Source organism: Mariniflexile ostreae (genome assembly GCF_042427585.1).
Classification (GTDB): Bacteria; Bacteroidota; Bacteroidia; order Flavobacteriales; family Flavobacteriaceae; genus Pseudalgibacter; species Pseudalgibacter ostreae.
On record NZ_JBHMFC010000095.1, the window covers coordinates 1 to 41,914 of the forward strand.

General features: G+C 35.0%; 38 protein-coding genes and 1 pseudogene. 30 read left to right on the forward strand and 9 right to left on the reverse strand.

The window, feature by feature from the left end; translation table 11 throughout:
- Positions 1 to 99: 99 nt before the first annotated feature.
- The 15 genes and pseudogenes from ACFFU9_RS13600 to ACFFU9_RS13670 form a co-directional block, all read left to right on the forward strand.
- A pseudogene (locus ACFFU9_RS13600) lies at positions 100 to 831 on the forward strand (efflux RND transporter periplasmic adaptor subunit); the annotation flags it as partial.
- A gap of 4 nt (positions 832 to 835) precedes the next feature.
- The gene (locus ACFFU9_RS13605) at positions 836 to 1,579 is read left to right on the forward strand and encodes an ABC transporter ATP-binding protein (RefSeq protein ID WP_379862029.1); all 744 of its coding nucleotides are present in this window, start codon (positions 836 to 838) and stop codon (positions 1,577 to 1,579) included.
- Between the two features lie 2 nt (positions 1,580 to 1,581).
- The gene (locus ACFFU9_RS13610) at positions 1,582 to 2,802 is read left to right on the forward strand and encodes an ABC transporter permease (protein WP_379862030.1); all 1,221 of its coding nucleotides are present in this window, start codon (positions 1,582 to 1,584) and stop codon (positions 2,800 to 2,802) included.
- Between the two features lie 13 nt (positions 2,803 to 2,815).
- Positions 2,816 to 3,853: a sensor histidine kinase gene (locus ACFFU9_RS13615; protein ID WP_379862031.1), complete on the forward strand. Its 1,038-nt coding sequence runs from the start codon at positions 2,816 to 2,818 to the stop codon at positions 3,851 to 3,853.
- A 3-nt stretch (positions 3,854 to 3,856) separates the two neighbouring features.
- Positions 3,857 to 4,588 (forward strand): LytR/AlgR family response regulator transcription factor, encoded by a 732-nt coding sequence (locus ACFFU9_RS13620; RefSeq protein WP_379862032.1) that lies wholly within the window; start codon positions 3,857 to 3,859, stop codon positions 4,586 to 4,588.
- Between the two features lie 377 nt (positions 4,589 to 4,965).
- On the forward strand, positions 4,966 to 5,547 hold the full coding sequence (locus tag ACFFU9_RS13625) for a DUF6515 family protein (protein WP_379862033.1): 582 nt from the start codon (positions 4,966 to 4,968) through the stop codon (positions 5,545 to 5,547).
- 298 nt (positions 5,548 to 5,845) lie between these two features.
- Entirely contained in the window at positions 5,846 to 7,243 is a 1,398-nt protein-coding gene (locus tag ACFFU9_RS13630) for a nicotinate phosphoribosyltransferase (protein WP_379862034.1), read from the forward strand.
- Between the two features lie 94 nt (positions 7,244 to 7,337).
- Entirely contained in the window at positions 7,338 to 7,943 is a 606-nt protein-coding gene (pncA, locus tag ACFFU9_RS13635) for a bifunctional nicotinamidase/pyrazinamidase (RefSeq protein WP_379862035.1), read from the forward strand.
- A 196-nt stretch (positions 7,944 to 8,139) separates the two neighbouring features.
- Entirely contained in the window at positions 8,140 to 8,970 is an 831-nt protein-coding gene (locus tag ACFFU9_RS13640; protein WP_379862036.1) for a DUF2589 domain-containing protein, read from the forward strand.
- 4 nt (positions 8,971 to 8,974) lie between these two features.
- A complete protein-coding gene (locus tag ACFFU9_RS13645; RefSeq protein ID WP_379862037.1) occupies positions 8,975 to 9,676 on the forward strand; it encodes a hypothetical protein in 702 nt (233 codons plus the stop codon).
- Positions 9,676 to 10,254, forward strand: coding sequence for a hypothetical protein (locus ACFFU9_RS13650; protein ID WP_379862038.1), 579 nt, complete (start codon positions 9,676 to 9,678; stop codon positions 10,252 to 10,254). Before ACFFU9_RS13645 ends, ACFFU9_RS13650 begins: the two co-directional genes overlap by 1 nt.
- Positions 10,255 to 10,259: 5 nt before the next feature.
- Entirely contained in the window at positions 10,260 to 11,525 is a 1,266-nt protein-coding gene (locus ACFFU9_RS13655; RefSeq protein ID WP_379862039.1) for a S8 family serine peptidase, read from the forward strand.
- A gap of 14 nt (positions 11,526 to 11,539) precedes the next feature.
- Positions 11,540 to 11,740, forward strand: coding sequence for a hypothetical protein (locus ACFFU9_RS13660; RefSeq protein ID WP_379862040.1), 201 nt, complete (start codon positions 11,540 to 11,542; stop codon positions 11,738 to 11,740).
- Between the two features lie 313 nt (positions 11,741 to 12,053).
- Positions 12,054 to 14,483: a DUF2339 domain-containing protein gene (locus ACFFU9_RS13665; RefSeq protein ID WP_379862041.1), complete on the forward strand. Its 2,430-nt coding sequence runs from the start codon at positions 12,054 to 12,056 to the stop codon at positions 14,481 to 14,483.
- Positions 14,476 to 15,717 (forward strand): DUF3999 family protein, encoded by a 1,242-nt coding sequence (locus ACFFU9_RS13670; protein WP_379862042.1) that lies wholly within the window; start codon positions 14,476 to 14,478, stop codon positions 15,715 to 15,717. Before ACFFU9_RS13665 ends, ACFFU9_RS13670 begins: the two co-directional genes overlap by 8 nt.
- Before the next feature lie 13 nt (positions 15,718 to 15,730).
- On the opposite strand, the gene ACFFU9_RS13675 is transcribed toward ACFFU9_RS13670, so the two are convergent.
- The 5 genes from ACFFU9_RS13675 to ACFFU9_RS13695 all read right to left on the reverse strand — a co-directional run bounded on the left by ACFFU9_RS13675 (position 15,731) and on the right by ACFFU9_RS13695 (position 20,571).
- Complete coding sequence (locus tag ACFFU9_RS13675) at positions 15,731 to 17,113, reverse strand: right-handed parallel beta-helix repeat-containing protein (RefSeq protein WP_379862043.1); 1,383 nt, start codon at positions 17,111 to 17,113, stop codon at positions 15,731 to 15,733.
- A gap of 259 nt (positions 17,114 to 17,372) precedes the next feature.
- Entirely contained in the window at positions 17,373 to 18,098 is a 726-nt protein-coding gene (locus ACFFU9_RS13680) for a class I SAM-dependent methyltransferase (RefSeq protein WP_379862044.1), read from the reverse strand.
- 120 nt (positions 18,099 to 18,218) lie between these two features.
- Positions 18,219 to 18,959 carry an acyl-CoA desaturase gene (locus ACFFU9_RS13685; protein WP_379862045.1) on the reverse strand — a complete coding sequence of 247 codons (741 nt, stop codon included), beginning with the start codon at positions 18,957 to 18,959 and terminating at the stop codon, positions 18,219 to 18,221.
- Between the two features lie 79 nt (positions 18,960 to 19,038).
- Positions 19,039 to 19,608 carry a Crp/Fnr family transcriptional regulator gene (locus ACFFU9_RS13690; protein WP_379862046.1) on the reverse strand — a complete coding sequence of 190 codons (570 nt, stop codon included), beginning with the start codon at positions 19,606 to 19,608 and terminating at the stop codon, positions 19,039 to 19,041.
- Positions 19,609 to 19,827: 219 nt separating this feature from the next.
- Entirely contained in the window at positions 19,828 to 20,571 is a 744-nt protein-coding gene (locus tag ACFFU9_RS13695) for an arylesterase (RefSeq protein WP_379862047.1), read from the reverse strand.
- 184 nt (positions 20,572 to 20,755) lie between these two features.
- Here ACFFU9_RS13695 and ACFFU9_RS13700 point away from each other — a divergent pair, with 184 nt between their 5' ends.
- The 4 genes from ACFFU9_RS13700 (at position 20,756) to ACFFU9_RS13715 (ending at position 27,233) form a co-directional block, all read left to right on the forward strand.
- Complete coding sequence (locus tag ACFFU9_RS13700) at positions 20,756 to 21,946, forward strand: CynX/NimT family MFS transporter (RefSeq protein WP_379862048.1); 1,191 nt, start codon at positions 20,756 to 20,758, stop codon at positions 21,944 to 21,946.
- Positions 21,947 to 22,467: 521 nt separating this feature from the next.
- Positions 22,468 to 23,157: an ABC transporter ATP-binding protein gene (locus tag ACFFU9_RS13705; RefSeq protein ID WP_379862049.1), complete on the forward strand. Its 690-nt coding sequence runs from the start codon at positions 22,468 to 22,470 to the stop codon at positions 23,155 to 23,157.
- Between the two features lie 47 nt (positions 23,158 to 23,204).
- Positions 23,205 to 25,700 carry an ABC transporter permease gene (locus tag ACFFU9_RS13710; protein ID WP_379862066.1) on the forward strand — a complete coding sequence of 832 codons (2,496 nt, stop codon included), beginning with the start codon at positions 23,205 to 23,207 and terminating at the stop codon, positions 25,698 to 25,700.
- A 582-nt stretch (positions 25,701 to 26,282) separates the two neighbouring features.
- The gene (locus tag ACFFU9_RS13715; protein ID WP_379862050.1) at positions 26,283 to 27,233 is read left to right on the forward strand and encodes a hypothetical protein; all 951 of its coding nucleotides are present in this window, start codon (positions 26,283 to 26,285) and stop codon (positions 27,231 to 27,233) included.
- Between the two features lie 177 nt (positions 27,234 to 27,410).
- Here the strand turns inward: ACFFU9_RS13715 and ACFFU9_RS13720 are convergent, their stop codons facing one another.
- The 3 genes from ACFFU9_RS13720 to ACFFU9_RS13730 all read right to left on the reverse strand — a co-directional run bounded on the left by ACFFU9_RS13720 (position 27,411) and on the right by ACFFU9_RS13730 (position 29,596).
- Positions 27,411 to 28,088, reverse strand: coding sequence for a type 1 glutamine amidotransferase domain-containing protein (locus tag ACFFU9_RS13720; protein ID WP_379862051.1), 678 nt, complete (start codon positions 28,086 to 28,088; stop codon positions 27,411 to 27,413).
- A gap of 153 nt (positions 28,089 to 28,241) precedes the next feature.
- The gene (locus ACFFU9_RS13725) at positions 28,242 to 29,036 is read right to left on the reverse strand and encodes a DUF6503 family protein (RefSeq protein ID WP_379862052.1); all 795 of its coding nucleotides are present in this window, start codon (positions 29,034 to 29,036) and stop codon (positions 28,242 to 28,244) included.
- Between the two features lie 215 nt (positions 29,037 to 29,251).
- A complete protein-coding gene (locus ACFFU9_RS13730; RefSeq protein ID WP_379862053.1) occupies positions 29,252 to 29,596 on the reverse strand; it encodes a winged helix-turn-helix transcriptional regulator in 345 nt (114 codons plus the stop codon).
- Positions 29,597 to 29,838: 242 nt separating this feature from the next.
- Here ACFFU9_RS13730 and ACFFU9_RS13735 point away from each other — a divergent pair, with 242 nt between their 5' ends.
- The 11 genes from ACFFU9_RS13735 (at position 29,839) to ACFFU9_RS13785 (ending at position 41,371) form a co-directional block, all read left to right on the forward strand.
- Positions 29,839 to 30,846, forward strand: coding sequence for a zinc-binding alcohol dehydrogenase family protein (locus ACFFU9_RS13735; protein ID WP_379862054.1), 1,008 nt, complete (start codon positions 29,839 to 29,841; stop codon positions 30,844 to 30,846).
- An 864-nt stretch (positions 30,847 to 31,710) separates the two neighbouring features.
- Positions 31,711 to 32,061, forward strand: a complete 351-nt coding sequence (locus tag ACFFU9_RS13740) for a hypothetical protein (protein WP_379862055.1) — start codon at positions 31,711 to 31,713, stop codon at positions 32,059 to 32,061.
- A gap of 5 nt (positions 32,062 to 32,066) precedes the next feature.
- The gene (locus ACFFU9_RS13745) at positions 32,067 to 33,371 is read left to right on the forward strand and encodes an aKG-HExxH-type peptide beta-hydroxylase (protein WP_379862056.1); all 1,305 of its coding nucleotides are present in this window, start codon (positions 32,067 to 32,069) and stop codon (positions 33,369 to 33,371) included.
- Positions 33,368 to 34,543 (forward strand): YcaO-like family protein, encoded by a 1,176-nt coding sequence (locus ACFFU9_RS13750; RefSeq protein ID WP_379862057.1) that lies wholly within the window; start codon positions 33,368 to 33,370, stop codon positions 34,541 to 34,543. Before ACFFU9_RS13745 ends, ACFFU9_RS13750 begins: the two co-directional genes overlap by 4 nt.
- Positions 34,536 to 35,141, forward strand: a complete 606-nt coding sequence (locus tag ACFFU9_RS13755; protein ID WP_379862058.1) for a class I SAM-dependent methyltransferase — start codon at positions 34,536 to 34,538, stop codon at positions 35,139 to 35,141. The genes ACFFU9_RS13750 and ACFFU9_RS13755 overlap by 8 nt, the downstream gene beginning before the upstream one ends.
- A gap of 157 nt (positions 35,142 to 35,298) precedes the next feature.
- Complete coding sequence (locus ACFFU9_RS13760) at positions 35,299 to 35,439, forward strand: hypothetical protein (protein ID WP_379862059.1); 141 nt, start codon at positions 35,299 to 35,301, stop codon at positions 35,437 to 35,439.
- An 833-nt stretch (positions 35,440 to 36,272) separates the two neighbouring features.
- Positions 36,273 to 37,196: a DUF8370 family protein gene (locus ACFFU9_RS13765; protein ID WP_379862060.1), complete on the forward strand. Its 924-nt coding sequence runs from the start codon at positions 36,273 to 36,275 to the stop codon at positions 37,194 to 37,196.
- Between the two features lie 884 nt (positions 37,197 to 38,080).
- Complete coding sequence (locus ACFFU9_RS13770) at positions 38,081 to 38,917, forward strand: OmpA/MotB family protein (protein WP_379862061.1); 837 nt, start codon at positions 38,081 to 38,083, stop codon at positions 38,915 to 38,917.
- A gap of 175 nt (positions 38,918 to 39,092) precedes the next feature.
- Positions 39,093 to 39,710, forward strand: a complete 618-nt coding sequence (locus ACFFU9_RS13775; RefSeq protein ID WP_379862062.1) for a YqaA family protein — start codon at positions 39,093 to 39,095, stop codon at positions 39,708 to 39,710.
- Between the two features lie 65 nt (positions 39,711 to 39,775).
- Entirely contained in the window at positions 39,776 to 40,063 is a 288-nt protein-coding gene (locus ACFFU9_RS13780; protein ID WP_379862063.1) for a DUF3817 domain-containing protein, read from the forward strand.
- Positions 40,064 to 41,371 carry a mechanosensitive ion channel family protein gene (locus tag ACFFU9_RS13785; RefSeq protein ID WP_379862064.1) on the forward strand — a complete coding sequence of 436 codons (1,308 nt, stop codon included), beginning with the start codon at positions 40,064 to 40,066 and terminating at the stop codon, positions 41,369 to 41,371.
- Positions 41,372 to 41,527: 156 nt separating this feature from the next.
- On the opposite strand, the gene ACFFU9_RS13790 is transcribed toward ACFFU9_RS13785, so the two are convergent.
- Positions 41,528 to 41,914: transposase (locus tag ACFFU9_RS13790; protein WP_379862065.1), on the reverse strand; the 387-nt coding region annotated here is incomplete at its 5' end.

The following is a 41,914-nucleotide window of genomic DNA, read 5'->3' on the forward strand; positions in this document are numbered from 1 at the left end:
ATTTCTAACTTCTGTTCTAATGTCCATTTCCTGTATTTCATATCTCAAATATATGGGTTTTCAAATTTAAAATATCACTCCGAACTATTAAGGGGCTAAACTATGCAACAAGCTAAAACCAATTTAGAGTATGCTAATATTTATTCACCTATAAACGGTGTGGTATTATCTAGAGCTATCGACGAAGGACAAACGGTAGCGGCCAGTTTAAGTACACCAACGTTATTTACTATTGCTCAAGATTTAAAAGAAATGCAAGTAGAGGCCGATGTAGATGAAGCAGATATAGGACAAGTAAAAGAAGGGCAACGTGTTGAGTTTACAGTCGATGCCTACATAGGAGAAACGTTTCAAGGAGAAGTAACACAAGTCCGTTTAGACCCAACGGTGACTTCAAATGTGGTGACGTATACGGTTGTAATTAAGGCAGATAACCTAGATTTAAAACTGAAGCCAGGATTAACAGCAACCATTTCTATTTATACATTAGAATTAAATGATGTGTTAACTGCGGAAGCTAAAGCCATCAACTTTAAACCAGAAAGAGAAGTCTTTGCTAGCTATAATGAACAACATCAATTACCTGAAAATACAAGGAGACCTTCTAGAGAAGAAACCACGCTTTGGGTATTACAAGCGAACGGAGCAATTACACCTAAAGTAGTAACACTAGGAGCTAGTGATGGTGTTAATGTAGAAATATTGAGTGGTATTTCGGCAGGCGATCAATTAGTATATAGCTTAAAACGGGTTTCTAAATTAGAAGCAGCTACAGAGGAACAAAGTAAAAGTCCATTTATGCCACAAAGAGGTGGTGGCGGTAAAAGATAATACGATGAAAAAAGCAATCATAAAAATAGAAAACTTAAAACGAGAGTTTACCATGGGAACCGAAACGGTTCATGCCCTAAAAGGTATTTCGTTTGATATAAAAGAGGGCGAGTTTGTAACCATTATGGGGTCGAGCGGTTCAGGTAAGAGTACCATGTTAAATATTCTAGGCTGTTTAGATCAACCTACCAGTGGTAATTATGAAATTGATAGTGTTAAAGTAAAGAACCTGACTAGAAATGAATTGGCAACAATTAGAAATGAAAAGATAGGCTTTATTTTTCAATCGTATAATTTATTGGCAAGAACATCTGCTATTGAAAATGTAGAATTACCCTTGTTGTACAACAGCAAGGTTTCTACTGACGAACGCAGAGCGCGCGCCATTAAAGCCTTAGAAATGGTGGGGTTAGCAGAGCGAATGCATCATACACCATCGCAGCTTTCAGGTGGGCAGCAACAACGTGTTGCTATTGCTAGATCTTTGGTAAACAATCCCGTGATGATTCTTGCCGATGAAGCCACAGGAAACTTAGATACCAGAACGTCTTACGAAATTATGTCCTTGTTTCAAGAATTAAACAAACAGGGCATTACCATTACTTTTGTTACGCACGAACCTGATATTGCCATGTTTAGTAATCGAACCATCGTGTTAAAAGATGGGAATATTATGAAGGACTACACGAATGAGAATATCCAGTCTGCAGCAAATGAATTAGCTAAATTACCTAAACAAGACGATTAATTATGAGACTATTAAATTTATTTAAAATCGCAACAAAAGCCATCATTCTTAATAAAACAAGAACTTTGTTAACGATGCTTGGAATTATTATTGGAGTAGCCTCTGTTATCGCCATGTTGGCTATTGGAGAAGGATCAAAGGAAAGTATCCGTACTACTATTTCGGCTATGGGTTCTAACATGATTACCATTAAAGCAGGAGCAGATACGCGTGGCGGTGTTAGGCAAGAAGCTAGCGTCATGGAATCGCTAACTTTAAGTGATTATGAAGCGATTAAAGCACAATCGACTTTATTAAGTTATAGTTCTCCTGTGGTAGAAGGTAGAGGTCAGGTTATAAATGGTTCTAGTAACTGGCCATCATCCATTTATGGTGTAAATCCTGAGTATTTAAGCATTAAAGTGGTCGACTTACAAAATGGGAGCATGTTTACAGATGCAGAGGTGCAAACAGCATCTAAAGTTGCTGTAATTGGGCAAACCGTTGTTGATAATGTGTTTCCAGACGGGCAAAATCCTGTTGGCCAAATGATTCGTTTTAATAATATTCCGTTTAAGGTGATTGGTGTTTTAGAAGAAAAGGGTGAAAACACCTTTGGTCAAGACCAGGATGATGTGGTTATTGCGCCTTATACAACAGTACAAAAACGTATTTTGGCTATCGATCATTTAAATCAAATTATGGCATCTGCAATTAGTGAGGAAGAAGCGCCAAATGCGGTTTTAGAAGTTTCTAATATTTTGCGTGAACAACACAAATTAACGGAAAGTGATGCAGACGATTTTACGGTGCGTTCCATGGAAGAGTTAATTTCTACCTTTAGTTCTACCAGCGAAATGTTAACTATATTGCTAGTGGCAGTAGCTAGTATCTCCTTATTAATTGGTGGTATTGGCATCATGAATATCATGTATGTTTCTGTAAAAGAAAGAACAAAAGAGATTGGGTTGCGTATGGCTGTAGGTGCTAAAGGAGCAGATATTTTAATGCAATTTTTGATCGAAGCCATTTTAATAAGTATTACAGGTGGTGTTTTAGGGGTATTATTAGGACTCGGAGCAACCGTATTCATCGAAAAATTCTTAAATTGGCCTACAAGTGTGGCTTTGTATTCTATTATCATTTCTTTTGCAGTTTGTGCTGTAACAGGTATCTTTTTTGGATGGTATCCTGCACGAAAAGCATCGGCTTTAGATCCTATCACTGCACTGCGTTACGAATAATGAATTATAAATTATGTACAAGAAGAAAACAATAGCCATCTTTTCACATCTGTTGGTTTGGTTAACATTATTTTGTTTGCCATACCTGCTGTCCTATGGTCAAGATCAAGAAATTAATAGAGTTATTGCGCATTTTTGGATTCCTTTATTCTTTTCGGCCATTATCTTTTACCTCAATTACTTTGTATTGGTAGATCGTTTTTTGTATCCTAAAAAAATGCTACAGTTTGTTGGTGTAAACGCCATAATGATTGCTTTTTTCTTGTTTCTGAAGGAATATATTGAAGACAATTTTTTTCAGGATATTATAAAAAAACGTCTAGAAAACACAGAGCGAGTAGGCCCTCCTTTTAAAATAGGTGTTTATATACAAGTCCTGTCCTATATGGCACCTTTGCTATTTTCAATTGCTTTAAAAACCACACAACGTTGGAATAAAACCGAAGCCGAACGTAAAGAAGCAATTAATGTGAAGTTGAAATCAGAATTGCAGCATTTGCATTACCAATTACAGCCCCATTTCTTTTTTAACTCATTGAATAACATTTATGCACTAGTTGATATATCGCCAGATCAAGCGAAAACATCCATCCATAGTTTAAGCAAGTTGATGCGCTATATGTTGTATGAAACCCATGTAGAAACTATTCCTCTATCGAAAGAAATAGACTTTATGAAAAAGTATATCGATTTAATGAAATTAAGGCTTTCAGATAAAACAAATGTCCATTATCAGTTTCCTTCCGAAGAAACAGGTATTAAAATTGCTCCATTGTTATTTATTTCATTAATTGAAAATGCGTTTAAACATGGTGTTTCGGCAAGTAAAGAAAGTGTAATTACCATTCATATAAGCTCCCATAATAAAACGGTGATCTTTACTATTGAAAACGATAATTTTCCTAAAGAGACAGATGATAAAAGTGGTTCGGGAATCGGACTTCCTAATATTGAAAAACGTTTGGCGTTATTATACCCAAATAAAAACAGCTTTAAAACAGTTGTAGATAATAATCGTTATAAGGCACAATTAGAAATTGAAACAACCTAGAGTATGAGCAGTATAAAAATTACTTGTGTTATTGTAGATGATGAACCTATGGCGCTTAATTTGGTTGAAAGTTATGTTGAAAAAACACCTTTTCTGGTTTTAAAAAAGACATGTAGCAGTGCTATTGAGGCCATGGAATTTATAAAAACAGAACCTGTAGACCTCATGTTTTTAGATATTCAAATGCCAGATTTAACAGGCATTGCGTTTTCAAAAATGTTACCTAAAGATACACGTGTTATTTTTACCACAGCTTTCGATCAATATGCTTTAGATGGTTTTAAAGTTGAAGCTTTAGATTATTTATTAAAGCCTTTTGATTATGCCGAATTTCTTACTGCGGCAAATAAAGCACGCCTGTGGTTTAATTTGATAAAAGGAGCACAGCATAGCAAGGTTTCCGAAGAAAAAAAATTCCTGTTCGTAAAATCAGAATACAAGCAATTACGGATTAAACTGGAAGATGTTCTATATTTTGAGGGCCTTAAAGACTATATTAAAATCTGGATAAAAGACAACCCAAAGCCTATTTTAACGCTTATGAGCTTAAAAATGCTAGAAGAAGAACTGCCAAACACGCAATTTATGCGTGTACACCGTTCCTTTATTGTGTCTTTAAAAAATATTGATGAAATAGAGCGTAGTCAGATCATTATCAATACACAACGCATTACCGTTTCAGAGCAATACAAATCCAAATTCTTGGAATTTATCCATAAAAACTCTTTAGGTTAATCCCTAAGGCCATTTAAGCATCACAAGAAAATTATAATGCTTAAATACACGACTTCTAAACTATTAGAAAACGCGATATTTCTAAGCGAAAAACTTATGCTGCAATTAATTCTAGTTTTTTTGCGTATATACGACTCTAGATAATGCGCTATCAGTTTAGCCTATTTCTATAATAAAGAGCATGCTAAAATTGTTTTTATAACATTAGAAATGTAGGTTTTGGTTTCCATCATCTACAAAACTCTAAGATCAATAGAGATAAAACAAGTACCTGTCTATTTTGGTTTTTTTGCACATAAATATAAGATATCTTTAAACTATTACCCTAAAATAGGGTCTGAGTAATAACTCAAGTCGAAGCTAAAATCTTATAAATTATGAAAACACGTATTAAAACCTATGTCCTATCATCATTTGTTATGATGGTTTTTATGGCAGAAGCCACAGGACAAACACGCCGCAGTACCACTACAGTAACAACAACTGTTTCTAAAAACACGGTAAATAGACGTATTCCAAGCACCAAAGTGACTTATAAAACCCCGAAGCGTAAAGTGGTGTCAGTAAGAACTTTACCAAATAGAACGGTGGTGAAACAAAATGGACAAAATTACTACTATGCCAATAATAAGTATTACACACAATCTAGGGGCCGATATATTGTGATTGCGCCTAAAGTAGGGTTTAGAGTTGCTGTGTTACCTACACATTATAGAAGAATTATACATCACACAAACACATACTATAATGCACAGGGCATATTCTATATTCAAGTGAACAATGGTTATGAGGTGGTGGATCCAGAAGTGGGAACTATCGTTTATGAACTTCCGGCCGATTATGAAAAAGTAGTTATAGATGGGCAATCGTACTACGAATATGCCAATATTCTGTACGAAAAAATACAGGTAGATGGCACAAGAGCTTATGAAGTAGTAGGGATTATAGACATGGAGTAGCCACAAAGAAACACATTAGTTTAATAGCAGAAAAGGAGGTTTATAATTTTAAATAAGCCTCTTTTTTGATTTTGTTAGTTGAAGAAAGCCCTCTTGTAAACTAAAACCCACATAACGTAGAACGTTTAAAATGGGTAAAAGTGTGCTATAAAAGTTTTTAAAGAAAACTAAGCGAAATTACCTATAAATAGAAAACACCTTTTAATAGAGTTACTTTTTTTTAAACTTGTTAAGAAATTCAGCTTTTTTTTGAATATCTTGACAGCATTATAAAAAATCATTTAAAAACGGAGAACTCTTGAATATAACAGCAGCATATACCGACCTTTATCAACTTACCATGGCCCAAGTTTATTTTCGCACCAAACCTAAAGGACGTGCCGTGTTCGATTATTATTTTAGGCACAACCCGTTTGATGGTGGCTATTCTATATTTGCCGGACTTGAAGATGTGTTGCATATTCTTGAAACATTAACGTTCTCAGCTTCCGATATCGCTTACTTAGAGCAACATGGGTTTGAAGCAGAGTTTTTAGACTATTTAAAGAATTTCCAGTTTCAAGGCACCATTTACTCGAGTAGAGAAGGCGATGTTGTTTTTCCAAACCGTCCTATTTTACAAGTAGAAGCCAATATTATCGAAGCTCAGATTATTGAGACCCTTTTATTGAATCTTCTTAATTTCCAAACTTTAATAGCTACCAAAGCCAGTAGAATACGGTACAGTGCAGAGAATGGTGTGTTATTGGATATGGGATTACGCCGCGCCCATGCCACTGGTGGCTATTATGCGTCGAGAGCCGCCGCCATTGGAGGTTTCGATAGTACAAGTAATGTAAAAGCTGCCGATGATTATAATATTCCATCTTCCGGCACCATGGCGCACTCCTTTATACAAAGCTATGAAGATGAATTACAAGCTTTTCGCGATTTTGCGCAATGGCGCCCCATAAACTGTGTGCTTTTGGTTGATACGTATAGCACACTTAAAAGCGGTTTGCCAAATGCTATAACCGTTGCTAAGGAGATGGAGCATAGGGGAGACCGATTGCTAGGTGTTCGATTAGACAGTGGCGATTTGGCATACTTATCTAAAAAAACCCGAATCTTGCTAGACGAGGCCGGCTTGAGTTATGTGAAGATTGTAGCCTCAAATCAGTTGGATGAATTTGTAATAAAGAGTTTAAAAGAACAAGGGGCGCCCATTGATATTTTTGGTGTAGGAACCAATTTAGTTACGGGAAAACCAGATGCTGCCATAGATGGTGTTTATAAATTATCGGAATTTAATGGCGAGCCACGTATCAAGCTTTCCGAAAATATTATTAAAGTCTCGCTTCCTTATAAAAAACAGGTGTACAGAATGTTGGATGAAAACGGTATGTTTTATGGGGCAGACGCTGTAGCATTGTTTAAGGAAGAGCAAGTAGGAGAAATGGAACACCCTTTCGATATCACAAAAAGCTTAGATCTTAATCGGTTTAATCATGAAGCGCTACTTGAAAAGGTTATGGAACACGGTAAAAAAGTAAATCCAACGCGTTCTGTTACAGAAATTGCCCGCTATTCGAAATCGCGTTTAGAAAAACTCCCAGAGGAGTATAAGCGTTTTGATAATCCGCATATTTACAAAATAGGCCTTAGCATTAAGCTTAAACAAGAGCGTGATGCACTGGTTTTAAAACATAAATTTTAAATACCTATGCTGGGCTTATGCGTCCAATTCCTTCTTCAAGCTTATGAAGAAAATGTGTTTGGCTAACTTTATATAAAATCTCTAAAACTTAAAGATGAAAACGCTTCTTATTATTGATGTCCAGAATGACTTTATGCCCGGCGGAACTCTTGCCGTACCTAATGCCGATAAGATAATACCCGTAATAAATAGCATTCAACCTAAATTCGACTTGGTAGTTGCTGCACAAGATTGGCACCCTAAAGACCATGTTAGCTTTGCTTCCAATCACCAAAACAAAATTCCTTTTGATGAGATTGAGGTACACGGAAAACAACAAACTTTATGGCCAGACCACTGCGTTCAAGGTACAGAAGGCGCTAAGTTCCATGCAGCACTCCTTACTCAAAAATGGGAAGCTATATTTAGAAAAGGAACAGATAAATCTATGGATAGTTATAGTGCTTTTTACGACAATGGACGTTTAAAATCTACTGGGTTAATAGGATATTTAAAGGAGAAAGGAACAACCCAGCTTTTTTTATGTGGTCTTGCAGCAGATATTTGTGTTTATTTTTCTATCCACGATGCTTTTAATGAAGGATTTAAGTGCTTTTTTATTGAAGATGCTTCTCAACCTTTAGATTATGAGCAGTTTAATAAACAAAAGAAAGAGATGGAAAGCTTAGGTATTCAAGTGGTTTCCGCATCAAATATTTAATTTTCATACTTACCTCTATAGTTTACACTATTCTAAAATTCTTTAATTTTATTTTTAGTATACTGTATTTACAATCTGCTTCTTTATAAAAGGGTGGAAACACCCTACGTATTTCGGTTTATTTCCTTCATTTACAGGTTTATAGCTGTTGTATATTTACTTAAGTAAAATATATTAACCTAAAAAATCTTTAAAAATGAAAAAACTAGAAAGAATTTTGGAACAAGACCATTCCAAAAAAACCAAGAAAGAGCTTGTTGATTTATTGACGGGTATTCAAGAAGTTGTAGGTGATGATTTTTCAAAAATTACGGGCATTCAGATTAGTGAATTATCAAGAACCAAAAATGAAGACCTTATTGCCATTGTAGAGTCTTTTAAATATAATTATGATGTGAAATGGGAAGACCGTATTGAACATGCACCAGAATTGCTTAAAACTATTTTTGCGCAAATGGAAAACGATGAAAATCAGTTTTCTACGCTAGACGCCGCAGATGCAGATTTTGCTGCAGAGTTAGGGAGTATTGATTTTGAAAACCTAATTGGTGGCCCATTGAACGCCTGTGTAACGGCACAAGCCAATGCATCTATGTCTACCGTTAACTTTATTAAAGAGGTTGGTTTTACAGAAGATGGCGATTTGCGCATGGTGGATTTTTCATATACAAAAGAAGTCCCAGATCCTGACAATCCTGGAAGTACCTTAAAGGAAGACGTGGCTCTTAAAGTGCCTTTTGTATCTGTATTAAATATTCCGAGTTTACGTATTGAAACCTGTGAAGTAGATTTTAACGTCAAACTAAATTCTGTATACACTAAAGATGTTAGCAGCGAGTTTGGTATCGATGCAGGCGTTAGTGGGGGATGGGGGCCCGTAAAGTTTAAGGTATCTGCATCTTACAAAAGATCGTCTAGCACAGGTGTAAAAGTAGAGAAGGAGTATACGATGGGGGTAAAGGTTGTGGCAACAAACGACCAGATGCCTGGCGGTCTAGAAAAAGTTTTAGGAATTTTATCAGAATAAGGTGATGATCAAATTATCAGACTACATGGACTATCTTAATGAAGAGATAGTCCAAGCTAGAAAAAAAGCAGACGAACAAGCTGTTATGATGGCAAAGGAATACGCTAAGCATCCGTACCTAAAATATTTTAGAGTGCCACGTTTTACAATGCCTTCGGTAAAGCTTAGTATTCCTGTGAAGATTTCGGAGTTAGACGCAGATACTCGTTATAAATTTAAAATGGATGATGCCGAATTTATAAAAGACGTTAATACAAGAATTGAAAAAATTAATAAGGAGAAACAATTAAAGCTCATGTTTATCTCTAAAGAATCGCTGGAGGGCAATAATATGAAACGGGTTATAGCCCATTTAGAAGAAGGCAATTCTCAGGTTATAAACCAGCCCAACGATACCCTTTTAAAAGTAGATTTTAAAAAACCTGTTTTAGATTTAATCAAGATTAGAACCTTTAATGTTTCTGCAGATGTGGCATCGGTAGAAAATGAAGAACTGGAAAACATATTAAAAGAATCTCTTAAAAACAGATATAAGCCAGTGTCGTCAAAGCTTAATGCTATTTATTTTGATCCTGATACTAGCGATGAAAAAGATAAGGGTAAAATATTATTAACGCTCAATGTAGAGATGGTTGAAGAGGGTATTAGGATCCATCATGCTACCGATGAAAAAGGTAATAAAATTGAAGAAATAATTTTTGAATAATGACGGTACTCATTCATTTTAAAAAACAACATTTAGAAGGGTTTAATCAAGAGCTTATTTCTCAAAATGAAAAGTTCATTAGAAAGGAGTATGACTTAGACAAAACGCTCATGCATTTGCTAAACGATGTGCAAGCGTATTACGGACAGGTAGGAGAAAGTACATCAGAGAGCCAAATTAGTCAGTTAAAAACTTACTTAAACCTTGCTGTTTCTGGCATAGACCCTATAAGTTTAGAGCGTGTAAAGACTAGGCGACGAGATTTAATTCGCACGGCGTGTTTCCATTGTTTATCCAATTTAGGTGATGTATTGAGGCATTCGCTTCAAACGGTAGAGGATTTATTGTTTAGAGCTTCAGAAACGATCCATCAATTAATATTATCGGCCTTTCAATCTAAACTCCTTACAGACGCCCTCATAAAAAAAACAGACAACATCGAGAAGTGTACTGCTTTATGGAAATCCCTCAAAACAAACGAGCAAATCTCACTTATCGATAAGAAATTAAAATTAGATATTTTACAGGAAGATATTAGCATTTTAATTGATATGACATTTTCAAAACTTAAAAATTAAACCATATGGCCATCAATAAAACCTCAAATAAATATATCATTCAATTAAAGGATAATGAGCGTTCTACAATTAAAAGAACAGAAAGAGACCTTAGTATAAAACTCACATCATCTGCAGAGTTGAGTTCTAAACTACGTGCACAAGATATTTTGAACTCGGGAGATGGGTTGTTTTTAAAAAACCTAGGCTTAGCCATTGTGGACAATTATGAATTAGCAAAGCTACATAGGGTTACAAATGCGGCTTCCAATCCTATTATTTATTGGGAAGAAGAGCGCATGTTCACTCCAGTAATCGAACTGGATCTAATTCACGAGATGAAATCGCAAATCCAAGACCTTTCTGATAAACTAAGTCAATTAGAAGAGCTTGTTAAGGAAAACGAAATAATAAGCGTAAATCAAAATTACACTTGGGGGCTGCAAGCCATTGGAATAGAATCGAGTAAATACACAGGAAAAGGAATTGACATTTGTATATTAGATACAGGGTTTTACGCTAAGCATCCTGATTTTAAAGATAGAAATATTACAGGGAAATCTTTCGTGCCTGGAGAGAAATGGGATGTTGATGGTCACGGTCACGGCACACATTGCACAGGTATCGCAGCAGGTTATCTGTCGTTAGAGCATAACAAAAGATATGGTGTAGCCTACGAGTCCAATATCGTTATTGCAAAAGTATTGAGCGATTCTGGCAGTGGATCCACAAGTGCCATTATTGATGCTATTGACAATAGTCTGGAAAAAGGACATCAAGTGGTTTCTATGTCTTTGGGTGCTCCAGTTAAAATTGGTGAAAAGCCATCCCCTATTTTTGAACAGGTTGGCAGAAAGGCCTTAGAAAACAATTGCTTGCTTATTGCAGCAGCCGGTAATGATAGTAGCAGACCGGGGTTGCCTAAACCTGTTAGCAGTCCTGCAAATGCAGAATCTATAATGGCAGTAGCCGCTTTAGATCCATCCTTAAAAGTAGCGCTTTTTTCCAATGGTGGCATTAATGCTAGTAATGGTGGACGCGTAGATATTGCCGCACCAGGGACTAATGTGTTTAGCTCATCGTCAAAAAATGCTGGAAATGGCGACTTATATAGAACAAGGAATGGCACGAGCATGGCAGCACCCCACGTAGCAGGCTTAGCGGCGCTATACTGGGAAGCGTATCCTAGCTTATCGGCCGAAGGTATTTGGTTGAAATTAGAAAAGCGAGCCAAACATTTAACAAATCAATTGCTTAGGGATGTGGGGCAAGGTCTTGCTCAAACTTTTTAAATGAGAAATCACTTATGAAAACATACATGGTAATTTTAAAAGATGATGTGATTTTAAACACAGATATTTTTAATTATTTTATTGAGATGGACTGTGCTATAGTAGATTACTATCCTAGATTTAAAGCTCTTAAATTAGAAAGTAAGAAAGCATTAAAACAAACGGCTTTAAAATATATTAAGTCTATAGAAGAAGAAAAAAACTTTAATTTATAAAGATTCTTAAATTTACATCAATTTCAGGGTCGTGTTAACTTTTTAATTATAAAATTTAAAAAAAAATAAAAATACGATAATAAGTACTAGTACTTAACAGGTTGTTTAAATATCTACTTAAAAGGATAGGGTATAAATGCGGTACATTTTATAATTTTAGTTTCTGTTTTTTTATTAATCTCCATGTCTTACACATGAATTTTAAAAAAATTAGTATTCTAAGTTTTTCATTTTATCTTTACCGCTAGCTTTTAAAATAAAAGAGACATGGTATAAACCATACCTACGACATTTAACCACCCAAAATTACCCTATGGAGTTATTTTTACTACTTGTTGTTATCGTTTTATTGATTTTACAAAACGCGAAGCATAGCAAGGAAAGTCTTAGTTTAAGAAAAGAAATTAGTATTTTAAACGATAAAGTAAACAAGCTCTTAGCACATTATAAAGCGCCAGATCAAACAGCTACAAAGAAAATCATTAGAGAAGATGTTCTAAAGAACCCTGTTGAGCCTGTAGTCGAAAGGCCTTTAAAGGCCACACAGCCTATACCTAAAATTATAAAAGAAGAGAGAGTTGCTGAGCCTGTAAAAATTTCGGCATCTTTTCAAACTCCCATAACAGCGCCTAATAAACGAGTTGAGCAAAAACCTAAACCTAGTTTCTGGAAGCGTTTTAAACAAAAGAATCCTGATCTTGAAAAGTTTATTGGCGAGAACCTGATCAACAAAATAGGGATTCTTATTTTAGTATTAGGAATTAGTTATTTTGTAAAATTCGCCATAGACAAAGATTGGATTAATGAGCCTGCACGTGTGGGTATTGGTATATTAGCCGGAAGTTTGGTGCTGTTTATCGCCCATAAGCTACGTAAGAAATACGCTCCTTTTAGTTCTGTTTTAGTAGCTGGAGCCCTTGCTGTTTTTTATTTTACTATCGCTATTGCTTTTCATGAATATCAATTATTTAGTCAACAAGTGGCTTTTGGAATCATGGTGGTAATAACGGCTTTCAGTTGTTTGATTTCTTTGTCTTATAATCGCATGGAACTTGCCATATTATCGTTAATTGGTGGTTTTTTAGTGCCTTTTATGGTAAGTAGTGGTAGTGGCAACTATGTGGTGCTCTTTACCTATATCGCTATTTTAGATGTAGGTATATTGGCCCTTGCTTATTTTAAAAAATGGCATGCCGTACATATACTGGCATTTGTGTTTACCATGGTGTTGTTTTCGGGTTGGATGGCTACAGAATTGAATGCCGAAGCACCAGATTACTTAGGTGCTCTAGTTTTTGCATTTGTTTTTTATCTCCTATTTATAATTACCAATATTATAAATAATTTGCGCAACAAAGGTAGCCTCTCCAAAATTCAGTTGGTAATGCTATCGGTTAATAATTTTATTTTTTATGGTATTGGCATGCTCATACTCGCTAACTATAAACCTGAGTTGTCCGGTCTGTTTACAGCGCTTTTAGCGGTGCTAAATTTAGTATATGCTTGGGTATTGTATAAAAAATTTGGTTTAGACAAAATAGCAGTGTATTTACTAATTGGTTTAACATTAACCTTTATCACATTGGCCATTCCTGTTCAGTTTTCAGGAAACAACATCACGATGTTTTGGGCAGCAGAAGCTGTACTGTTAATGTGGTTAGCACAAAAATCGCAAATAAAGAGTTACCGGTTTGCTACCGTTTTGGTTCAGTTTTTAATGTTGATAAGCCTGCTGATGGATTGGCCTCGTTATTTTGAAACCACTAATACTCTAATTATAGTACTTAATCCTATTTTTATTGGCGGTGTTTTTGTAGTAGCCTCCATGGTGATCGTGGGCTATTTGCTGCGAAATGAAACAGAAAAGTTATTAAAATTCGGTTTTAAGTTTCATCCGCAATCGTATAGAAACCTGATTCATATATTGGCCATTATTACGGGGTATTTTGTTGGGTTTTTTGAAGTTTCTTATCAATCCGTTACCTATTTCTCATTTAACGATTTTCTAGCGATTATAGCATTATACCACTTACTTTTTTCACTAGTATTCTGTTTTATATTCTATAGAAATAGAACGTTAAGCCGTGATAAAATGATTAATAGTGTGGCTGTTTTAAACATTTTATTATTTGCGTTTTTGTTTAGCAGCATCCCTTTTATCGAACATAAAGACAATATTATGGATGCGACCAATAGCCATATGGCTTATTATTTACATTTCGTATCCATTAGCTTTGTACTTTATTTTTGGTATTTAATTTATACAACTAACAAAACAGAAAAGGTGTTTTCTATTTTTAAACATAGATGGATATTATGGTTTGTTGTTTTTATAATAGTGTTTATGGCGAGTAAAGAAGTGATATTGCACGGCCTTTATATGATAGACTATCCAATAGACCAAAGCTTAAAAAGCTCTTCTTATGTAACCGCTACAGACCTGATGGATGCCTCTAGAAGTAAAATAATAAAAACAGGACTACCTATCTTATGGGGGGTATTGGCTTTTGTTTTATTGCTTTGGGGAATTAAAAAACAAATTAAACCTTTACGGATTAGCGCACTCACCTTATTAGGCATTACTATTGTGAAGCTATTTGTGTACGACATTAGCAATGTTTCCGAAACCGGTAAAATTATTGCGTTCATCTTGCTGGGTGTCCTCATTTTAATTATTTCATTTGTATATCAAAAAATTAAAGTTTTAGTAATTGACGAAGACAAAACCCCTAAACATGATTAAATCGATTATTTTTTTCATACTGCTTACTGGAAGCATGTCGTTTGCACAAAGCCATCTTGTAAGTGGCAATATTACTCCTGTAAAAGAAGATGGGCTATACCGCATTCGTATTCCGCAAAACATAAGGTCTTATGCCACAAAAGATTTACGTGATTTTAGGGTTTGGGATACTAAAGGCCAACAAGTGCCTTATTTTATACAGCCTACTTCAGACTATAAGAAAACCAAAGTTTCTGATTTCGAGGCATTTCCCATTATATCAAATACACGTATAGCCGACAGTAATGCTACTTACATCTTTAAAAACTCATATAAAACACTTGATAAAGCAGTGCTTTTAATAGCCAATTATCAAGGCAATAAAACCTATCGTTTAGAAGGCAGTAATGATCAAGAACATTGGTTTGGCTTGGTAAATAGTGGGCAGCTCAATCAATTGAGCCACGCCATAGAAACTCGTGTTTATAAAACCATTCATTTTCCGGTCTGTTCATATCCATATCTTAAAATTGTTTTTGACGACCGTCACTCTTTACCTATAAATCTTCTAGAGATAGGGATTGCAAATACCGAAACTCTAGACATAGTGCCAGTAACTATGGAAAATGTTCCTGTAGAAAGCATTACATTTTTAGAAAAAGATAAAAAGACACAAATCCATGCTCGTTTTGAAAGACCAGAAGGTATCGACCAAATTCAAATGGTTATTACCGCTCCTGATCTATATAGTCGAAATGCCGAACTCTATACTCTAAAAGAGGAAGAGGTAAAGCGCAGATTAGAAACGTATAGGGAGTATATAGCAACGTTTACCATACGTTCCGATAAAGCTTTGGTTTTCGATTTGCCAACCACAATAGAACAAGATATTTATTTAGAAATTGACAATAAGGATAATCCTAAACTACACATTTCTGATATTCACTTTATGCAAGCACCGGTTTACCTTGTGGCTTCTTTAAAGCAAGGTGAACCCTATAAGGTAACCGCAGGAAATGATAACTTGAATTTCCCCGATTACGATATTTTTGACGCCACAAACACCACTAAAAACGAATTGCCAATTGCAGAGATAAACACTGTCGCCTATCAGCAACCTGTTACAAAAGCAAAAGACGCAATTCCTTTTTGGCAACAATCTTGGTTTATGTGGTGCTGTATAGGCTTAGCGGCCATAATGATTTCTTATTTTGCCTTTAGCTTATTAAAAGATTTGAGCAAGAATAAACATTAATGATGTTTTAGTACTACCAACCATCAACCACACACTGCATAGTATAAGGCGTAGCCTTAGAAAGTGGTAATGCTTCAAGGGTGTCTCCTAAGTAGTTTCCGCTAGCCAACCCTGTTACATTTTTAAAACGATACGACCAGCAATACCTCAGGTTAGGGTGTGTTTCAGAATACGTAACCAAGTTGTCTATCAAAACAGCATTTTCAAAATCACTAAAAGCCATAAAATACCCTAGAAATTTATTACGGCGCACATCGGCATCCGAGCTTTTATACATGTACATTCCACAACTATTACATTCGTTTTCGTGTACATACGTGGCCCGATTATGGCCTTTATCGCCACCGCTTGAATATTGGATATAGCCCAATCTCCCATTTACAGACCCTGAAGTCATAGTAATCGTGTTTCTGGCAATAATATTATGCGTTTTATGCCAGCTTACAATAGGGCCGTCTATATACGTATTACCATCCCCTTGTTCCATAATATTATCTAAAATATATACGTTTTCACCAGTGGCATTCACAATATCACCCCCTGTGTTGTGATGGAAGTAATTGTTTTGAATTAAAATATCTTCATCCACACGTCCTGGGCCTTCAATATCGATACCAAATTGCGGAGATATTCCATGGATGTGATGGATCTCGTTATCTGTAATTTCAATACGAATACCACCCACAATAGAAATCCCTTGACGCCTGTTGTTATGCAGGTTGTTTTCTATGAAAGTAACATCATTGGAGTCTAAAACCAAAGCGCCATCACCTGTAACATTTAGAATTTCCATATTTTTAATCAATATGTTTTTGTTGTTCCAAACACAGATGCCATGGCCCTCATCATGTGCGGTCTTGCCATCGCTATTGCGTGGTGTATACACATGCGTATCGCGATCTCCTTTAATAATACCGTCCCGAACCGTAATATTATCTCCATTTAAACGCAACACACAGTAGTTCCATTTATCATTGGTTTGGATTTCTAAAACAGCCCCTGGGCTAAATACAAAATCTGTATTATCATGAATATCAATACCACCTTGATAAATATCATTTACATCTTTACCTACTAAATAGTGCCCCTCGGGTAATATTACACGAGTAAAGCCTTCACTATGTGCCCAATCTATGGCAGCTTGTAGGTTAGCGGTAGTTTTTACCGCATTGGTGTTGTTAATAGGAATATCCCATTGAACCACATCTATGGTATACTCTAGAGTATGGGTTGCGATAGGGAGCTGTATCTTAAAAAGCATTTGAGGTAAACCGTTCGAATCTAAATCTTCGGTAATCGTCCCAAAATCAGAACTGTTTTCGTCATCATGGTCGTTGTAGCAAGAGTTCAAAAAAAGAAAACCAATAATAAGTAGGGAATAGGGAGTTATTTTCATGGGGCACTATTGAATAAGGTTAATAATAAATATGGGGCCAATTAAACGCTGTTTTTTAACTATTATGGTTCAAAGTTTAATTTATTTTAAAACGTTTCAAATATCTGAAATTTTATGACTGTACAAGCCTATTGTTTGTTTTTTCTTTCAATAATTGATATAGGAACGGAAAGAAGGAAGGTTTTGATGATTTTTTAAACACCTCATTGAAGCGGGATTCAATGAAATTTGTTTTCAGATTTTGCAACATCCACAAGGCTTACCAAGCCTCTATAATTAAAGCAGGACTATCTAAAGTATACTGTTCTTGATTGAAATTGCCGTAGTAATTACAATTATTAAACCCTGCCTTATTTAATAAATGCGCTAGGTCCTCTTTTAATAGCGGTAGTAATTCAATACTGTTTTCAATAATCTGTTGGGTAGATTTAACTGTTAGGCGCGTATTGAAATCCATTTTATGTTCTAATGGGCGATACCCATAATGGCGTTCAAAAATAATATCCTCATTTTCTATAAGCGGTAATTGCTGAATGTTTTTAGCAAGAACCTTATCATAATTAACAATTTGCAGCAATAATTTGCCGTTCGCTTTAAGGGCGGCTTTTGATTGTTTTAAAAAATCAGTTACCTCTTCTAAGGTGCTTAAATGAACTAAAGTGTTTCCAAAGCAAATAATCCCGTCTATCGTGTGTTTATCAACAATAGTATGTAGTTTAAGCATGCCGATGTGCTGAAAATCAATGGCATGTGATTTGTTTTCCGTGTTATGTAATGCTGTTCGTATCATTTCAGCATCTAAATCAATCCCGAGTACGCTTTTATAATACGTAACCAATTCGAAAGCAAGTGTTCCAATGCCACATCCAACATCTATAATCCTACTGTTACTTTCTGGTATTTTAGACTTAATAAAATCAATTTGATTACCGTTGATTTTAAAAATATGATGATAAAAAGACGCAATTTGTTTATAGAAACTCATAATTATTAATTTATCCTCAAAGATAGTGCTTACTAATTATATAAATAACCAATCCTAAACAGGACCATATAGATAGGGTGGCCACAAACCCTTTTCTTAGTGGATTGTGCACGATTAAAATTAATTCTTAATTTTAATCGGTTTCAAGCGAACAATCCCTACGCTGTCCAATACGCGAATAATTAGGTAGGTCATATCAATTTCATACCATTTTACACCAAAGTTAGCACGACTAGCGTACTTATGATGGTTATTATGATAGCCTTCGCCCATCATTAAAAAGTCAAAACGAAATAGATTCTTGCTCGTGTTCTTCATTTGAAAATTCACATAGCCATAGATATGTCCAAACCAATTGATAATTACACCATGTATGGGAGCCATTAAAAAGGTAACGGGCAATAAAAGCCATTGCCACCAAGCAGTAACAAAGAACACAAAGAATAAGGTGTAAAGGCTAATCCATAGCAATCTAGAAAAACGTGAACTGGCAAAACGATCAAAAGCTTTCCATTGTGGGACATTTTTTGTAAAACGGGAGTCCACAGGAATACGTTGCTCATTAATATCTTGATAAATGGTTTTTGTTTTCCACATCATAGCAAAAAGATTAGGATCATGAGAAGGGGAGTGGGGATCCAGTTCTGTATCTGTATAAGCGTGGTGCATGCGATGCATAATACCATAGCCATATGCACTTAAATAACTAGAACCTTGAAAAATCCAGGTTAATACAAAGGTAATACGCTCCATGGTTTTAGACATGGTAAAAACTTGATGTGCTGCATAGCGATGCAAAAAGAAGGATTGAAAAAACAAGCCCCCATACCAAAGGACTAAAACGAAAATAACGACTGCCATACTTTTTTTTACAAAGATAATGTGTCGTTGGTCGTCAAACAATGAACCCAAATCAATTAAATGCCCCTATACTCGCGTTTTATAAGCGTTTCCGTATTCTGCTTAAAGCTTGTGGCGTCACTCCAATATACGAACTGATGTACTTTAAGGGGATTTCCTTCAATAACTCCGGTCGCTCTTTAAACAACTTTAAATAGCGTTCTTCTGCGGTGAGGTTTAATAAGTGTTGTTCCCGCTTTGATTTTAATAAAAACAGACGCTCGACGGTAAGTCTACCAATAAAATTACCAATTTGAGTGGTTTTATAAACAGCTTGTAAATCGTTGTAAGTGATGCTTAAAAGTGTAGTATCTGCCAAAGCCTGAAGCTGATAGGCCGAAGGGGTTTGTGTTAAAAACGAGTCGTAAGCACTTATAAATTGATTTTTAAAGCTAAAGCCGAAAGTGATTTCTTTTTCAGGGTCCTCTTTAGGAATAAATAGGCGTACCACACCAGATTCTATAAAAGAAATATGATGCTCGACCTCGTGTAACTTTAAAAAAATAGTTTTTTTAGGAATAACACGACGCTGTAGTTTAGACGTAAAAAATGCCCAATCTGCATCTGAGATTGTAGCAGTCTGTTCTAGATAAGATCTTATTTGTTGCAAATCGTTTAGATACAGTTTATAATAAAGAATAAAGATAAGGATTACTGCTTATAAAAACCTGTGTTTTTGTACTGAAAATCTATAGGGTAGAGCGCCCTTGTGTTATCTCACAAAAACCGTAATACGTCTATAAATGGTTCTAGCCTTTTCATACTATTCCTAAAAACTATAGAAATCAATATATTTAGGCTAGTGTCATCAGTCACTTCACACAGATTACTAGTCAATTAAAGGCTGTAACACCTCCCAAACGGTTTGTGCCAGTACTTTATGGCCTTTCACATTTGGATGAATACCGTCGCCTTGGTTAAGGGACGCCACGCCACCCACATCTTTTAATATAAAAGGAATAAATTCTAAAGTGTTTTTCTGAGCTAAATCGGCATAAAGCTGCTTAAATGCGGTTGTATACGCTTGTCCCATATTTGGAGGCAACTCCATTCCTGCAAGAATAATAGTGGTGTCTGGGCTTTTTTCTTTTACAACATCTATGATGGCTTGTAAATTAGATTTTGTTTCCTGCAAGGGCACCCCACGTAACCCGTCATTAGCGCCAAGTTCTAATAAGAATATGGAAACAGGCTGTTTGATAACCCAATCGATCCTGTTTTTGCCACCAGCGGTAGTTTCGCCACTAACGCCTGAATTAATAATGGTATAGTTTAAACCTAAGCTATCCACTTTTTGTTGTAATAAACCTGGGTAAGCATCTGCTGTATCGTCCAGCCCGTAGCCCGCAGTAATACTATCGCCAAAGCATAGTATGGTTTTTGTTGGTGCTTTAGTTGTCAAAGTGTCTTCTGTTTGTTCTATGGTACTTAAATCTTCTGTTGTTTTTTTAGACTTGGCTTCATGGCAAGAAAAAAGAGAAATCGCTATTATAAAACAACAAAATATAACGTAATTAAAGGGTGTTGATGCAGGAAGATAGGCGTGTAAGTGGTTCTTTTTAGCTTCAGTCATAAGTTATTTTATAAATTAAATGGATAGGCCAAAGATATTAAAGTTTATTGCGTCTTAAAGATGCCATATGCTCTTTTAACGTTATGATAACGAATCTAATTCAGGTCTTCTCCCAACAAAAAACTACTTTTGCAAACTTGCAGAGAATTGGATATTTTAATTATGCCGATAACTGTTATACATTATGGGAAAATTAGATGAAAATGGCTTGAACAAAGCATCGAGGATGTTACTGCTTGTAGGGATTTTGTTTATAGCAGTAAACTTGCGTACTGCGCTTTCTAGTATTGGGCCTTTAATCGACATGATCCGTCAAAATGTGGGGCTTTCAGACACCTTATTGGGCTTGCTCACCACCTTGCCTTTAATGGCCTTTGGTTTTATTTCCACTATTACCCCTTTGTTTACAAAACGTTTTGGAATTGGAATAACCCTGTTAGGGGCTTTAATTTTACTTACCACAGGCATTGTAATACGTTCTTCTGGTGGCGTTTTCGAACTGTACCTGGGAACCATTTTATTGGGTATAGCTATTGCTTTTGGAAACGTATTGATTCCTGCACTAATTAAAAGAAACTTTCCACATAAAGCAGGCTTGGTTACTAGTTTATACTCAGGGATTATGTCCCTTGGTGCTGCTTTTGCCGCAGGATTAAGTGTGCCTTTGGCTATGGAACTGGGTTTGGGTTGGCGCGGATCATTGGCCATCTGGGCAGTATTAGCGGTTTTGGCTCTCGTTATTTGGATCCCGAACATCAAACGTATAAATCGCACACCGCCTCGCAGAAGTTTTAAAGACGCCATGAAGGCTTTAAGCGGCTCCAGATTGGTTTGGAAACTCGCCCTGTATATGGGGCTCCAATCTTTGGCGTTTTATGTGATGTTAGCTTGGTTGCCAGCCATACTTCTAGATCGCGGATTTAACGCATCCTATGCAGGTTGGATGCTATCACTATCACAAGCTACTGGTATTATTGGCTCTTTGTTAATACCGATTTGGGCTGGTTCTAGAAAGGACCAACGCTTGGTTATTGTTTGTTTGGTAGTGGTGGAGCTTATCGCATTAGTAGGATTGATGATTCCAGGAATGGGATTGGTGGAGCTTTGGGTAGGCATGATAGGCATGGTGCTTGGAGGTACATTTGGTTTGGCACTATTACTTATTGTTTTACGATCTGATACTGCCGAAACCGCCGCCGAGCTTTCTGGTATCGTACAATCCATAGGCTACTTTATTGCAGCAACAGGACCGTTTATTGTGGGGATGATTTACGATCTTACACAGGTATGGAATTACGCCTTAATATTATTGATGGGAATAGCCATCATTAAACTGGTTATGGGCATTGCGGTAGGAAAAGATAGAAAGGTATAATGGCTAGGGTTTTATCAATAAAGATTCACGTATCAACTTACTGGTTTTAAGCCTATTTAAGCTGTTTTAACAAGTAATGCTTTAAATGAAACTTAAGCTAATAAAACCCTCGTAAACACCTGCTTCTGAACATTATTGTTGTTAATAAAAGTTAGACAATACTTTGGTTTTGGAATAAAAAATATGACTTTCAACTCATGCGGATCATGCGAAGTCCAACTTTTTAATGCATCATATTATCGCCATAATGCTATCTCAACACGACTCGGTATCGACTCCTGTTTCAAGTAACGGTTTGTTATAAAAAGCACCCTTATGAAGACGAAGAAGGAGGGTTTTAATTAAACTGAAGTTGCTCCATTGTGGTTGCCAAAACAAAATGGTAGCACCGTATTTACAGACTAGCACCTTCATAATATAACAAAACTTTAAGAGTTTAAACCTTGATGTTATAGGTAGATATGAATGCAATTGTTTATTTTGAGCCTTTAACATAAGTCGCCGTATAAAATAAAAACGTCATGTCGAAAATATTAAAGATAACTGGGTTAGAAAAAAGCTATACCAGTGGTAATAAACGCTTAGCCGTTTTACAGGATATCTCTTTTGAGGTTGAAAAAGGACAAACTTTTTCAATTGTAGGACCTTCTGGAAGCGGTAAAACCACCTTATTAGGCCTATGCGCGGGTTTGGATGACCCCAATGCGGGCTATGTTGAATTATGCGGACAAGATTTAAATGCTTTAAATGAAGACCAGCGTGCACAATTACGGAATAAGCACGTGGGATTTATATTCCAAAATTTTCAGTTGCTACCCACATTAACGGCGCTTGAAAACGTTAGTGTTCCGCTAGAACTACAAGGTGCTAAAGATGCAACAATTAAAAGCAGGGCGCTATTGGAAAAAGTTGGTTTAGGCGATCGTGTACATCATTATCCTTCGCAACTTTCTGGTGGCGAGCAGCAGCGCGTCGCATTGGCACGAGCCTTTTCAAACGCTCCGTCCATTTTATTTGCCGATGAACCTACTGGCAACTTAGATGCCGAAACCGGAGAAAAGGTAATCCGATTATTATTCGACCTTAATAAAGAAAACGGGACCACCTTGATAATCATTACCCACGATATGGAATTAGCGAACCGCACGCAGCACATATTAAAGTTAAAAGGCGGAAAAATAGTAACCCACCCCCTAACACCAGCCCTGTGAGCGTACCCTCTAGTATTAAGAGCCTACAAATAGCTTGGTTGTTTAAAATGGCATGGCGAGACGCCAAGGCGAGCAAAGGGCGACTCCTTTTATTTATGTCATCCATTATCTTGGGTATTGCCGCTGTGGTATCCATACAGCTCTTTAGTACAAATTTAAAGGAAAACATCCAACGCCAATCTAAAAGCTTAATGGGGGCCGATTTTATAATCGATTCCAAGCAAGTGCCTACAGCGCGTGCACAAGCGATTATCGATTCATTAAAACCAGGCGCTTCCGAAGTGAATTTTGTATCCATGGTTGTTTTTCCAAAGCAGGGCGGCACTAAATTAGTAAAGGTGCGAGGGCTCGAAGGCAACTTTCCTTTTTATGGAAAAATAGATGCCGTACCAGCTTCTGCTGCAAACCGTTATCAGGAGTCTGGTGGAGCTTTAGTTGATGCGGCTTTATTGCTTCAGTTTAACGCAAAAGTTGGCGATTCTATTCAAATAGGAAAGTTAACGCTTCCCATTGCGGGGGCTTTAAAATCCATTCCAGGGAGTTCTACTTTTTCTAGTTCTGTAGCGCCGCCTGTGGTTATACCGTATCGTTTTGTTGCGGCTACGGCATTATTGCAGTTTGGAAGCCGAAAGGAATACCAATACTTCTATAAAGCTTCCGATACTTTAGATCTAAAACGCCTTGAAGGTAAAATAGGGCCGTTGCTTGATTTAGAAAATGCCGATTTAGACACGCACACGAGCACGACCAAACGCCTTGGCAGGCGGTATGATAATGTGGGCAAGTTCTTGAATTTAGCAGCATTTATAGCCTTGTTGTTAGGTTGTATTGGTATTGCAAGTTCTGTGCACATTTATATCAAAGAAAAATTAAGGGCTATTGCCGTTCTAAAATGCATGGGTGCCTCTAGGCTGCAAAGTTTTCTTATTTTTCTCATCCAAATTTCAGGCATCGGAATTATTGGTGGTACCATAGGGGCTTTAATTGGCGCCGGACTTCAAGACTTATTTCCTTACCTCCTAAAAGACTTTTTACCTTTTACTATCGAGATGCGCATTTCGGTACAACCTATTTTTATGGGGGTATGTCTTGGTTTGTTCATGTCTGTATTATTTGCGCTATTGCCATTGCTTCGAACATGGTATGTTTCTCCGTTAGCTGTGCTGCGCATAGAGGAACAGGCTGCACAAGAACCTAAAAAAGTACAGATTTTCGTTTTTACGGCCATTTTAGCATTTCTATATGTATTCTCATGGTGGTTGCTTCGCGATGCGCTTTATGCATTAGCTTTTGTTGCCGGAACCGTTATTACCTTTGCGCTATTAGCAGGGGTTGCATTAGGGTTTATAAAAGCCTTAAAACATTTTTTTCCTAAGCATTGGAGCTTTACCATACGCCAAAGCTTACTCAATTTGTTCAGGCCCAACAATCAAACTGTGGTGCTGGTCGTTGCCATTGGTTTGGGTACGTTTTTAATCAGTACCTTATATTTTACCAAAGATATCCTGTTGGCAAAAACAGAAGTAGAGCAGGAGGCTAAACAAGCAAATATTATTATTTTAGATGTTCAACCAGAACAACGCGATGCCGTAGTAAAGAGCATAAAAGCAAAGGGTTTGCCCGTGTTGAATAACATCCCCTTGGTTACCATGCGAATGCATAGTATTAAAGACCGGTTGGTGAATGAACTGCACCGCGATAGTACACGTCAAGTAAAAGGGTGGATTTTGAACCATGAATTTAGAACTACCTATCGGGATACTTTAATAGCCTCCGAAGAATTGATAAAAGGAAAATGGGTGCCAGAATTAAAGCCCGGTGACCCTGTGGTTATTTCTATTTCAGACAACCTAGCGTCTGATGCCAACCTAAGTGTTGGGGATCCTGTAATGTTTAATGTTCAGGGCGTGCTAATGGAAACAACCGTAGGCAGTATCCGAAAGGTCGATTGGGCACAGTTGCAGCTCAACTTCACCATCGTATTCCCTAAAGGGGTACTTGAGGATGCACCAAAATTTAATGTCCTTACCACCGCAGTGGCAGATGAGATGGGTGCGGCAGCATTACAAAACGATGTGGTTACTAAATTTCCAAATGTATCTATTATCGATTTACGACAGGTGTACAGTCTTGTGGAAGACATATTGGACAAAGTGTCTTGGGTGATTAATTTTATGGCATTTTTTAGTATCCTCACAGGTATTATCGTATTGATTGGTTCTGTAAGAACAAGTAAATACCAGCGTATAAAAGAAAGTGTCTTGTTGCGAACGCTTGGAGCTAAAAACACGCAGATTTTGCGAATTTCAGCCTTTGAATACCTGTTTTTAGGATTGCTGGGCAGTTTGGTTGGTATTTTGCTAGCCTTAGTGGGCAGTTGGTGTTTAGCTGTGTTTGTATTTAAAGAGCCTTTTGTGCCCGCTTTAATTCCTTTTCTGGTATTTTTACCAGGCATCACCGTGTTGGTGCTCGCGATTGGATTAAGCAATATTCAAACGGTGCTACGAAGTTCGCCCTTAGAGGTTTTGCGAAGAGAAAGCTAGGTTTAAACCGTTATTTTAATAGCAAATACTTTTGGTTTTTATACAGAAAGGCATTCTTATGAAACGTAACTATTCTATTAATTGCGTAACTTGCATGAAACACATTTAAAGAAACATCATGTTACATATATTATACGCATTAGTTATACAATTGCCTCAGGGCACCCGCAACCCAGATGACAATAGTCCTATCGACCTTACAAATCCTTTCGATTTGATTGTTTACGTTATTTTACCTATTTTAATTGTTATTTTCTATATTTTTTGGAGGCGAAGCAAGCGGCGGAATAAAGATTAAAGTTTTCTGTTACGGCATGGATGAACCTTTTAAAACCGGTTTTTTTTATGGCAGAGCCTTAAGAAGGATTGGGCTATGCTTTTTTCTTCTGAAAAGAACTTTTAATGTTGAATCCAGCCATGGCAGCGCATGCAGTAGTGTTGTAAAAAACACCTAATTTCGTATCAGATTATATAAAAGTAGTCCTTAAATTAAAGCTGTTATATATCCCGATACACCCTAAAGTCAATTAGAAATTTTGTACCTTTAAAATTCCTTTTTAAAGCTAAAATGTTATTAGATATATGAAGTATTTTCCACTGATGTCCTGCCTGTTTTTTGTATTGCTTTTTGGGTGTAATGAAGTTAGCCCTAAAGGTGAGAAAGAGGTTCGGGAGTTTGTAAACCAATGGAATGAAGCCCATACCCAATTAAAGTCCGCTTATCTAACGCGCGACTATATGGATGTTATCATCTATTATGGCAAAAAACGCACCAGAGCCCAGGTTCAGGAAGATAAGAACTCGCTGTTTCAACAATTTCCAGACTACACACAGCGCATTTTAGATGATCAAATTGTGATTACTAAAGAAGCTGGAAGTTATTTAGTAACTTTTACGAAACACGTTAGCTATAACGGCATTGAGGCAGATTACACGTCGTATCTATCGGTTATGTATAAAAATGGTGCTTTCAAAATTCTACGGGAAGGCGTTGCCGAAAATGCGAAAGACCTAGATGCCCCTATTTTTCCAAGCGCTCGTGAAAACAACGCCTTTCTCTCTAATACCAGACAGTTGTTCGGCGATTTTGATGGTGATGGGCTATCCGACTATGCCACAGTGGTATCGCCAGAAATAAACACTAGTATAAAAACAAACTCCCAAAATAATGATGTGGTAGAATGTGTAGGGGAGTGTAAAAGCGTTATTGTTTTTAGCAATAAAAACTTAAAACCAATCACTATTAAAGGTGCCTATAAATCACAATTAGAAAACCTTAAAGACCTTAATAGCGATGGTGCAGACGAGATTGGTTTTTGGGATATAAAAGCATCAACCAAAACGCTCTATATTTTTAATGCAACAAATGGCGCATTGCTTACCCAACCTGTTGAAATTAACACCCATGTTCATAAAAACCTTAAACTTATTGATGTGTTTAAGAAAACAGGCCCCAATAAAATTACAGTAACACGCAGTATGGAGGTTAACGGGAATTGGATTTTAAAAAGTGAGGTTATTGTATTAGATTAAACCTTTGTGCGCCATGAGGTTTGTTCACGTTGGCATTGCTATTGTGAAGGTGTTTTAGAGCTAAAACAAGACCATATATCTGCCAGCAATTAAGAAGAAAACATCAAACAAAGCATTGTATTTAAACAAGAAAGGTTGTCCGTCACCAGACAACCTTTCTTATAAAACGTGTTGAGATTATTTTAGGTGCTTTAATAGCATTTCGGCAACCAACTCAGATGATGCAGGATTTTGACCCGTAATTAAATTACCATCTTGCAAGGCGTAAGCCGTCCAATCTTCTTTTTTAGAGTACATCCCTCCGTTATCACGTAACATATCTTCCACTAAAAACGGAACAACCTCTGTAAGTCCCACCGCAGCTTCTTCAGAATTTGTAAACCCGGTTACTTTTTTGCCTTTTACCAAAGGAGTACCATCAGCGTTTTTTACATCTTTTAATGCGGCAGGCGCATGGCATACAAAAGCAATGGGTTTATCTTGGCTGTTAAATTTTTCGATTAACGCTACAGAGCCTGCATTGTTTGCTAAATCCCATAAAGGACCATGGCCACCAGGGTAGAATACTGCATCGAAATCATCTGGATTCATATCCGATAGTTTTTTTGTGTTGGCTATTCTTTTTTTAGCTTCCACATCATTATCAAACCGTTTGGTTGCTTCGGTAGCGGCATCTGGCGTATCACTACTAGGGTCTATGGGTGCAGCACCTCCTTTTGGTGTCGCTAAGGTAATGGTAGCGCCTTTATCTAATAAAGCATAATACGGACTAGCAAATTCCTCAACCCAAAATCCTGTTTTTTTTCCTGTGTTTCCTAAAATATCGTGAGAAGTTAATACAAATAATATGTTCATTTTTATCTTTTTTTAATAAATGTTATGCCTTCTAAAACGCTTTTAGAAGATCTATCGTTAATTAAGCAGCACTTAGTGTTTCAGACTATAAAAGTCCTCTTTTACTAAGCTTAATCTTATGGATATTAAAACTTTAACTAAACCAAAAAAAGTTTAGTTAGCATTCAAGTTCGTGATGCTTTCTGTTTCTATTTTAGATAATTCTATTAATTTTCCGGCCTCATAAAGTTCGGGCAATGCTTTTAAAGGGGTGCCTACTTCTGCTTTATAATTCACATAATCTTGAAACGTGATACCATCCACTATGCTTCTGTTATATGCGCTTCTAAAACGCACGCCACCTTGGTTTACATGGAAGTTATAGGCTAGATAATCTACGGTATGGGCATCTGTATCGATCCAGTAATAATACTCGTCATCGAAATCCTCGCCGCCGCCATCTTGGGAAAAGCTTATGCTTAAAATGCTATAGTTTTTTCCTTTAATAGTGGTTTCGCCCATATACGTTTCGTTAACGGCATCGTCCTTTAGTTTATGTGGAAGTGTTGCAAAATAAATAACAGAGTTTATGGCGCCAGTACCACTTTTTATATCTTTTTCGCTAAGGGCTATCGTGTCGTTATTAATCGTTCTAGAGAATTTACCATTTTTAAGACGGTCTATAATTAAAGAATCCCCTTTTTGGGAGCTTTTTGAATATTCATAAGCCTTGCCATCATTTTTAAACTGATAGGTATTTCCTCTAAAAACGAATGTATAATTAGCAGAATCATACAAATCACCACCATGCGCATTAATGGCTTGATTTAAAATGACTTCGGCTTTTGAAGGCTGAACAACTTCAGACACCACTTCTTTTTTATTAGAAACAGATTTTGATGTCGTGTTATTGCAAGCGAAAAGTGTAGCGACACTTATTAATATTAAAATAGATTTTTGAATTCCCATTAGTATAGTACTGATTTTTTTAAAGTTATGAAATAGTCGTGGAAATGCATGGGAACTTTCAGCAATAGATGCGTATTTAACACTTTTATATGAAGGTGAAGAAGGGAAGTAGGAGGAGAGGGTATTTATTAAGATGCTTAATGTTTAAGCTCTTTTCACTACCAAAGCCTTGAAGTGCCTAAAAACTCCTTTAATATTTCAAATAACATGAATTCTCATATCACAATTTCTCCTTTTTTCTCAACAACAGAAACACCCCAATCTGCAATAGATTTAATTAACGGAATTAAAGTTTTGCCAAAATCGGTTAACGAATATTCAACTTTTAAAGGAGGTTTAGATGTATATACTTTTCTTTTAACTATACCATCTTCTTCCAAAGTCTTTAACTGTAAGCTTAAAGTGCGCTCTGTAACAGAAGGCATTTCTTTTCTTAATTCATTGTATCGAAGTGTTCCATCTATTAAATGAAATAAAATGACGGCTTTCCATTTACCTCCAATGACGCCCATGGTTAAACTTGCGCAACACGGGTATTCTTTTCCTTTAAATTGATACATAATTATGATAATATATTTTTACTAATGGCACAAAGATATAAACTATACTAAATTATTTAACTATATTTTTTATAGTATTATATTTTATACTTAATTTCTTTAAAATCAATTCATTAAAACACTATTTTATACTATCCTTTTTGACCGTTATTGCGAGTTAAAATTACTATACTTACTTTTGCCACTATAAAAACTATAGTGCTATACGTTTAAGTAAGCATTTAATCTAAAAAACACATAAAATGAAAGCCATAGGATATAAAGAGAATCTTCCAATTACAGATAAAAACTCGTTACAAGACATAGAATTAAAAACACCAAAGGCTACTGGAAAAGATATTTTAGTAGAAATTAAAGCCATTTCTGTAAATCCAGTAGATTATAAAGTGCGTTCAGGAATGCCTGTAGAAGGTGACGATTGGAAAGTTATTGGTTGGGATGCTAGTGGAATAGTAAAAGAAATTGGTGAGGATGTTTCACTTTTTAAAGTTGGAGACGAAGTTTGGTATGCTGGAGATTTTACGCGTCAAGGAAGTTATGCACAATATCAAATTGTAGACGAGCGTATTGTTGGTAAAAAACCATCAAGTTTATCTTTTCCGGAAGCTGCAGCATTACCTTTAACATCCCTTACAGCTTACGAAATGTTGTTTGATAGATTACAAGTTGCAAAGGATGATGCTAGTAAATCAATTTTAGTAATAGGGGCTGCCGGAGGCGTGGGATCAATTTTGGTGCAATTGGCTAAAAAGTTAACAAAACTAAATATTATAGGTACTGCTTCTAGAGAAGAAACCACAACATGGCTAAAAGGCTTGGGGGTAGATTCCGTTATTAACCACAGAAATAAATTAAGTGACGAATTAGAAAAATACAATCTAGCTGCGCCAGATTACGTAGTGAGTTTAAATGGCACGGAGCAACATGCAGATCAGATTGTTAAACTAATTAAGCCACAAGGAAGGTTTGGTTTTATTGACGATCCCAAATCATTTAACGTGATGCCTTTTAAAACAAAAGCAGTGTCGACACATATAGAGTTTATGTTTACGCGATCTATGTTTCAAACCGAAGATATAATGGAACAACATAATATTTTAAACGAAGTATCTACTTTAATTGATAACGGAACCATTAAAACCACGTTAGGTGAAAATTTCGGAATTATTAATGCTGAAAACCTTCGTAAAGCACATGCATTCCTAGAAACTGGTAAAGCAAAGGGTAAAATAGTTTTAGAAGGATTTTAATGTAAAAAATCAATAGCGTCCAAAACGTTTAAAAAAGAGAAAGGAAAGTTTGTTCCGAAAAGTCACCTTTGTGGTGCAACACAAAAACCCTTTCTCTGAATTTAGACACGTCAAAATTTAAGACCCTCGTAATATTGATGTCTATTTTACATAATATTAATAGTTTCGACTAAAAAGCTCAAAAAATAACACTTATGGGAAGTTTACGAGAATCGTGTAAAAAAAATATTGCAGGATTGTTACAAATCTAAAGGGTTAGCTTTTTTTTTGGCGCTGGCAAAGCGGTTGGATATTGTGTTTAAAAATAAATGCCATATTAGGCATTTAAATTTTTAAAAAGCAATCGAGCGCATCATAACCTTATTGGTATGCGGCTATTTTACATAACGGCTAATTATAGATACAAATTTATAGCTATCATTTTTTATAAATAGAACGTGTAGTACTATATCATAATTTCTCCAACGCGCCATCTGTGTTATAAATAGCTTCATCCTCAGGATAAACCTATTTATAAAATGCACTATAATGTTCTGCGTTATGTAACTTGAGCTTTGGTTAAAAGCGAAAGTTGTTAACTCAAATGTTTCTTAAAAATGTAATGGAATACGCTTTGCCCAAGTGACGATAGGAGCGAAGTGGGAATGTGTATGGAGTGATAATATAAATCTCCTACCTCTTATTAAATCAATCTTTTATATATTTCGTTCAATTCTTAAAAATATTTTTTTTATTGAAAAATGGGTGTTTCCCCCCTTTTAGATAACGGTAAATCCCCCTGTTATTTCTACTTCTAATTTCTTTAATTTGTTATTCTTTAATTTAAAATAGTATTAATCATCCGAAAGGGTAAATTCTTTTATTATGAAAAACATTGAAAAACTAAGTGAACTTATTAAGAAAAACAAAGAAGTCCAAAAAATTGTTGAAAAGCGTAATTTAAAGGATGGTAGTCCCATAGAAGAATCTATAATATTCACCCAAGGGTTAGCAGCAGGTTTTGGATTAACAATAACAAAATCCGAAATTGAGGAATACTTAACTAAAGCTATATTAGTTACTAAAAATAATGACCGATCACTAACAAACCTTCCTAAAGAATTTTTGGATATTAAAGTAGGGGTAATTAACAAAAGTACACATATGTGTCAATCATGCGTACTTACATCTACTCTTGTAAATGACGAAATTTTTGAAAAAATAAGAAAATTATAATAAAAATGGATATAGAAAAGCTGATTCGACCTGATTCTGATAATTCTAAAGGTAGTAGAAGTAAATTGATTACTGCCACTATAGATTCTACAATTTCGCTATTAGATGGGTTAATACAAATCAAATCTGTCAACAATGATATCGTTGATTTAACCAAGAAAATATTGAATTACGCTCAAAATAATCCTTCAAAATATTTCTCTGAGCATAATATAATAGATGGTGCTTTTTTTGAATGGTATTACCAAGCAATTAATTATTTAAATAAACAAGATTTCGATAATTTAGTTAAGCACTATTACAAATTACCTTACGTGTTATCTGAGATAACTCTAACTATGCAATCATCATCAAAACGCTTGGTTTTTGCAGATGAAACGGGGGAAATATTTTTATATAATTATTTTAGCTTAGGACACTACCAGCCTTTTGAAAGAATAGAACTTCATTTCGAAAATGAAACTATTTTTTATATAAAACCTAAAGGGAATAAATATTCTTTAGATGATATAAGAAAATATGGCGTTTATCAAATACCACATTCAAATATTTTCATAAAACAGGTTGGAAAAGGAAGAGAAAGAATCATCTCAAGATACCAGTGTAACTTGAAAGCTGTTGCTGATGATGACGTACCTTTTGAAATGATTTCTCCAGAAAAATTAATTGAACACAAATTAACAACACCATACATTAACAAATTTGAGAAAGCTCTAGAATATATTAAGAAAATTGATATTGACCTTTATCAAGAAACTAATGTATTAACTCGAGATATTACATTACTTAGAGGGTTTCCATTTATTGGAGGTTCATCATTAAATCATTTCGGTACTTCTTTTTTTAATCTTTTACCAGAGTGGAGTATTGAGTGTTATGCTGATCATATAGTACATGAGGCTGCTCATCAAAAAATACATTCCATATTTGAATTGGAACCAATTTTATTAAATCCAAATGATACTCTTGCTAAGTCACCGATTCGTCCAGACAAGAGACCTTTAGAAGGCATATTTCATGCTACATTTGTTTTTTATAGATTATCACATTTTTTTTTCAAAGCTGTTGAAAATAACTATTCAAAAGAAGCAGAAATTCGTCTACATCGCCATTTACTAGGGTTTTATGCAGGGGTTGATCAACTTATTGAGTTTGGCAAGTTTAACCCTACAGGTATAGCCTATGTTGATTACTTACAAAAGGAAAAAAGTCGATTTAAAAAACGTATAGAGTTTCCGGAAGCAACTTTATATAATCAAATTCCTATAGACTATGAAAAACCAAGAAACTTGACATTTGTTACCGAATGATGGAGCTATCCAGCTACAAAAAACATATTATTGTTTCAGATTTAGGAACGAAATCTTATAATTTATTTCTTTGTGAATTGAATATCTCTTGTACTTCTAAAAACACAAAAGGGGAACGATTTTCGTTTGAAATAGGAGGTAATGGCATTGATACGAACCTTGATTTAGCAAGAGTAAAATGCCTGTCAGAGTTTAATGAACGCTACGAATCTCTTAATCCAGAAAACATAAGAAATGCTACAATAATTTCACCAGAATCAGATTTGAAGCAAATATCTATTTCTAGTATCTTTAATTTTAAGAAACAGGGAATTGATAATGATTTTGTTTTTAAAAACTACCATCAACAACATTTAGTGAAAGTAAAAGGTCTAATTAACAATAAAGATTATTTATTTCCCTTGAGTTGTATCTTACCAAATTTTAATTTACATGTTCCTTCAACTAATTTTGTGGGAGACATAGAGTCTTCGGGAATTGTTTCAGGATTAGGGCCTGATGATAAAAGAGATCTTAACTTAATTGGTTTGCAAGAGGTATTGGAGCGTGATGCTATTATGAGGGCCTGGAGAGATCCGGAATACAAAATTTCAAAAATTGATCAACGTTACCTTCCTTTAGATTTGAGTAACCATTTGCAAGAACTGGGGCTTACGGTAACGATTTATGATGTTGGGCTATCTAATTTATCTATGGTTATTTTGGTTATAGTAGCAGATTCGTTACAGCGTATAACTTTTGGATCTAAGGCTACCATGGAAATTACTGAGGGTGTTCGACATTCAATACATGAAGCATTAATGATACGTTATAAACTTATTAGAATAGGTTTGCATAAATTAAAAACTCAAGAGTTTGTTAAAAGCAGTTTAGATCATGTAATCTACGGTTTTCAAAATGGTGGTTTTATATTATCATTATTTGAGAAAAAAAATTCAAAAAATAAACAAACGTTATATGCAAAAAACGCCTTGGAATTATACTCTAATTGTCAGCAGCGATTCTTATTAGAACCTTTGTTTTATAGTATTTCATCAAAAACAAATAGTCGAGTAATTCGCGTTTTGTTAATTAATTGTATGCGAAAAGAATGGGATGCCAATACCCCATTTTTAATACCACTGCAATCTACTAATATTCCATACAATAATAGACCACACCCATATGGATAATGAAGCATTTTGGGATAATCGAGCATATTTGCGGAATAATGCTCGTAAACTCAATGACCCAGTCATTTTAGATTTTAAAATATGGATTAATAGTTTTAAAAAACCGGTTTCTATTCTGGATGTAGGCTGTGGTAATGGAATACTATCACAAACCATATGCAAACATAATGACTATACAGGTATAGATATTTCAAAAAAGAATATTTCTCTAGCTACTGAGATATTTTATGAAGAACGATTTAAGTGGATAAGTGGGGACTATCTTTATTATGATTTTAAAATGTTGAAATATGATATTCTTGTTTTTAGTTATAGCATATTTTGTATGGATAAAATAGCTTCTGTACTAGGAAAATCAAGATTGTTACTAAAAAACGAAGGCCATTTGGTTTTATATACGGCAGTAGATGATCCAGAATTTAGACGTACATTTTATTTCCCTCAATTTTATGGTTATAAAGCTTTGTTTTCAGCTATATGTACTACGGATATTATTGGGTTATTAAAAGAACATCAATTTAATATTACAAGCATTAATGTGTTAAAAACCAAAAAAACTCATATAATGAGAATTATAGCAAATCCAATATCTAGGTAAAATATAGAATGGTTTCATACAAGGAAAGTGGGAGAGAGGTAGTAAACTTTAAATCATCCCTGTAATTATTATGTAAAATAGAATATTAAAAAGACTAACGCAATTTTTAATAAGAGCAAAAAGGTTAGCTTTACTTGGAGCAAAATATAATACTGATTTGAACGAATTTGATGTTATTCCAATTATGTTAACATCAGAACAATTGGCTACAGAGTTTCTTAAAAAAGAAGAATTGCCATTTAAATTAGTAAGCTTTTATAATGTTAAAGAACAATTATTTAATGCTTTTGAAGATTAAAATTATTATGTAAAATAGAATCTCAATGTTAAACTTGGCCTCATAAAATTTTGGTCAAAACAATAGACGAAAAGAGCGTGCATATTTTAGGGGTTTAGCAATAAAGTATCTTATATACAAGGGATTTCAAAGTTAGGAAAACAAATGCTTCTGGGATATTTTACATAATACTACATTATAGCTATCAAATGGATAAACCACTCTTATTAACTAAACAATACATTTGTACTATAATGTTCTGCGTTATGTAACTTGAGCTTTGGCTAAAAGCGAAAGTTGTTACTACAGTTTCTTCAAAAAATTTATTCTAAAAAGCTTCTTCTACAATGTTAATGGAACACTTTTTATGCGACGACGTAGGAGGGAAGCGTAATGTGTGTGGAATGGTTTAGTATGCCAAAATGCTATTTGTCTGTCATTTATTGAATTTTGCACGATTCTGTCAGTAAATATTTAACGAAATTACATAAAAAAATGCCACAATGTCTTAAACAAGACATTTGGCACGAATTTTGTTTTAAATTCAGCTATTGTTTGTTGCAGTTAAAACAAATAAGTACGTCTAATTTTCGAGGCTTAGGACCTTTATTATTAGTGATTTATAAGTTTTAAAAGTTTATTTAAAAGATAATTTTCGACGTTATCAGTGTGCAAATATAAAAATAAATTGTTAATAACAATGTTAAAATAAATATAAATTAAAAATATCATATCCTAGAAAGTAAATTTTAAAATAGAGAAGAGAGAAACGTTATAAAAGCAATAATTGCTTTTATAAAATAAGTATTAGCAATAGTGTTAATACATAACAATTTTAAAATATATATAGAGATATGAATATATCAGAATATTATAAGTTAGGATATCAACAGCAAAAATTAGACTTTGTTGATATCAGATTAAATACAGACAACTTATTGTTTGTAGATCCAAGGTTGATTGAAAGCTTGGGAACACCTTTAGCAAAAAAAATGCAAAAGCATTTAGAAGTTTTCTGGGGTGAATTACTAAAAAACGTAAAACAAAAATCTTTTAGTAGTGCGGATTACTTATTATCAGGATTAAGTGAGCCTAACGAAACAAGACTAGGTTATGCATTTAGTAAGGATTATGGAAATTCAGTTGGAAATAAATTAAGACAAAGAATAGCCGACACAATTTACAATAATATAGCAGTAAAAACTGGTGTTTTAAGCCACTTTGCTGATATTGAATTGTTTTTTGAAGATATTAGTTCTGATCGAATTTCTGACATAACAACTAAAATTATTAAATCTGTTTTAATTGAGTTTACTCAAGAGCAATGTAGAATTCATAAAACACCTATGAAAACCTTTGTTCAGAAGGACATTTTTGATATTAGCACTTTAAAATGGGTAACTAAAAAAGTTGAATTGCCTGAATACTTTGGTAAGCCAATAATTTTTATACCTAAAAATATTGTTAGATTAGAAAATTCAGCTGGAAAAAATGTAAGCTGTTTTTATAGATATGCAATAAGACAATTTGTTAGCAATGATACCAAAATGCTAAAGGATGTTAGTCCTACAGGTAAAGATGGTAAAATACTAATAAGAGATGTTAAGTCTCAATATCCTCTGTCTAAAGCATCTTTAACTAATTGGACAATCCATTTTGGTAAATTATTAGTTGATTATAAAACTGACCATTTAAATGGCAGATTAAGAGTCTTAACAGATGATGAGATAATTGAAATCATATATGATGATGGTTATGGTTATTCAGATGTTGGATAGATAATTGAAGTAGTTTAAGGCAGGCTTAAATGCCTGCTTTAAAACTGAAAACAATATTATTCCTATAGATCATAGGAATGAAAAGACTGAACAGAAACGGGTTCGATTCCTGTATGCTCCACTAGAATATAATTAAATGGGGCATTAGTAGATTTGGCTAGAACGGTTCTTTAAAATAACAAAAAGCCACCTTTATGGTGGTTTTTTGCATTTATTAAAGGGTTTGTTGGCCTCATAAAATTTTGGTTAAAACAATAGGAGAAATGAGCGTCCATATTTTAGGGGTTTAGTAATACAGTTTCTTAAGAGTTTCCATTATACAAGGGATTTCAAAGCAATGTAAACGAGTTCCAATGTTTCCTAAAATATAGCGAATGAGCCGTTAATTGTTTCCAAAATTATATGCAGCCTTGAATTTTTGTTTCTTTTGTTTCAAGACACTATTTTAAAGAATTGATTAAGTATCAATTTTTAAAATACAAATAATGAAAAAGAAAAAAAATAATTGAAATTCTACATAGAGGCTATCATACATGCTACGCATTTGTGTTTAAAATACGGGTGAATGAAATTGTTGGTAGCGGTTAATTTATATAGCTACACAACAATAAATACAACTACAAAGCCACAAGTAGCTTGACATAATTACTATCGATATAAGTCTAAAGACCTTATATCTGCAATTATGTCAAATATCGCCCAAAAGCGCTATTTCGCTAATTATTACAATTTGTACTATAATTTACATTATGTAAAATAGAATATTTTAAACCCTTGTATATCCGTTCTTTGTAATTTAATTTAATCGAATAAAATCTATATCCTGTTTTTGTTCGTAAATAGACTTAGAACCTAAAATGATATTTAATTATAAAACCTAATTTATGACAAAGTTACCATTAGTATTACTCGCCACACTTGTATTAACCACTTCTTGTGTGTCTAAAAAGAAATATGTGGCGCTTGAGCGTGAAAACGGCGAAATAAAAAGCGCACTAACTAAAGTTCGCGTTGAAAATGAGGACTTAGAATCTAAATTCGCAGTTATACAAGCTCGTGTAGATACTTATAACTCTAAAATAAATGCTTTAACAGAAGAAAACGAAGTCAAATTTGAAACCGTTGGCGATGTTGCTGTTATTTCCGATGCTACTAAAAAAACGATGCGCGAAACCTTAAAAAACGTGGATCCTAATATATTGGCCAATGCCACTTCCCTTAAAGATTCTATGAATCTTGCGGTATCTTATAACCTTCAAAAAACCATGGACAACAATAGCTTTAACGAAGATGAAGATATTGCCATCGATATTGACGAAACGGTTGTTATGATCTCCATTTCAGATAAAATGCTATTCAATACCGCTAGTTACAGACTAAGCAGTAAAGCGAACACTATTCTAGAAAAATTAGCTAATATTATCAATTCCGAGCCTAGTATTGAAGTCATGGTTGAAGGCCATACAGACTCTAGGTCTATTAATACTGCTAAAATTGCTAACAACTGGGAATTGAGTGTGTTGCGCGCTACGTCTGTAGTTCGTAAATTACAGGACAGCTATGGGGTGGCACCAGAAAAATTAATTGCCGCTGGACGAAGTAGCTATTTACCAGTTGCCGATAACGACAGCAGTGAAAACCGGGCTAAAAACAGAAGAACACGTATTGTTATTCTACCAAATATTAACAAGTTTTTTGCCCTTATGGCATCTAACGAGTAATAAAAACCCTCATTAATTAGTCCACTAAAAGGGCTGTTCTACTGCTATTGGACAGCCCTTTTTATATGCTCTTTTTTCTCATCGGTTTTCATGTTAAATATATACCAAAAATAATATATACATTTTTTTGCTGTATTGATTATGCTATCTTTGCACCCCTTAATGGGCCATTTTAATGAAATCAGATTCCAAAAACAAAACAGAAAAATCCCGTTTAAAATTACTGCACCAGTATTATAAATATACGGGGTTCTATACCTTTGTATGGCAAACTGTAAAAAAAGCATTGCCTTATATTATTGTGTTGGTGGGCCTTGTTTATGTGGTAAACCACTTCTTCGATATTAATAAAGCATTGGTGCGTCTTACTGAAATTTTACCCGTTTATGGGGTGTTGAGTTTCTTTTTTGTATCTGAAACGCTTCTTGGTCTTGTGCCACCAGAAATCTTTATTGCCTGGGCAGATAAAATGTATAGTCCTTGGCTTTATTTAACTATTTTGGCACTGCTTTCGTATAGCGGCGGACTCTTATCCTACTGGATGGGCCGTACCATTTCTAAAACACCTTCTGTACGGAGCTATTTAGAGGTAAAGATGGAAAAGCAACTTAAAAATTCTAAAAAATGGGGCGGTTTCCTTATCGTTGTGGGTGCTTTGTTGCCCCTGCCCTTTTCTATTTCCTGTATTGCTGCGGGTATTATTAAATTCCCTTTTAGAAATGTCATGCTTTTTGGATCGCTTCGGTTATTGCGCTTTGTCATCTATGGCGTTATCATCTTCAACGTATTATAAAAATGTCTTAAAAGACTCTGTTTTTAAGCTATAGATGGTTATTTTTGTAGATTAAAATAATTCACATGTTTTCATTTGTTAGTATTTTTAGATGGATTGCGCTTTTGGAAGGGCTTTCTTATATTTTGCTTTTGTTTATCGCTACGCCTATTAAGTATCTTTTAGATGATCCGCAATATGTAAAACTATTGGGTATGCCCCACGGTATACTATTTGTCGCCTATGTGGCACTTGCTTTTTTGTTTAAAAAAGATTTCAACTGGACCAACAAACAATTTGGATGGGTGTTATTGGCTTCTATCCTTCCTTTTGGCACCTTCTATATTGACAGAAAATATTTAAAGACCGCCTAAATGGAAAACCTTGAAGAGACGTCTTCGGCATACACACATATACTATATAATTATTTAATAGACATCGGGCTTTCGGAAACGCTGTCTCAGTACATCAATATGTTCGCTCTCCTAACGGCTTTATTGATTACGGCAACCATTATCCATTTTCTTGTTAGAAGGGTTTTAATTAGAATATTTGGACAATTTGCATCCAGTTCTAAAACGAATTTCGACGATTTATTGGTAGCCAATAAAGTACCGAGAAATATTGCACATATTTTCCCCCTTACCATTGCAATTAAATACATGCCCCATGTATTTGTCGACTTTGATAGTTTTGGTTTTTTTGTAGATAAATGCCTAAAGGTGTTTGCTATTATCCTAATCCTATGGATTATTAGGAGTTTGCTTAATACCATAAGGGATTATTTAAAAACCTTACCTAACCTTAGAGATAAGCCTATAGACAGTTACATTCAGGTTTTTATGATATTTGCCTGGGTCGCCGGTGTGTTGTCTGCCTTTGCTGTAATTACAGGTATCCCTTTATTAAAGTTTCTTACAGGTCTTGGTGCTGCGTCGGCCGTAATCTTACTTATCTTTAAAGACACCATTTTAGGTTTTGTGGCCAGTATCCAGGTGTCTATAAACGACATGGTGCACATTGGCGATTGGATTACCTTTGAAAAATATGGTGCCGATGGCGATGTTATCGAAATCAGTTTAGCAACGGTAAAAGTTCAAAACTTCGATAAAACCATTACCACAATTCCTACTTATGCCCTTATTTCAGACTCGTTTAAAAACTGGCGTGGCATGGAAGGCTCTGGCGGACGCCGTATTAAGCGTTCCCTAAACATTACCATTAATAGCGTTAAATACTTAACTGTAGAAGATGTTAAGGCGCTTAAAAAAATACAACTTATACAATCTTATTTAGACACACGAGAGCGCGATATTGATAATTACAATTCCCAACATCAAATCGATAAATCTTTACTTTTAAATGGCCGTAACCTTACCAATTTGGGGGTTTTTAGAAAATATATCGATTCGTATTTAAAAAACCATTCTGCCATTAATAAAGACATGACTATAATGGTGCGTCAATTGGCGCCAACCCCACAAGGGATTCCTTTAGAAATTTATGCCTTTAGCAGTGATAAACGCTGGGCTAATTATGAATATATTATGGCCGATGTTTTCGATCACATGATTGCAGCAGTCTCCTATTTCAATTTAGAGGTTTTTGAATTGCCAAGCTCGACAAACTTTATGAAATTCGATAATATCGAAACCGAAACGTCCACTAAAGCATCTAATTAGGCACTTTCAGAAGTAAGGCTTAATGGATTAATAACAATAAAAAAAAGCAAAGAATTAGGTGAGTTCTTTGCTTTTTTGATAGTCTTTAAGTTTTTTTTAAAACTCACTCATAATAGGGCACAATTATCCTATGTTTTTTATTGGTTTTTTTTAAATTTATGCTACGTTTTCTAAAGATCCCTGTTGCATTCTTCTACCAATTTCAAGGCAATTAGCTGTGTGTATTCCAAAAAATATCCAAAGTATTTCCGTGGCTTTGGTTTTTGCTTTAATTTTTTTTAGATGGTAATGTTCTTTTTCTTTTCCAAAACTACCTTCTAATCGCGATGCGCGCTCTTTGGTAATCATCGCTTTTAATTTCTTTTGTTGATGATGATGTTTTGAGGGTTTTCCTTTAGGTTTAAAATCGGTTTGTATCGTGTTGCTTGTAGCAAAAACCCTGTTTTTGTTAGTGGCATAAATAGCATCTGCTCCGGCTATTTTTACTTTTATTTTGGTAAGTCCTTGGGCTTTGTAAATCGTGTTTTTAAACTGGGTACCTTC

Excerpts from the sequence above, each read along its gene's own strand:
- ACFFU9_RS13605 (WP_379862029.1), top strand. The coding sequence starts at position 836 with ATGAAAAAAGCAATCATAAAAATAGAAAACTTAAAACGAGAGTTTACC.
- ACFFU9_RS13610 (WP_379862030.1), top strand. The coding sequence starts at position 1,582 with ATGAGACTATTAAATTTATTTAAAATCGCAACAAAAGCCATCATTCTT.
- ACFFU9_RS13615 (WP_379862031.1), top strand. The coding sequence starts at position 2,816 with ATGTACAAGAAGAAAACAATAGCCATCTTTTCACATCTGTTGGTTTGG.
- ACFFU9_RS13620 (WP_379862032.1), top strand. The coding sequence starts at position 3,857 with ATGAGCAGTATAAAAATTACTTGTGTTATTGTAGATGATGAACCTATG.
- ACFFU9_RS13625 (WP_379862033.1), top strand. The coding sequence starts at position 4,966 with ATGAAAACACGTATTAAAACCTATGTCCTATCATCATTTGTTATGATG.
- pncA (WP_379862035.1), top strand. The coding sequence starts at position 7,338 with ATGAAAACGCTTCTTATTATTGATGTCCAGAATGACTTTATGCCCGGC.
- ACFFU9_RS13640 (WP_379862036.1), top strand. The coding sequence starts at position 8,140 with ATGAAAAAACTAGAAAGAATTTTGGAACAAGACCATTCCAAAAAAACC.
- ACFFU9_RS13645 (WP_379862037.1), top strand. The coding sequence starts at position 8,975 with ATGATCAAATTATCAGACTACATGGACTATCTTAATGAAGAGATAGTC.
- ACFFU9_RS13650 (WP_379862038.1), top strand. The coding sequence starts at position 9,676 with ATGACGGTACTCATTCATTTTAAAAAACAACATTTAGAAGGGTTTAAT.
- ACFFU9_RS13655 (WP_379862039.1), top strand. The coding sequence starts at position 10,260 with ATGGCCATCAATAAAACCTCAAATAAATATATCATTCAATTAAAGGAT.
- ACFFU9_RS13660 (WP_379862040.1), top strand. The coding sequence starts at position 11,540 with ATGAAAACATACATGGTAATTTTAAAAGATGATGTGATTTTAAACACA.
- ACFFU9_RS13665 (WP_379862041.1), top strand. The coding sequence starts at position 12,054 with ATGGAGTTATTTTTACTACTTGTTGTTATCGTTTTATTGATTTTACAA.
- ACFFU9_RS13670 (WP_379862042.1), top strand. The coding sequence starts at position 14,476 with ATGATTAAATCGATTATTTTTTTCATACTGCTTACTGGAAGCATGTCG.
- ACFFU9_RS13675 (WP_379862043.1), bottom strand. The coding sequence starts at position 17,113 with ATGAAAATAACTCCCTATTCCCTACTTATTATTGGTTTTCTTTTTTTG.
- ACFFU9_RS13680 (WP_379862044.1), bottom strand. The coding sequence starts at position 18,098 with ATGAGTTTCTATAAACAAATTGCGTCTTTTTATCATCATATTTTTAAA.
- ACFFU9_RS13685 (WP_379862045.1), bottom strand. The coding sequence starts at position 18,959 with ATGGCAGTCGTTATTTTCGTTTTAGTCCTTTGGTATGGGGGCTTGTTT.
- ACFFU9_RS13695 (WP_379862047.1), bottom strand. The coding sequence starts at position 20,571 with ATGACTGAAGCTAAAAAGAACCACTTACACGCCTATCTTCCTGCATCA.
- ACFFU9_RS13700 (WP_379862048.1), top strand. The coding sequence starts at position 20,756 with ATGGGAAAATTAGATGAAAATGGCTTGAACAAAGCATCGAGGATGTTA.
- ACFFU9_RS13705 (WP_379862049.1), top strand. The coding sequence starts at position 22,468 with ATGTCGAAAATATTAAAGATAACTGGGTTAGAAAAAAGCTATACCAGT.
- ACFFU9_RS13710 (WP_379862066.1), top strand. The coding sequence starts at position 23,205 with ATGGCATGGCGAGACGCCAAGGCGAGCAAAGGGCGACTCCTTTTATTT.
- ACFFU9_RS13715 (WP_379862050.1), top strand. The coding sequence starts at position 26,283 with ATGAAGTATTTTCCACTGATGTCCTGCCTGTTTTTTGTATTGCTTTTT.
- ACFFU9_RS13720 (WP_379862051.1), bottom strand. The coding sequence starts at position 28,088 with ATGAACATATTATTTGTATTAACTTCTCACGATATTTTAGGAAACACA.
- ACFFU9_RS13725 (WP_379862052.1), bottom strand. The coding sequence starts at position 29,036 with ATGGGAATTCAAAAATCTATTTTAATATTAATAAGTGTCGCTACACTT.
- ACFFU9_RS13730 (WP_379862053.1), bottom strand. The coding sequence starts at position 29,596 with ATGTATCAATTTAAAGGAAAAGAATACCCGTGTTGCGCAAGTTTAACC.
- ACFFU9_RS13735 (WP_379862054.1), top strand. The coding sequence starts at position 29,839 with ATGAAAGCCATAGGATATAAAGAGAATCTTCCAATTACAGATAAAAAC.
- ACFFU9_RS13740 (WP_379862055.1), top strand. The coding sequence starts at position 31,711 with ATGAAAAACATTGAAAAACTAAGTGAACTTATTAAGAAAAACAAAGAA.
- ACFFU9_RS13745 (WP_379862056.1), top strand. The coding sequence starts at position 32,067 with ATGGATATAGAAAAGCTGATTCGACCTGATTCTGATAATTCTAAAGGT.
- ACFFU9_RS13750 (WP_379862057.1), top strand. The coding sequence starts at position 33,368 with ATGATGGAGCTATCCAGCTACAAAAAACATATTATTGTTTCAGATTTA.
- ACFFU9_RS13755 (WP_379862058.1), top strand. The coding sequence starts at position 34,536 with ATGGATAATGAAGCATTTTGGGATAATCGAGCATATTTGCGGAATAAT.
- ACFFU9_RS13765 (WP_379862060.1), top strand. The coding sequence starts at position 36,273 with ATGAATATATCAGAATATTATAAGTTAGGATATCAACAGCAAAAATTA.
- ACFFU9_RS13770 (WP_379862061.1), top strand. The coding sequence starts at position 38,081 with ATGACAAAGTTACCATTAGTATTACTCGCCACACTTGTATTAACCACT.
- ACFFU9_RS13775 (WP_379862062.1), top strand. The coding sequence starts at position 39,093 with ATGAAATCAGATTCCAAAAACAAAACAGAAAAATCCCGTTTAAAATTA.
- ACFFU9_RS13780 (WP_379862063.1), top strand. The coding sequence starts at position 39,776 with ATGTTTTCATTTGTTAGTATTTTTAGATGGATTGCGCTTTTGGAAGGG.
- ACFFU9_RS13785 (WP_379862064.1), top strand. The coding sequence starts at position 40,064 with ATGGAAAACCTTGAAGAGACGTCTTCGGCATACACACATATACTATAT.